This window comes from Janthinobacterium sp. GW821-FHT03C10 (assembly GCF_059420865.1).
Map to the genome: position 1 here is coordinate 1252482 of NZ_JBWKUN010000001.1, position 57671 is coordinate 1310152.

Annotated in this window: 47 protein-coding genes and 1 tRNA gene (2 of these 48 cut by a window edge); 33 read left to right on the forward strand and 15 right to left on the reverse strand. The window is 62.7% G+C overall.

Annotated elements, in window-relative coordinates; translation table 11 throughout:
- From AC07VH_RS05335 to AC07VH_RS05395, 13 genes are all read left to right on the forward strand, one after another.
- Positions 1-1634, forward strand: partial view of a GspE/PulE family protein gene (locus AC07VH_RS05335; RefSeq protein ID WP_475414465.1) — the 3' portion only. It extends 70 nt beyond the left edge of the window; the window shows 1634 of its 1704 coding nt (coding positions 71-1704); the start codon falls outside the window, past its left edge; its stop codon occupies positions 1632-1634.
- The gene (locus tag AC07VH_RS05340) at positions 1634-2839 is read left to right on the forward strand and encodes a type II secretion system F family protein (RefSeq protein ID WP_475414464.1); all 1206 of its coding nucleotides are present in this window, start codon (positions 1634-1636) and stop codon (positions 2837-2839) included. Before AC07VH_RS05335 ends, AC07VH_RS05340 begins: the two co-directional genes overlap by 1 nt.
- A gap of 21 nt (positions 2840-2860) precedes the next feature.
- Positions 2861-4414 carry a hypothetical protein gene (locus tag AC07VH_RS05345; protein ID WP_494787033.1) on the forward strand — a complete coding sequence of 518 codons (1554 nt, stop codon included), beginning with the start codon at positions 2861-2863 and terminating at the stop codon, positions 4412-4414.
- The gene (locus AC07VH_RS05350) at positions 4411-5115 is read left to right on the forward strand and encodes a hypothetical protein (protein WP_475414462.1); all 705 of its coding nucleotides are present in this window, start codon (positions 4411-4413) and stop codon (positions 5113-5115) included. Before AC07VH_RS05345 ends, AC07VH_RS05350 begins: the two co-directional genes overlap by 4 nt.
- A complete protein-coding gene (locus tag AC07VH_RS05355; protein ID WP_494787034.1) occupies positions 5112-5522 on the forward strand; it encodes a hypothetical protein in 411 nt (136 codons plus the stop codon). The genes AC07VH_RS05350 and AC07VH_RS05355 overlap by 4 nt, the downstream gene beginning before the upstream one ends.
- On the forward strand, positions 5519-6241 hold the full coding sequence (locus tag AC07VH_RS05360) for a hypothetical protein (RefSeq protein WP_494787035.1): 723 nt from the start codon (positions 5519-5521) through the stop codon (positions 6239-6241). The genes AC07VH_RS05355 and AC07VH_RS05360 overlap by 4 nt, the downstream gene beginning before the upstream one ends.
- A complete protein-coding gene (locus tag AC07VH_RS05365) occupies positions 6238-6948 on the forward strand; it encodes a type II secretion system protein (RefSeq protein WP_475414459.1) in 711 nt (236 codons plus the stop codon). The genes AC07VH_RS05360 and AC07VH_RS05365 overlap by 4 nt, the downstream gene beginning before the upstream one ends.
- Positions 6948-7721 carry an ABC transporter permease subunit gene (locus tag AC07VH_RS05370; protein WP_494787036.1) on the forward strand — a complete coding sequence of 258 codons (774 nt, stop codon included), beginning with the start codon at positions 6948-6950 and terminating at the stop codon, positions 7719-7721. The genes AC07VH_RS05365 and AC07VH_RS05370 overlap by 1 nt, the downstream gene beginning before the upstream one ends.
- Positions 7721-8440, forward strand: a complete 720-nt coding sequence (locus AC07VH_RS05375) for a hypothetical protein (protein WP_475414457.1) — start codon at positions 7721-7723, stop codon at positions 8438-8440. Before AC07VH_RS05370 ends, AC07VH_RS05375 begins: the two co-directional genes overlap by 1 nt.
- Before the next feature lie 86 nt (positions 8441-8526).
- A complete protein-coding gene (locus AC07VH_RS05380) occupies positions 8527-9099 on the forward strand; it encodes a prepilin-type N-terminal cleavage/methylation domain-containing protein (protein WP_475414456.1) in 573 nt (190 codons plus the stop codon).
- Positions 9100-9126: 27 nt separating this feature from the next.
- Positions 9127-9492 (forward strand): YgiW/YdeI family stress tolerance OB fold protein, encoded by a 366-nt coding sequence (locus tag AC07VH_RS05385; protein WP_475414455.1) that lies wholly within the window; start codon positions 9127-9129, stop codon positions 9490-9492.
- A 262-nt stretch (positions 9493-9754) separates the two neighbouring features.
- Positions 9755-14206 (forward strand): PAS domain-containing protein, encoded by a 4452-nt coding sequence (locus AC07VH_RS05390; protein ID WP_494787037.1) that lies wholly within the window; start codon positions 9755-9757, stop codon positions 14204-14206.
- Positions 14203-15126: a diguanylate cyclase domain-containing protein gene (locus AC07VH_RS05395; protein WP_494787038.1), complete on the forward strand. Its 924-nt coding sequence runs from the start codon at positions 14203-14205 to the stop codon at positions 15124-15126. Before AC07VH_RS05390 ends, AC07VH_RS05395 begins: the two co-directional genes overlap by 4 nt.
- A gap of 74 nt (positions 15127-15200) precedes the next feature.
- Here AC07VH_RS05395 and AC07VH_RS05400 read toward each other — a convergent pair whose 3' ends face one another.
- The 6 genes from AC07VH_RS05400 to AC07VH_RS05425 form a co-directional block, all read right to left on the reverse strand.
- On the reverse strand, positions 15201-15668 hold the full coding sequence (locus AC07VH_RS05400) for a MaoC family dehydratase (RefSeq protein WP_494787039.1): 468 nt from the start codon (positions 15666-15668) through the stop codon (positions 15201-15203).
- On the reverse strand, positions 15661-16149 hold the full coding sequence (locus tag AC07VH_RS05405) for a MaoC family dehydratase (protein WP_494787040.1): 489 nt from the start codon (positions 16147-16149) through the stop codon (positions 15661-15663). Before AC07VH_RS05405 ends, AC07VH_RS05400 begins: the two co-directional genes overlap by 8 nt.
- Complete coding sequence (locus AC07VH_RS05410; RefSeq protein WP_494787041.1) at positions 16146-17291, reverse strand: acyl-CoA dehydrogenase family protein; 1146 nt, start codon at positions 17289-17291, stop codon at positions 16146-16148. The genes AC07VH_RS05405 and AC07VH_RS05410 overlap by 4 nt, the downstream gene beginning before the upstream one ends.
- 16 nt (positions 17292-17307) lie before the next feature.
- On the reverse strand, positions 17308-18498 hold the full coding sequence (locus AC07VH_RS05415) for an acyl-CoA dehydrogenase family protein (protein WP_494787042.1): 1191 nt from the start codon (positions 18496-18498) through the stop codon (positions 17308-17310).
- A 183-nt stretch (positions 18499-18681) separates the two neighbouring features.
- A complete protein-coding gene (locus tag AC07VH_RS05420; protein WP_475414448.1) occupies positions 18682-19032 on the reverse strand; it encodes a VOC family protein in 351 nt (116 codons plus the stop codon).
- Between the two features lie 430 nt (positions 19033-19462).
- Positions 19463-20050: a TetR/AcrR family transcriptional regulator gene (locus AC07VH_RS05425; protein WP_070313517.1), complete on the reverse strand. Its 588-nt coding sequence runs from the start codon at positions 20048-20050 to the stop codon at positions 19463-19465.
- A gap of 235 nt (positions 20051-20285) precedes the next feature.
- On the opposite strand from AC07VH_RS05425, the gene AC07VH_RS05430 reads away from it, so the two are divergent.
- On the forward strand, positions 20286-21494 hold the full coding sequence (locus AC07VH_RS05430; protein ID WP_494787043.1) for an MFS transporter: 1209 nt from the start codon (positions 20286-20288) through the stop codon (positions 21492-21494).
- Positions 21495-21506: 12 nt separating this feature from the next.
- Here the strand turns inward: AC07VH_RS05430 and AC07VH_RS05435 are convergent, their stop codons facing one another.
- The 4 genes from AC07VH_RS05435 to alaC form a co-directional block, all read right to left on the reverse strand.
- Positions 21507-23096, reverse strand: coding sequence for an aspartate:alanine exchanger family transporter (locus tag AC07VH_RS05435; RefSeq protein ID WP_494787044.1), 1590 nt, complete (start codon positions 23094-23096; stop codon positions 21507-21509).
- Positions 23097-23340: 244 nt separating this feature from the next.
- The gene (locus tag AC07VH_RS05440) at positions 23341-23835 is read right to left on the reverse strand and encodes a hypothetical protein (RefSeq protein ID WP_494787119.1); all 495 of its coding nucleotides are present in this window, start codon (positions 23833-23835) and stop codon (positions 23341-23343) included.
- A gap of 238 nt (positions 23836-24073) precedes the next feature.
- A complete protein-coding gene (metE, locus tag AC07VH_RS05445; RefSeq protein WP_494787045.1) occupies positions 24074-26362 on the reverse strand; it encodes a 5-methyltetrahydropteroyltriglutamate--homocysteine S-methyltransferase in 2289 nt (762 codons plus the stop codon).
- Positions 26363-26724: 362 nt separating this feature from the next.
- Complete coding sequence (alaC, locus tag AC07VH_RS05450; protein ID WP_083287373.1) at positions 26725-27942, reverse strand: alanine transaminase; 1218 nt, start codon at positions 27940-27942, stop codon at positions 26725-26727.
- Between the two features lie 308 nt (positions 27943-28250).
- Here alaC and AC07VH_RS05455 point away from each other — a divergent pair, with 308 nt between their 5' ends.
- Positions 28251-28934, forward strand: coding sequence for a pentapeptide repeat-containing protein (locus tag AC07VH_RS05455; protein ID WP_494787046.1), 684 nt, complete (start codon positions 28251-28253; stop codon positions 28932-28934).
- Between the two features lie 178 nt (positions 28935-29112).
- On the opposite strand, the gene AC07VH_RS05460 is transcribed toward AC07VH_RS05455, so the two are convergent.
- A complete protein-coding gene (locus tag AC07VH_RS05460) occupies positions 29113-30327 on the reverse strand; it encodes an MFS transporter (RefSeq protein WP_494787047.1) in 1215 nt (404 codons plus the stop codon).
- 120 nt (positions 30328-30447) lie between these two features.
- Between AC07VH_RS05460 and AC07VH_RS05465 the strand changes: the two genes are divergently transcribed.
- On the forward strand, positions 30448-31374 hold the full coding sequence (locus AC07VH_RS05465) for a LysR family transcriptional regulator (protein ID WP_494787048.1): 927 nt from the start codon (positions 30448-30450) through the stop codon (positions 31372-31374).
- Between the two features lie 199 nt (positions 31375-31573).
- Here AC07VH_RS05465 and AC07VH_RS05470 read toward each other — a convergent pair whose 3' ends face one another.
- Positions 31574-33841 carry a carboxy terminal-processing peptidase gene (locus tag AC07VH_RS05470; protein WP_494787049.1) on the reverse strand — a complete coding sequence of 756 codons (2268 nt, stop codon included), beginning with the start codon at positions 33839-33841 and terminating at the stop codon, positions 31574-31576.
- A 522-nt stretch (positions 33842-34363) separates the two neighbouring features.
- Here AC07VH_RS05470 and AC07VH_RS05475 point away from each other — a divergent pair.
- The 3 genes from AC07VH_RS05475 to AC07VH_RS05485 all read left to right on the forward strand — a co-directional run bounded on the left by AC07VH_RS05475 (position 34364) and on the right by AC07VH_RS05485 (position 39961).
- Entirely contained in the window at positions 34364-36334 is a 1971-nt protein-coding gene (locus AC07VH_RS05475; protein WP_494787050.1) for a methyl-accepting chemotaxis protein, read from the forward strand.
- 63 nt (positions 36335-36397) lie between these two features.
- Entirely contained in the window at positions 36398-36670 is a 273-nt protein-coding gene (locus tag AC07VH_RS05480) for a putative signal transducing protein (RefSeq protein ID WP_494787051.1), read from the forward strand.
- A gap of 525 nt (positions 36671-37195) precedes the next feature.
- Positions 37196-39961 (forward strand): UvrD-helicase domain-containing protein, encoded by a 2766-nt coding sequence (locus tag AC07VH_RS05485; RefSeq protein ID WP_494787052.1) that lies wholly within the window; start codon positions 37196-37198, stop codon positions 39959-39961.
- Between the two features lie 29 nt (positions 39962-39990).
- On the opposite strand, the gene AC07VH_RS05490 is transcribed toward AC07VH_RS05485, so the two are convergent.
- A complete protein-coding gene (locus AC07VH_RS05490; RefSeq protein WP_489630622.1) occupies positions 39991-40542 on the reverse strand; it encodes a thymidine kinase in 552 nt (183 codons plus the stop codon).
- A 295-nt stretch (positions 40543-40837) separates the two neighbouring features.
- On the opposite strand from AC07VH_RS05490, the gene AC07VH_RS05495 reads away from it, so the two are divergent.
- Positions 40838-42229: a pyridoxal-phosphate dependent enzyme gene (locus tag AC07VH_RS05495; RefSeq protein WP_494787053.1), complete on the forward strand. Its 1392-nt coding sequence runs from the start codon at positions 40838-40840 to the stop codon at positions 42227-42229.
- The gene (locus tag AC07VH_RS05500; RefSeq protein ID WP_494787054.1) at positions 42226-43407 is read left to right on the forward strand and encodes a trans-sulfuration enzyme family protein; all 1182 of its coding nucleotides are present in this window, start codon (positions 42226-42228) and stop codon (positions 43405-43407) included. Before AC07VH_RS05495 ends, AC07VH_RS05500 begins: the two co-directional genes overlap by 4 nt.
- Positions 43408-43509: 102 nt before the next feature.
- On the opposite strand, the gene AC07VH_RS05505 is transcribed toward AC07VH_RS05500, so the two are convergent.
- Together AC07VH_RS05505 and AC07VH_RS05510 are read right to left on the reverse strand one after the other, a co-directional pair.
- Positions 43510-45717 (reverse strand): penicillin acylase family protein, encoded by a 2208-nt coding sequence (locus AC07VH_RS05505; protein WP_494787055.1) that lies wholly within the window; start codon positions 45715-45717, stop codon positions 43510-43512.
- A gap of 15 nt (positions 45718-45732) precedes the next feature.
- Positions 45733-46572: a hypothetical protein gene (locus AC07VH_RS05510; RefSeq protein WP_494787056.1), complete on the reverse strand. Its 840-nt coding sequence runs from the start codon at positions 46570-46572 to the stop codon at positions 45733-45735.
- A gap of 112 nt (positions 46573-46684) precedes the next feature.
- Here AC07VH_RS05510 and AC07VH_RS05515 point away from each other — a divergent pair, with 112 nt between their 5' ends.
- From AC07VH_RS05515 to AC07VH_RS05570, 12 genes are all read left to right on the forward strand, one after another.
- On the forward strand, positions 46685-47131 hold the full coding sequence (locus AC07VH_RS05515; RefSeq protein ID WP_494787057.1) for a DUF2939 domain-containing protein: 447 nt from the start codon (positions 46685-46687) through the stop codon (positions 47129-47131).
- Positions 47132-47256: 125 nt separating this feature from the next.
- A complete protein-coding gene (locus AC07VH_RS05520; RefSeq protein WP_494787058.1) occupies positions 47257-47760 on the forward strand; it encodes a DUF2939 domain-containing protein in 504 nt (167 codons plus the stop codon).
- An 85-nt stretch (positions 47761-47845) separates the two neighbouring features.
- Complete coding sequence (locus AC07VH_RS05525) at positions 47846-48058, forward strand: hypothetical protein (RefSeq protein WP_010399127.1); 213 nt, start codon at positions 47846-47848, stop codon at positions 48056-48058.
- Between the two features lie 5 nt (positions 48059-48063).
- Entirely contained in the window at positions 48064-48459 is a 396-nt protein-coding gene (locus AC07VH_RS05530) for a nuclear transport factor 2 family protein (protein WP_475414428.1), read from the forward strand.
- Between the two features lie 311 nt (positions 48460-48770).
- A complete protein-coding gene (locus AC07VH_RS05535) occupies positions 48771-50495 on the forward strand; it encodes a methyl-accepting chemotaxis protein (protein WP_494787059.1) in 1725 nt (574 codons plus the stop codon).
- A 434-nt stretch (positions 50496-50929) separates the two neighbouring features.
- Entirely contained in the window at positions 50930-53215 is a 2286-nt protein-coding gene (locus AC07VH_RS05540; protein WP_494787120.1) for a TonB-dependent receptor, read from the forward strand.
- Between the two features lie 95 nt (positions 53216-53310).
- A tRNA-Leu gene (locus AC07VH_RS05545) sits at positions 53311-53397 on the forward strand.
- Between the two features lie 297 nt (positions 53398-53694).
- Entirely contained in the window at positions 53695-54162 is a 468-nt protein-coding gene (locus tag AC07VH_RS05550) for a phage virion morphogenesis protein (RefSeq protein ID WP_494787060.1), read from the forward strand.
- 448 nt (positions 54163-54610) lie between these two features.
- Positions 54611-54919 (forward strand): DUF6531 domain-containing protein, encoded by a 309-nt coding sequence (locus AC07VH_RS05555; protein ID WP_494787061.1) that lies wholly within the window; start codon positions 54611-54613, stop codon positions 54917-54919.
- A 37-nt stretch (positions 54920-54956) separates the two neighbouring features.
- The gene (locus AC07VH_RS05560; RefSeq protein WP_494787062.1) at positions 54957-55400 is read left to right on the forward strand and encodes a hypothetical protein; all 444 of its coding nucleotides are present in this window, start codon (positions 54957-54959) and stop codon (positions 55398-55400) included.
- 77 nt (positions 55401-55477) lie between these two features.
- Positions 55478-56152, forward strand: coding sequence for a phage baseplate assembly protein V (locus tag AC07VH_RS05565; RefSeq protein ID WP_494787063.1), 675 nt, complete (start codon positions 55478-55480; stop codon positions 56150-56152).
- A gap of 192 nt (positions 56153-56344) precedes the next feature.
- Positions 56345-57671 carry the 5' portion of a diguanylate cyclase domain-containing protein gene (locus AC07VH_RS05570; protein ID WP_494787064.1) on the forward strand. The gene runs 3692 nt beyond the window's last position, so the window shows 1327 of its 5019 coding nt (coding positions 1-1327); it begins with the start codon at positions 56345-56347; its stop codon lies beyond the right edge, outside the window.

The window sequence follows — 57671 nt, forward strand, 5'->3', positions numbered from 1 at the left end:
TGCGCATCGCCCTGATCGAGCAGCGGCGCAGCAGCGAACCGCTGGGCAAGCTGCTGATCACCCTGGGCTTCGTCACGGAAGCAACCGTGCGCGAAGCGCTCAGCGAAAACCTGAAACAGGTCAGCGCGGACCTGTCGAGCCTGGTGGTCGATGCCATCGCCCTGAAACTGATCCCGAAGGACGTGGCCAAGCGCTACCGCGTCTTTCCCATCGTATATGAACGGCAGGCGGACAATCTGATCCTGGCCATGGCCGACACCAGCAACATCGTCGCGCTTGACCAGATCAGCGCCATGCTGGTCAAGGGCATCACGATTTCCACCGTGCTCGTCAATGAATCGGACATTTCGCGCGCCATCGACCAGTACTATGGTTTTGAATTGTCGATCGACGGCATCCTGCACGAAATCGAAACGGGCGAAGTCAGCTACCAGAGCATGGCCTCGCCCTCGGACGAATACAGCCAGCCCATGGTGCGCCTGATCGACGCGCTGCTGGCCGACGCCGTGCAGAACGGTGCCTCGGACATCCATTTCGAGCCGGAACAGTCGTTCCTGCGCATCCGCTACCGCATCGACGGCATCCTGCGGCAAATCCGCAGCCTGCACAAATCCTACTGGCCGGCCATGGCCGTGCGCCTGAAGGTGATGTCGAACATGAATATCGCCGAGGCACGTGCGCCGCAGGATGGGCGCATCAGCATCAAGTTTTCCGGGCGGCAAATCGACTTCCGCGCCTCGGCGCAGCCCACCACGCATGGCGAAAACGTCGTGCTGCGCGTGCTGGACCGGCAAAAAGGCATCGTCCCGCTCGATGCGCTGGGCCTGGCCGAAGCGGAACTGAACCTGCTGAAACTGATGATCGCGCGCCCTGACGGCGTCATCCTCGTGACGGGCCCGACGGGCAGCGGCAAGACCACCACCTTGTATTCGATCATCAACCACATCAACACGGAAAGCGTCAACATCATGACCCTGGAAGATCCGGTCGAGTATCCGATGAACATGATACGCCAGACTTCCGTCAACGAATCCGTCAAGCTGGGCTTTGCCGACGGCATCCGCTCGATGATGCGGCAAGACCCGGACATCATCCTGGTGGGCGAGATCCGCGACCGCGAAACAGCGGAAATGGCGTTTGCCGCCGCCATGACGGGCCACCAGGTGTATTCCACCCTGCATACGAACTCGTCCATCGGCTCCATCTCGCGCCTGCTCGACATCGGCATCCTGCCCGACATCATGGCCGGCAACATCATCGGCATCGTGGCGCAGCGCCTGGTACGCCGCTTGTGTCCGCATTGCAAGGAAACCGTGATCGCCGACGACGTCGAGCGCCGCCTGCTGGGCCTGGCAGCAAGCGATGCGCCCGTGTCCATCTGCCGCGCCGTGGGCTGCGAGCGCTGCGCGCACCAGGGCTACAAGGGCCGCCTGGCCATCATGGAAATCCTCAAGATGACGCCCGAACTCGATGAATTGACGGCGCGCCGCGCCAGTTCGCGCGAATTGAAGAACGCGGCGCGCGCGGCCGGCTTCAAGGGCATCGTCGACGACGGCATGCGCCGCGTGATGGAAGGCGCCACCACACTGGAAGAAGTGGGCCGCGTGGTCGATCTGACGGAAAGGCTGGCCTGATGGCGCAATATGTCTACCGCGCCATGGATGCCGCCGGCACTTTGATTCCCGGCAGCATGGAGGCGGCCAACGTGCCGGACCTGGAAGCGCGTTTGCACCGCATGCAGCTCGACTTGATCGACTGCAAGATCACGGGCCAGTATCTGGTGCTGCTGGGCAAGCGGATCATCCACCGCCGCGACCTCATCAATTTCTGTTTCCACATGGAACAGTTGACGGGCGCGGGCGTACCCATCCTGGAAGGCTTGAACGACTTGCGTGAAAGCACGGACCACCCGCGCCTGCGCGAAGTCGTCACGGATCTGATCGAAAGCATCGAGGGCGGCTTGCCGCTGTCGGGCGCGCTGGCCCAGCATGGCGACATCTTCGACGCCACGTTTACCAGCCTGATACTGGCGGGCGAACAGAGCGGCAAGATCGCCGAAGTGTTCAAGAACCTGTCGGAAAGCCTGAAATGGCAGGACGAGCTGGCCTCGCAGACGCGCAAGATCGTCATGTACCCGATCATCGTCGCGCTGGTGGTGGCGGGCGTGACGTTTTTCCTGATGATTTATCTGGTGCCCCAGCTGACGGCCTTCATCCGCAACATGGGCGGCGAGCTGCCGCTGCACACGCGCGTGTTGATCTTTGTATCGAATGTGTTCATCGATTACTGGTATGTGCTGCTGGCCTTGCCCGCGCTGCTGTTTTTCGGCCTGCGCGCGCTGATCCGCCGCAGCGAGGCGGCCCGCTATGCCTGGGATGGCTTGAAACTGCGGCTGTGGCTGGTCGGCCCCGTGCTGCACAAGATCATCCTGGCCCGCTTCGCCACGTTTTTTGCCCTGATGTATGCTTCCGGCATCACGATACTCGAATGCATCCGCCTGTCCGAAGGCATCGCCGGCAACCAGGTGGTGGCGGCCGGCCTGCGCCGCGCCGCCCAGCTGATCAGCGAAGGCCATGGCGTGACGGCCGCCTTCCAGCACACGGGCATCTTCCCGCCGCTGGTGATCCGCATGCTGAAGGTGGGCGAGGCCACGGGCTCGCTGGACACGGCCTTGCGCAATGTCAGTTACTTTTACAACCGCGAAGTGAAGGAATTGATTGAAAAAGTGCAAGCCATGATCGAGCCCGCCATGACCGTCATCCTGGGCTTGCTGCTGGGCTGGATCATGCTGTCGGTGCTGGGGCCGATCTACGACACCATCAGCACGATGAAAACTTGAGACCCGAGGCCTGAGACCGCCGTGTTCCGCAAACAATTACTCTACATTACCAGCGACGCGCTGTGCGCCTACGACTGGGACCACGGCGTGCTGGGCCAGGGCCACGTCTTCCCCGCCAGCGCGGCCGGGCTGGACGGTTTCGCCGCGTGGCTGGAAGATCCGCAGGCGCAGCGGCTCGACGTGCCCGCCTACCTGCTGACGGACCTGATCGAGGAAGATTTCCAGCGCCAGCTGCTGCCCCACGTGCGCGGCAAGGCGGGCCGGGCCTTGCTGGAGCGGCGCAAGCAGCAATTGCACCGCGACACGCCCTACCGCGGCAGTACCCTGCTGGGCCGCGAAAGCACGGGCCGCCACGATGACCAGGTGCTGTTCTTTGCGCTGACCAATCCATCGCTGCTGCAGCCGTGGACGGAGGCGCTCGAACACCTGCGCGTGCCCGTGGCCGGCATTTACTCGACCAGCCTGCTCAGTATCGCGCTGGTCAGAAAGCTGGCGATCGCGCACGAACACCTGCTGCTGGTGACGCAGCAATCGGGCGGCTTGCGGCAAAGCTACTACGAAAAGGGCCAGCTGCGCTTTTCGCGCCAGACGGCCACCATCGCGCTCGACGGCGTGGCCGTGAATATCGCGCTGGAAACGGAAAAGACGCGGCAATTTCTCACCAGCACACGCATGCTGGCGCGCGGCGACGTCTTGAATACCGTCATCCTGGCGCCGGCCGCGCAAATCGCCAAGCTCGAACTGCTGTGCGACAACGGCGTCGAAGTGGCCTACCATTTCATCGACCTGCAGCTGGCGGGCGCACGGGTGGGCTTGCGCCGGACCCCGGCGCTGGCCGACGAATTACTGCTGACTTTGCTGGGCAAGCATCCGCCGTCCAGCCACTATCCGCCCGGGGCGCTGGCCCGCTACTACCACTTCCAGCGCGCGCGCAAGACGCTGTATGGCGCCAGCACGCTGATCGGCGCGTCGGCTGCCCTGTGGTGCGCGATTAACTTGCTTGGCGGCATAGCCGACGGCGCCGCCACGCAGCGCCTGGCGCAGGAAACGGCGTCCTACCAGGAGCGCTACCGCAACGTCATGTCGACCCAGGCGCCGGCGCCGGCCAAGACGCAGAATATGAAAGTGGCCGTGACCCTGGGCCACATGATCGCCAGTCAGGCGCCGGAGCCGGGCCGGCTGCTGGGCATGCTGAGCGCCGCGCTGGACCAGGCGCCGCAAGTCGCGCTGGGCCAGCTGCACTGGCATGCGGGCCAGGCGCCCGCGCGCACGGCCAGCGGCCAGCCGCAGCAGCAAGGCGGCACGACCGGCAGCACCCAGGCCGGCATTCCCGTCGCGCCGCCGCAGGCGCTGCGCCTGGAAGCGGACGTGGCCATGCCGAACAACGATTACCGCGCGGCCCTGGCCGCCATCACGGCCTTCGCGCAAACGCTGGCGCGCCAGCCGGGCATGCAGGTGACGATCGAGGAAACGCCGCTCGACCTGCGCCCCAGCGCGGCCCTGTCCGGCAAGAGCGCCGCCCCGGCTCCGGACAGCCAGGCCCGCTTCACCCTCTTGCTCGCGTGGCAGCCATGAGCGGCCCCGTCAAGCAGCCGCCCCTGCCCGGCATGCAGCGCGCGGGCGCGCCCGCGCGCACCCTGCCCGCCTGGCTGGGCGAACTGCACCTGATACGCCGCGCCCTGCTGTGCTTTGCGCTGACCATGCTGGCCAGCCTGGTGCTGCTGAGCCTGAGCATCGCCTACCGCGCGCGCGAAGCGCAGCAGCTGGACCTGGCCCAGCGCACGCGTTCGGCGGCCGCCCTCCTGTTCAACCATGCGGAAGCGGAAAAGCAGGAAATCCGCGCCTACGAACCGCAATTCCTGGCCTTGCGCCAGCGCGGCCTGATCGGCGAGGAAAACCGCCTGGCCTGGATCGATGCCATCCGCCGCAGCCAGGAACAGCGCAAGCTGCTGCCGGTCAGCTATGACATCAGCCCGCAGCAGGGGCTGCAAGTGCCGCTGCCCATGGTGATGGGGCAATATCAGCTGCACGGCAGCCGCATGCGCCTGCAGATGGATTTGCTGCACGAGATGGATTTGCTGAACCTGCTCGGCGATTTGCGCCAGGCCGGCTATTTCGCCGTGCAGGATTGCACGCTCAAGCGCCACGCGGCGGCCGGGGCCGGGCCAGGCACAGGCAACGCGATCGCCACGGGCGCTATGGCGCCCACTCTGGGCGCCGAATGCGAGCTGCTGTGGCTGACCCTGGGCAGCGCGCCCGTGCCGGGGCGGCCATGAGGATCCCCCTCGTCCTGTGTGCGCTGCTGGCTGGCGCCGCGCTGACGGCCCAGGCACAGGCACAGTCGCCGCAGCTGGGGCGATTGTTCCTGTCGCCCGAGCAGCGCACCCAGCTCGACGCGCAGCGCTACGGGCCGCCGCCGGCCGATCCCGCCCTGACGCCTGCGCCGCCTCAGCCACCGCCGCCACCCGCCTCGCCCGTGGAATTGAATGGCGTGGTACAGCGCAGCAGCGGCCGCTCCACCGTCTGGCTGAATCAGGAAGCGCAGAACGAGCCGCACAACCATCTTGCGCGTGAGCAGCCCGGCAGCCTGACCCTGCGCCTGTCGACGGGCCAGGTGGTGCTGCTGAAACCCGGCCAGCGCTACGACCCGGCCAGCGGCACGGTCACCGAGGCGCCGCCATGACGCCGCGCCAGGCGCATCGCCAGCGCGGCGCCGCCCTGCTGCTGCTGGTGGCCGTGCTGGGCCTGGGCGCGGCCAGCCTGCTGATCGGCGCCTTCGGGCGCAACACGGGCGAGGCCGAACGCCAGCAGCGCACCCTGGCCACCCTGGCGCAGGCGCGCGACGCCTTGCTGGGCTTTGCGGCCGTCAACGGCCGCCTGCCCCGCCCTGCCGCCTCCGCCCTCGACGGGCGCGAACGGCCCGCCGACTGCGCCGGCGACGCCGAGTGCAGCGGCTTCTTGCCGTGGGTGGCGCTGGGCGTGGACGGCGTCGACGCCTGGGGCAAGCTGCTGCGCTACAGCGTCACGCCGGAAATGGCGCGCGCCCCCATCGTCTCGTTTTCCGCCGTCGCCAACCGAGCCGTGCTGCGCCGCGACGGGCGCGGCGAATTCGCCTACGTGGCGGGGCAGGAGCAGTGCGACGTCAGCGCGCAATGCCTGCCCGTCGTGCTGTTCTCGCAAGGCAAAGATCGCTACGGCACGGCCGCCAGCGGCGTGCCGCAGATCAATACGGCGCACGGCAATATCGACGAAGCCGCCAACGACGGCGCCAGCCGCCGCTTCATTAACCGCCCCGCCACCGAACTTGCCACGCTGCCCGGTGGCGCCTTTGACGACATGCTGACCTGGATTACCTTGCCCACCCTGTACCAACGCATGCGCGCCGCGCGCAACCTGCCATGAGCGCCCGCCATGCGCGCCGCCAGGGCGGCTTTTCCCTGATCGAGATCGCCATCGTGCTCGTCATCGTCGGCCTGATGATCGGCGGCCTGGTCACGCCCTTGACCGTGCAGCTGGAACAGCGCAAGGTGGCCGAGACGCAACAGGCGCTGAATGAAGCGAAAGAAGCGCTGACGGGCTACGCGCTGCGCTACGGCTACCTGCCGTGTCCCGCCATTTCCGCCGGCAATGGCCTGGAAGACCGGCGCGGCGCCCGCTGCACGGGCGACAAGCGCGCCGGCTTCCTGCCGTGGGCTACACTAGGGCTGCGTCAGGGCGACAGCTGGAACCATCTGTTCCGCTACAGCGTGACGCCGGCCTTCAGCGACAGCGAACAGCAGTTCAACCTGGGCACGCCGCGCGACATCAGCATCGTCACGCGCAGTGGCGGCGCGCTGCTGCAGGCGACGGCCTTGCAGGACATTCCCGCCATGATCATGTCGCACGGCAAGAACGGCTTTGGCGCCACGAACGTGCAGGGCCAGCGCCAGGCTGTGCCTTTCGGCAACAATGTCGACGAGCGCAACAATGCATCGAACGCCACCACCTTCATCAGCCGCGCCGCCAGCGGCGCGCAGCAGCCCGGCGGCGAGTTCGACGATATCGTCGTCTGGCTGTCGCCGAACATCCTGTTCAACCGCATGGTGGCGGCGCAGAGGCTGCCCCGCTGATGCCGATGCTCCTGCCCGCCCTCACCATCGCCCGCTACACGCTGCTCGAAGTGCTGCGCAGCCGCCTGCCGTGGCTGTTCCTGCTGGCCGCCTGCGCCGGCGCCGGCCTGGCCGGCTTCCTGCAGCAACTGGCGCTGACGGAAAGCGGCGCCGTGCAGGCGGCGCTGCTGGCGGCCACCCTGCGCCTGGCCGGCGTCTTCCTGCTGGCCACGTTCATCATCACCAGCATGGCGCGCGAGGCGGCCGACCGGGGCCTCGAATTGCTGCTGGCCTTACCCATGCCGCGCGCAGCCTACCTGCTGGGAAAACTGCTGGGCTATGCAGCGCTGGCGACCGTGCCCGCCATGCTGTTCGGCCTGCTGATGGCGCTGTTCGCCGCGCCCGCGCAAAGCGCGCTGTGGGCGCTGTCCTTGCTGGGGGAATTATGGATCGTCGCCGCCTTCAGCCTGCTGTGCGCGGCCAGCCTGCAGCAGGCCCTGCCCGCGCTGGCCGCCACGGGTGGCTTCTATGTGCTGGCGCGCATGCTGGGCAGCCTGCAGTTACTCGCGCACGGCCCGCAGGCGGGCGACTCCCTGGTGCAGCGCGCCACGGCCGGCGCCATCGACGTGCTGGCCCTGCTGCTGCCCCGCCTCGACGCCTTTGCGCGCACGGAGTGGCTGCTGTATGCGACCGGCGACTGGCAAGCCCTGGGCAGCGTGGCGGCGCAAACGGCCATCTATGTCGGCTTGCTGGCCAGCTGCGCGCTGTGCGACTTTTACCGCAGGAACATCTGATGGCCGCCGCCCAGCGTCCGTGGTCGAGCGTACCGCGCCCCCTGTGCTGGCTGCTGGCGGCCTGCGTGCTGCTGCAGCTGGGCTGGCGCATGGCGCAGCAGCACGCACCGCCACAAGCGCGGCCCCTGCCCGCCGCGCCGCCGGCAGCCGTGGCGCGCCTGGCCAGCCTGGGCGAGCCGCTGGCCATGGCCAAGGCCATGCTGCTGTACCTGCAATCGTTCGAGGACCAGCCCGGCGTCAGCTTGCCGTGGCGCGAGCTCGACTATGACCGCCTGGCCGGCTGGCTGGAGACGGCGCAAACGCTGGACCCGCGCAGCCGGTATGCGCTGGTGGCCGCCAGCGAAGTGTACGCGGGCGTGGCCGATCCGCAGCGCGCGCGGCGCATGCTCGATTTTGTCGCCGCCAGCTTCGCCGCCGACCCGCAGCACCGCTGGCCCGCGATGGCGCAGGCGGCGCTGGTGGCCAAGCACCAGTTGCACGACCTGCCGCTGGCGCTCGCCTATGCCCGCGCACTGCGCCGGCTGGCGACGGGGCCGCACGTGCCAGCCTGGGTGCGCGAGATGGAAGCGTTCATCCTGGAAGACATGGACCAGCTCGACAGCGCGCGCCTGGTGATCGGCGGCCTGATCGCCAGCGGCCAGATCACCGACCCGCACGAGCTGGCCTTCCTCGCGCGCCGGCTCGACGAACTGGCCGACAAGAAAAAGGCGGCGCCATGAGCCGCCGTCCGACATGCCGTGCGCGCACGGCGCCATTTGCAGTAAACTGCCATCCCAAGCACCAGTACTTTTTCCAAGGACATCCCATGCTCCCACGCCGCCAGCACGGCTTCACGCTCGTAGAAATCGCCATCGTCCTGGTCATCATCGGCTTGCTGCTCGGCGGCGTGCTCAAGGGGCAAGGCTTGATCGACAGCGCCAAGGTGAAGAACATCATCCAGCAGTCGAATGCGCTGACGGCCGCCGTCAACGCCTACCAGGACAAGTTCCGCGCCCTGCCCGGCGACGATATCCAGGGCACCGTGCACGTGCCCAATTCGGCCGGCAACGGCAATGGCGACGGCCAGATCGGCGACGGCCAGCCGCGCGAATTCACGCTGGCGCCGCAGCACCTGGCGCTGGGCGGCTTCATTACCGGCTCGTTCAACGGCACCTCGCAATTCATGACCAGCGCCCAGGGCGGCGCCGTGTACCTGTACAACGACGAAGTGGGTGGACGGGCCGGCAACGGCATCCGCTTCGACAACCTGCCCGAAAGCTACGCGGAGCAGATCGACAGCAAACTCGACGATGGCGTGGCCGGCACGGGCAGCGTCCGGGCGAATATGCCATATGGAAATACCGGTGCTATCATTCCCCGCACCGCCGTGTTTTTCTAAGCCACCAGTCACTATCGAAGGAATACCATGTCCCTGCACCGCCAACTCATCGTCTCCCTGGCCGCCGCCTGCGCCTTGCTGGCCGGCGGCGCGCACGCCCAATACGTGGGGCCGTCGGCCGGCCCGGCCGCGCCCGGCAATGTGGCCGCCATCCTGAAAAATCCCGTCGACGACCAGGCCGTCGTGCTGCGCGGCCACCTGCTGCGCAAAGTGGGCAACGAGAAATACACCTTCTCCGACGGCACGGCGGAAATCCGCGTGGACATCGACGACAAGGTCTTCATGAACCGCAAGATCGACGCCAGGACCCGGGTGGAAATCCGCGGCGAAGTGGAAAAAGATTTCATGGAAAGCCCGGAAATCGATGTCGACGTGCTGACCGTGGTCCCGTAAGCTGCCTTGCCCTCCCGCCGCCACGGCGGGAGGGGCATCCCCCTCTTCTGTATGCCTCGCGCAACCTTTTTTCCACCCCAGAAACTAGGCTTGTCAGAACAATCAATTTCGTCTAGCATCTTTTCATTCAAGGTCAGCCAGCGCCAGCGTGAGCCTGCCTGTCGACTCATCCATTCTGGGAGCTTTCCGGGTGCAAGATTTGCCTTCGATACGCTCAAGAATTTCATGGCTGGTGTTCGCCTGGGTCATTCCGACGGCACTCGTGTTTCTGCTGCTCATGGCGCAAAGCTACACGCGCGAACGCGGCCATGTCGTCAGCGAAACGGCGCAGGCGGCACGGGCGGTCGCCGCCGCCATCGAACGCGACCTGAGCGGCGCGCAGATGGCCGCGCGCATCCTGGCCGCCTCGCCCGCCCTGCAAGATGACGATATCGGCGCCCTGCGCGCGCTGGCCGGCAGCCTGCTGCAGCCGGGCCGGGCCGTGAGCGCCTACATCATCTCCGACGCCAAGGGACGCCAGCTGGTCAATACAGCCTTGCCCGCCGGCCAGGCGCCGCCCCCCTTGCCGCAAAAATGGGCGGCCAGCATGGAGCGCGCGCGCGACTACGGCAAGCCTCGGCTGACCAGCCTGCTCATGGAGCCGGACGAGGTGCCGCGGCTGGCCCTGAACCAACCCTTGCCGCGCGATACAGGTCCCACCTATGTGCTGACGGCGCTGTACCGTCCCGACTACCTGCCCTTGCTGCTGCGTGAGCTGCACCTGCCGGCCTACCTGGGCGCGGCCATCGTCAATGCGGACGGCATCAACGTGGCGCGCACGCTGGCGCCGCAACGCTACGTGGGCCAGCGCAGCGCGGCGCCCCTGCTGGAGCAGATACGCCAGGCGCGCGAAGGCGTGCTGCGCCATGCCACCCTGGAAGGCATCGACGTGTATACGGGCTTTCGCCGCGCGCCGGACGATGCCTGGACGGTGGCCGTCACCATACGCACCAGCACGGTGGCCGAAGCCCTGCTGCGCTCCGTCGTCACGGGTTCCCTCATCCTGGCCCTGCTGCTGGGCGCCGGCTTTGCCCTGGCCTGGCGCGTCGGCGGCCGCCTGGCCCACACCCTGCAGGAACTGACCCTGCAGATCCACGCGCTGGCGCAAGGCAAGCCCCTGCTCTCGAACCGCCACGCGGACCGCGAATCGGCCGACATGGCAGCCGCCCTGGGCGCGCTGGAACGCGACTTGCGGCGCCACCGCACGCAGCTCGAAAGCCTGGTGGACGAACGCACCCTGGCCCTGGAAAAATCCACGCGCCTGCTGGAAACCGTCTACGCGACGGCGCCCATCGGCATGCTGTTCGTGGACCTGGACTTGCGCATCGTCATGATCAACCACTACCTGGCCGCCATCAACGGAGCCAGCGTGGCCCAGCATCTGGGCCGTCCCGTGGGCGCCATGCTGTTCGACGACACCGTGCGCAAGGAGGTGGAACGCTGCGTGCGCCAGGTGCTCGAGACGGGATCGCCCATCGTCGACCTCGAATTGCAGGGCCATTGCGGGCGGCAGCGCGAGCAGCTGAGCCACTGGATCGTCTCGTATCACCCGATTTTCGGCCCCGAGCAGCAGTTGCTGGGCGTGTCGGGCCTGTGGCTGGACATTAGCGAACGCAAGCGCAGCGAAGCGGAATTCCGCCGCTCGAAACACCTGTTCGGCACCATCATCGAAAACATCCCGGCCATGGTCTTCGTCAAGCGCGCCGACAAGCTGAGCTTTGAAATGATCAACCGCCACGCGGAACTGACCCTGGGACGCTCGCGCGAGCAATTGCTGGGCAAGACGGACCATGACTTCTTCCCGCCGCAGCAGGCCGCCGCCTTCGTCAGCGCCGACCGCAAGCTGCTGGCCACGGGGCAGATGGTGGAAATCGAGCAGGAGCCGATCAACACGGCCGACGGCACCACGCGCCACTTCACCACGCGCAAGGTGGTGCTGCGCGACGACGCGGGACGTGCCAGCCACGTGCTGGGGGTATCGATCGACATCACGGAACGCAAGCGCGCCACCGAGGTGCTGCACGCCACCACCTTGCGCCTGGAACAGAGCGAGCGCTTCATCCGCACCGTCACCGACAACCTGCCCGGCATGGTGTCGTACTGGGGCGCCGACTTGCGTTGCCGATTCGCAAATAATTTCTACAATGAATGGTTTGGCCGCAGCAGCGCCGAGCTGGCCGGCATCCACATGCGCGAATTGCTGGGGCAGGAACTGTTCGATGTGTATGCGCCCCACGTCGAGGGCGTGCTGGCGGGCCGGCCGCAAAGCTTCGAGCGCGACCTGCTCGACCCCACGGGCCAGGTCTGCCATACGTGGACCAATTACATCCCCGACGTCGACGACAGCGGCGGCGTGCGCGGCTTCTTCGTGCTGGCCTCGGACGTCTCCGAACTCAAGCGCACGGAATTGCGCCTGCACGAACTCAACGAGCAAATGGTGCGCGCGCGCGACAAGGCCGAGGCGGCCAGCACGGCGAAGAGCGAATTCGTCGCCAACATGAGCCATGAAATCCGCACGCCGATGAACGCCATCATCGGCCTGGCGCGCCTGCTGGAAGAGTCGCCGCTGGAACGGCGCGAGCGCAGCTACGTCGGCAAGATCCAGATGGCCACGCAGTCGCTGCTCCACATCGTCAACGACGTGCTCGATTTTTCCAAGATCGAGGCGGGACAGATGGTGCTGGAACAGCGCCGCTTCCAGCTCGAACGCATGCTGGGCAGCGTCGGCGTCTTGCTGGCCAGCAGCGCCTGGGCGCGCGGCGTGGAGCCCGTGTTCGTGCTCGACCCGGGCGTGCCCGATGAACTGATCGGCGACGCCCTGCGCGTGGAACAGATCCTGATCAACCTGGTGGGCAACGCCGTCAAATTCACCGCGCATGGCGAAGTGGTGCTGGCCATCGCCATGGTGGCCGAGGATGCGGCCAGCGCGACGCTCGAGTTTTCCGTGCGCGACACGGGCATCGGCATCGGCGCGGCCGAGCAGGAGCGCATCTTCGACGCGTTTTCCCAGGGCGACAGCGGCACCAGCCGCAAATACGGCGGCACGGGACTGGGGCTGGCCATCTGCCGGCGCATGGTGGAATTGATGGGCGGCCAGCTCAGCGTGAAAAGCGCGCTGGGCCAGGGTTCCGACTTCCGCTTCAGCTGCCGCTTCGGCAAGGTGGCGCCGCCGCCCGAGCCGCCGGGCAAGGCCGCGCCCAGGGATCTGACGCTGCTGATCATCGACGACAACGCCAGCGTGCGCGCCATGCTGGAAGGCTGGTGCGCGGCGCAGGGCTGGCACAGCCGCAGCGCCGACAGCGGCGCGGCCGGCCTGGCGCTGCTACGGGCTCACGCCGGCGGCGCGCCGGCGGCAGACCTCGTGCTGCTCGACGCGGCCATGCCGGGCATGGATGGCATTTCCATGCTCACCGAGGCGCGCGCTGGCGCGCACCTGGCGCTGCCGCCCGTGATCATGCTGGTGGCCGACCAGGACAGCGAAAACCTCGAACGCCTGGCCGACAGCCTGATGTTGTCCGGCATCGTCTCGAAACCGGCCACCCCGGCGCGCCTGCTGGCGGCCGTGACGGCCGTGCGCGACGGGCGCAACGGGCGCAACGCACCGTCCGCGCTGCCCGTTTCCACGCCCCTGTCGGGATTGCTGGAAGGCATGCGCGTACTGCTGGTGGAAGACAATGAAATCAACCAGGAAGTGGCGCAGTACATCCTGCTGCACTCGGGCGCGCGCGTGGCCGTGGCCGCCAACGGCCAGCTGGCCGTCGACCTGCTGGCGCAAACCCCGCAAGCCTGGGACGTGGTGCTGATGGATTTGCAGATGCCCGTCATGAATGGCTATGACGCCACCCTGGCCATCCGCGCACTGGGCTTGCCGGACCTGCCCATCGTCGCCATGACGGCCAACGCCATGGACGAAGACCGCCTGCGCGCCGTCGCCAGCGGCATGAATGCGCACGTGGCCAAGCCCATCGATGTCGACGAGATGATCCTGACCCTGACCCGGCTGGTGCCCGCGCACCCGGGTGGCGGCGACGGCGCCGTGCAGGCGGGCGATGCCGCCACGCTGACGCCGGACCTGCCGGCCGCGGTGCCCGGCATCGACCTGGCAGCGGCCCTGCACCGCTTCGGCGGCGATTACGGCGCCTTCCTGGCCCTGCTCAAACGCTTTGAGAATTCGCAAGGCGACGCCGTCGTGGACACCCGGCGCCTGCTGGCCGCCGGCCAGACGCGGCAGGCGGCGCAACTGCTGCACCGCGTCTGCGGCGTGGCGGCCAACCTGGGCGCCGCCCACGTCGCCAGCCTGGCCGGCGAGGCGGAAAAGACGCTGAAAACGGGGCAATCGCACGCCGCTGCCGCCTTGCTGGGACAGCTGGAACTGGCGATGGCGGAAGTCATCGAAGCGGCGCGCACCCTGCCCTCGCCCCTGCGGCGCAGCCAACTCGCTGCGGCCGCGCCCGGCAGCGCGCCAGTCGACCTGCGCGCCGGCCTGACCGAGCTGCTCGTCCTGATCCGCAACAATAATCTGAGGGCGCTGGCGCAATTCCACGCCCTGCACGCCGCGCTACAACAGTCAGACCGGGAAGCGGCCCTGGCGCTGGCCAACGCGGTCGAGACACTGGATTTTTCCGAAGCGGAAAAACTCGTGCTCGACCAGCTGAAACGAGAGGAAAACAAGTGAGCTGGACCAACCTTGCCATGAACGGGCGCATCCTCATCGTCGATGACGCCATGGAAAACATCCAGATCCTGCACCAGCTGCTGCGCGAGGAACACGATGTGCTGTTCGCCCTGAGCGGAGAAAAGGCGCTGGAGATTGCGCATAATCAGCTGCCGGACCTGATCCTGCTCGACGCCGTCATGCCCGGTATGGATGGCTATGCCGTCTGCAATGCGCTGCGCGAATCGGCCATCCTGAGCGCCATTCCCGTCATTTTCGTCACGGCCCTGAACCAGCCCGAGGATGAGACGCGGGCGCTGGAAGCGGGCGCCGTCGATTTCATCACGAAACCGTTCAACGCGGCCGTCGTGCGGGCCCGCGTGCGCAGCCAGCTGACCATCAAGCGGCAGGCCGACGCCATGCGCGAACTGTCGCTGACGGACTCGTTGACGGGCGTGGCCAACCGGCGCAGCTTCAACGACACGATGGACAGCGAATGGCGGCGCTGCGCGCGCGACGGCGTGCCGATGGCCCTGATCATGGCCGATATCGATCACTTCAAGGATTACAACGACACGTATGGCCACCAGGCGGGCGACCTGTGCCTGCAGCAGGTGAGCGCCGCCCTGCGCCGCTGCGCCGTGCGCCCGCCCGACCTGCTGGCGCGCTACGGCGGCGAGGAATTCATCATCCTGCTGCCGCAGGAAACGCGCGACGGCGCCGAAGTGGTGGCCCAGCGCATCCTCGACGAAGTGCGCACGCTGGAAATTCCCCACGCCAGGTCCAGCGTCGGCCCGCACGTCAGCGTCAGCCTGGGCATGGCCAGCGTCATGCCCACCGAAGGCATGGATCCCAGCGCCCTGATCCGCGCCGCCGACGCCCTGCTGTACCGCGCCAAGCAGACGGGGCGGGACAGGTATTGCGCGTCGGAGGAGGAGTAAAGAGGAGGCGCGCGCACCTGCGTCGGCTTACGCCCTGCGGGCTAAACCGACCTACGCCGACCTACGATGTGGGCTCAGCTTGCAGCTAAGGGATAGCAGCGCATCAGAAATTCCGCCACGCACACGGGTTTCGTGTCGCCGTCCCTCTCCATGGTGACGGCCCAGTTCACTTGCGCGCCTTCCGGCAGGTCCTCGACGGACAGGATGTCGAGCCGCGCGCGCAGGCGGCTGCCGACGGGCACGGGGGCGGGAAAGCGCACCTTGTTCAGGCCGTAATTGATGGCCATGCGGATGCCGGCCATGTGCAGCGCACCCTGCAGCATGGCCGGCAACAGGGACAAGGTCAGAAAACCGTGCGCCACGGTGCAGCCGTACGGCGACTCGCGTGCGCAGCGCTCGGCGTCCACGTGGATCCACTGATGGTCGTCCGTGGCGTCGGCAAAGGTGTCGATGCGCTGCTGCGTGATGGTGAGCCAGTCGGAAACGGCCACGTGCTGACCCGCCAATGCCTGGAAACCGGCGATGCCGGCGATATCACGCATGGTGCTCTCCTGCCGGACGGCGCCCGAACATGCCCATGCCCTCGACGGTGGTCACCACGTCGCCATGCTGGTTGCGCACGCTCCATACGGAAATGACGATGCCGCGATCCGGCTTCGACGTGGACGGGCGCACTTCCTTGACCTGGTAGGTCAGCTGCAGGGTGTCGCCCGCGCGCACGGGTTTGAGCCAGCGGATGCTGTCCAGGCCGGGCGAACCCATGCTGGACGAATGCTTGAGCAGGTTATCCACCACCAGGCGCATCATCATGCCGCAGGTATGCCAGCCGCTGGCGATGACGCCCTTGAAGATGGTTTTTTCCGCCGCCGCATGATCGACGTGGAACGGCTGCGGGTCGAAATCCGTGGCGAAGGCGATGATTTCCGCCTCCGTCACGTGGCGCTGGCCCAGGTCGATTTCCAGGCCCTGCGTAAAGTCTTCGAAATACCAGTGCTTGGGGCTGATTCCGGTCAATGCGGTCATGCGGTCTCCGTCGGCAAGAAGCCCGGCTGGGCGATAAAGCGCTCGATGTGATGGTCCACGTCGCCCAGGGTCAGGGCGATCATGGAGAGGCGCTTGAAATGATGGGCGGCGGGCAATTCGTCCGTCACGCCCATGCCGCCATGCAATTGCACGGCTTGCTGGCCGACAAAGGTGGCGGCCAGGCCTACGCGCGCCTTGGCGGCCGAAACCGTGCGGCGGCGCTCAGACGCGTCCTCGCTATCGGCCTTGGCGGCGGCCAGCATGGCCATCGAACGGGCCTGCTCCAGGTGGATGAACATGTCGGCCATGCGATGCTGCAAGGCCTGGAACTTGCCGATCGGCGCGCCGAACTGCTGGCGCGTCTTCAAGTAGTCGAGCGTGGCGGCAAAGATGGCATCCATGGCGCCCACGGCTTCCGCACACAGCAGGGCGGCGCCATAGTCGAGTGCGGCATCGAGCACGGTCCAGCCCTGTCCCTTTTGTCCGACCAGCGCATCGTGCCCCAGCACCACTTGCACGAAGGTCACGGTGGCGGCTCGCTGGCCATCGATGGTGCGGTAGTCGCGCACGGAAACGCCGGGCGCGTCAACGGGCACGAGGAACAGCGAAATGCCGTCCGTGTCCATCTGGCCGCCGCCGCTGCGCGCCGAGACGATCAGCGCGCCCGCCTGGGCGCCATGGATGACGACGGTCTTCTCGCCGTCGAGCACGAAACCGTCGCCGCTGGCGATGGCCGTGGTGGCGATATCGTGCAGGTCGTGGCGCGACTGGCGTTCACCGAGCGCGCACGCGAGCTTCAGGCTGCCGCTGGCGACCTGTTCCAGCACGGCGTCGTGGCCGCCCGCCAGGGTCAAAAAACGCGCGCCCAGCACGGTAGCCAGGTATGGTTCGACCACCAGGCCGCGCCCCAGTTCCTGCATCACCAGCAGCATATCGACGGCCGTGCCGTCGAAACCGCCCACGCCGGCCGGCAGAGGCAAGGCCGTCATGCCCAGCTCGGCCAGGGTGGCCCAGGCCGCATCGGACGTGCCGGTGGCGGAATGGATGATGGTTTGCCGCATCTCAAACGGGTAATCCTTGTCGACCCAGCGCCGGAGCGCGTCGGCGAATTGCTGCTGTTCCTGATTGAATTGGAAGTCCATGTCGTCTCCTTCTGGCTTACAGGCCCAGGATCATCTGCGTGATGATGTTTTTCTGGATTTCATTCGAGCCGCCATAGATCGATGTCTTGCGGTAATTGAAGTAGTACGCGGCCAGCGGCGCGGCCAGGTCGTCGCCAGCGCTGCTGTGCGGCGCGCTGCCTTCGAGAAATGCCGGGTCGAATGGCAAGGCTTGCGGGCCGATAGCTTCCACCATCAGTTCCGTCAGCTGCTGCTGCAGTTCCGAACCGCGCACCTTCAGCATCGACGCCTGCGGCCCCGGCCCCTTGCCCTCTTCGCTGATGACGCGCAAGACCGTCATTTCCAGCGCCATCAATTCGATTTCCAGGGTGGCGACCTTGGCCGCAAACGCGGCATCGTGCAGCAGCGGCGCGCCGCGCTTGGTCTGCTGCATGGCAAGCTGCTTGAGAAAAGTCAGCTCGCGCTTGGAGCGGCCCACGGCGGCGATGCCCGTGCGCTCGTGCCCCAGCAGATACTTGGCGTAGGTCCAGCCCTTGTTTTCCTGGCCGACCAGATTGCTGACGGGCACGCGCACATTATCAAAAAAGACTTCGTTCACTTCGTGTTCTTCGTCGAGCATGATGATGGGGCGCACGGTGATGCCCGGCGTTTTCATGTCGATCAGCAAGAAACTGATGCCTTCCTGCTTGCGCACCGTGCTATCCGTGCGCACCAGGCAAAAGATCATGTCCGCGTGCTGGCCCAGCGTCGTCCAGGTTTTCTGGCCGTTGACGATGTAGTGGTCGCCGTCGCGCTCGGCCGTGGTTTTCAGGGAGGCGAGGTCGGAACCGGCGCCGGGCTCGGAGTAGCCCTGGCACCACCAGTCGTCGCAATTCAAGATGCGCGGTAAGTAATATGCCTTTTGTTCGGCGTTGGCGAAGGCCATGATGACGGGCGCCACCATGTTGATGCCGAAAGGCAAAATCGGGGGCGTGGCGGCGCGCGCGCACTCCTCTTCCCAGATATGGCGCTGCACGGACGTCCAGCCCGTGCCGCCGTATTCGACGGGCCAGGCCGGCGCGGCCCAGCCTTGCTGCGCGACAATCTTGTGCCAGCGCACATAGTCATCGCGGTTCAGGCGCAGATGCTGGCGCACCTTGCGCTGCAAGTCCGCCGGCAGATGGGTGTCGAGGAAGGCGCGCACCGTGTCGCGGAACGCCGTCTCCACGGCCGTGTAATGCAGGTCCATGTCTGTCTCCTTGTTCTTGTCGGTTGCCGTGATAACTGCACGCAAGGAAGCTCAGCGCACAAAAAAGCACGACCGTTCTCAAGGATTGTACAACAGATTGGGAGCGGCGCCAGCCCTTTTACGCAGGCCGGCGCCGGGTGGCATTGGCCGGCTGGCGGCCCGAAGCCGCCGTCGGCATCTCGCTTATGCGTGCGACAGAATATTGATGAGTTTGCCAAAAGGGTCGCGCACGAAAAAGCGCCTGACGCCCCAGGGTTCATCGCTCAGCCCATACTCGATGGCAAACCCTGCAGCAACCATGCGTGCAAATGCGGCATCCACGTCATCGACTTCAATCGACAGGTCTGGCACGGCCGTGTTCGAGCCCCCTTGCGTGGCGAAGCTCACTTGAACACTCATCTCGGTTTGCGCACCATACGTCATGATCCAGCCGTGGTCCATCAGCAGGCTCAGGCCCAGCACCTCCTGGTAAAACCTCCGCGCCAGGCCCGGATCCGACACGGGGACATTGGCAACGATACGCTTGACTTGCATGTTTTTCCTCCGTGTTAATGATTGAACCCTTCAAAGCTCACCCCTGCCATTCCACATCCACAACCGCACCCAGAAGTGGTGGCGAATCGAATTGAAATTCATTCCATGGCGGATGGCCAATTCCACCACCTGCCGGTAGTAGGCAGCCAACTCGCCCTCTCGTCCGCCAAGTTCGGACGTTAGCACCATGGATGGTTCAGACCGTGGAAATGAAGGCAGCTGAAGTCACTGTGTACATGTTGACGTGTCCACGCCTGCATGTCTGTCCGGACCGAAATAGAACTCTTTCTTCAAGAGAAAGCAAAGCTCTACATTCAGCAACGAAACTGGTTTGGCTTCAGTCATCCAAGGTTTCATATGATTGCAATAAAATTAACCTCAAGGGTACTACGGAAATGTCCACTTCTGACGAGATTGCCACTTTTCACGATTACCTCTTTAGTAACAGCCCACGTAGAAGCAATTCCAATGCCGCAACTCCTTTTATCAAGCGCGCATTGCCTTCGTCACCGTCGGCGATCCAGAACGCCGCTTCTGCCAGACTGCCGTAGATCATCGAAGCCAATGCCTCTGGGCAAGTGTCGGCCACAATGCCTTGATGAATCAGCTCGCGGATAAGCCCTTGCATCGACTCGAGGCAATGACGCTGCGAGTCCGGTGAAGCGCCCCCCAGCACCGCCCTGGCATCGCGTAAAACAATGCGCTGAATTTCAGGCTCCAAGGCCATCTCCAGATAGGCACGGCAGCGATGGCGAAAGCCTTCCCACAGATCGCCAGCGCTGTCGGAGATGCTTTGCAGGCGACCATCCATTTCCGCGTCGATCTGCTCTACCACCGCCAGCAGCAAGCCCTTCTTATCGCCGAAGTGATGATACAGCGCACCACGCGTCAGTCCTGCCTGCGCGGTGAGGTCGTCCATTGACGTATCGGCATAACCGCGCTCGCTGAACACTGTGCGGGCGGTAGCCAGCAACGATGCTCGGGTTTCTTCCATCTCCACACGCGTGCGGCGAACCATTGCTTTCTCCTTACATACATACATAACGTATGATTGTTTACATACAGTGCGTATGAATATATACTATTCATACGCGATGTATGTATTATCACTGGGACGCGTCTCCGCTGCAAGCATCGCATGCAGGGACCGATATCGATCCCCTTTGGCATGCGCTGCCACTGCATAGCAGCGGTCCGACGCCGCCTTTACCGGCATAAGCCGTTTTCGAATGATCAAATGAAGGATATGCACCATGAGTACGTCCCCCTACGCTGCCGCAGAAACAGCTGTCCGCCACCCGTGGCTGGCGGTCAGCGCGGTCGGCATGGCCACCTTTTCGGTCGTGACGACGGAAATGCTGCCGGTCGGCCTGTTGACGCCGATCGCTGACACCCTGGGCACCTCCACCGGAACCGCCGGGCTGATGATCTCGCTGCCAGCATTGCTGGCGGCCTTGTTCGCGCCGCTGGTCGTGATCGTCTCGGGAAACCTGGACCGGCGCACAATTCTCTGTGGCTTGCTCACTCTATTGTTGCTCGCAAACATAGCCTCGGCTCTGGCGCAGAACATGGCGTGGATGCTGGCGGCACGTGTTCTCGTCGGTTTTTGCATGGGCGGAATCTGGGCCATCGCCGGCGGTCTGGCGTCCCGGCTTGTTCCTGCCCGCTCGATCGGCCTCGCAACGTCGATTATCTTCGGTGGCGTGGCGGCCGCTTCCGTGCTGGGTGTGCCGCTAGGCGCACAAATCGGCGACCTTGCAGGATGGCGCTGGGCCTTCGGCGCCATGGCGCTGTTCAGCGGCCTGGTACTGGTGCTGCATCTGGCTGTCATTCCCGCCCTGCCCGCTGCCGGTTCGACGACCTTGCGCCAATTCGGCAAACAGTTGCACAACCGGCAGTTGCAGGCGGGGCTGCTCCTGACCCTGTTGCTTGTAAGCAGCCATTTCACGGCCTTTACCTTCGTGCGCCCGCTGCTGCTGTCGATGTCGGGGTTTGATGCGCAATGGCTGGGCACACTGCTGTTTTCCTATGGCTTCGCGGGCATCATTGGCAACTTCCTGGCCGGCGGCGTTGCGGCGCGGCGCGCAGCGCCAACCATCGTCGCCATCGCGGGCGGCCTGCTGCTCACGCCACTGCTGTTTCTGGCTGTCGGCGACTCCAGCATCGCTGGCGGCGTGGTGTTGCTGGCTTGGGGACTGGCCTACGGCGGCGTATCGGTCGGCCTGATGACCTTGATGCTGAAGGCGGCGCCCGGGGCCGTGGAGATCGTCGCCGCGCTGTATGTGGGAGTCTTCAATATCGGCATTGCGCTCGGGGCGTGGGCCGGCGGTCAAGCCGTGGACAGGCTGGGCCTCTCGGCCAACCTCTGGCTTGCCGCAGGTTTCGCCGCTGCTGCTTTGCTGCTGGCTTTTGGCATCCACTTTGTTAATGCCAACAAACAACTTGGCCCTGCACGAGATTGACTCTTGCCGCCATCAGCCATACAAATGCAGCAACACCTGCACGGCGACGATCTTGACGATGGTCATGCTGGGGAAAATCATCGCGTAGCCGAGGTTCGGGCGGTCCGATTTGGCTAGCCGGTTGGCGAACACCAGCACGGCCGGGTTGCCCGTGGCGCCGGCCGCGATACCGAGCAACTCGGGAAACGGCAGGCGCAGGAAGACCTTACCCAAAATCACCACGAGGGCCACCACCACCAGCACCGTGACGGCCCCCAGCGCCAGCATGGGCAAGCCGTCGGCGCCCGCCTGCTGCACGAACGGCAAGCCGGAGGCCATGCCGACGGAGGCGAGGAAAATCGTCAAGCCGTAGTTGCGCATGACCAGGTTGGCCGACAGGGGCAGGCGCCAGCTGATCTTGCCCACCCTGCCCAGCCGTCCCAGGATCAGCGCCATCACCAGCGGACCGCCGGCCAGGCCCAGGCTGAACGAGCCTATCCACGGCAAGGGGATGGGCACCAGGCCCAGCAGCACGCCCAGCACCATGCCCATGCCCAGCGACACATAGCTGAACTCGGCCGTGGCCGTGATGGAATTGCCGAACAGCTTGCGCACGTCGGCCGCATGTTTCGCTGGCGCAATAGCCATCACCCTGTCGCCAAATTCCAGGGTCAGGAACGGGTGCGGCAAAATCATGGCGTCGCCGCGGCGGATGAAGGCGATCTGCAGCGGAAAGTCTTTCGACAGGTTCAGCTCGCCCAGGGGCACGCCGACGATTTCCGCGTCCGACACGAACACTTCCGTGCCGTCGAACGTGCTGCGGTCCTTCATCAGCCGCCCCGGGTCGAGGTGGCCCAGCGCCGTGCGCGCCGCTTCCACGCCCGCCACCGTGCCCGACACCATCAGCGCGTCGCCCACGCCAAGCACCAGGCCAGGATCGGGCAAGCGGTTCTGGTGGCCCTGGCGCACGCCGATCACTTGCACGCCGGCCAGCGGGCCGTCGGCCAGTTCGGACAGGGCCGCGCCCGCCAGTTTCGCTTCGTCAATGGTAATTTCGGACACGACGATGGGCGCCGGCGGCGGCGTCAGCACAGGTTTCAGGATGCGCCCGGCCAGGTACAGGCCCAGCATGGGACCGACGACGCCGAACGGATACGCCACCGCATAGCCGACGGCCGCGTCGCCATTGCCGTGCGACGCTTCCAGCGCCGCCTGCAGGGCCGCCGTGCTGGTCATGGCGCCGGCAAACACGCCGCTGGCCATGCGCAGCGAGATATCGATCCACTGCCCGCCCCAGACGGACACGGCCAGGCCGCCCATGACGGCGGCAAAGGCGATCAGATTGTGTTTTTGCCCCGCCCCGCGCAAGCCGGCGAAGAACTGCACGCCGTACTGCACGCCTATGCCATACAGAAACAGCAGCAGACCGATCGAGCCGACCATGGGCGGCGGCACGGAACCGGGAGCAAATGCGCCCAGCGCCAGCCCCGCGAACAGCACGCCGCCCACGCCCAGCGAAAAGCCGAACACGCTGATGCGCCCCAGCGCATAACCGGCGCCGATGACGAGAAACAGGGCGAGGATGGGCGTGGACTCCAGCGTGTGGCGAAATAATTGAAGCATCGGGCAACCTTGGTCTGGGGAAGGCCCAGTTTAGCATGCACAAAAGCAACACGATGGCGATGATGACAAGCAAGCGTGCGCAGGTTTGCGCCTTAAAAACGGGCAAAAAAAAGCCCGCTGCGGGAGCGGGCTGAATCTAATTCCTGTGAGGAAGTAGAGGAGACAGGTGCAATGATGCCGCGTCGCAACATACAAATCCAATTGCATGTTGTGATGACAGAAATAGCGTCTATCAATATCTCGTTCAGGCCGCGCCAAAAACGATCAGCGTTCGATCCGATCTTTGCGGGCGAGTGACCAGCACGCGGGCGCGTTCCACCGATACGCAAGTCTGCGGCACAAACCCCGTCGGCAATGTCCCTCCATCGCGCTTGAGCATTTCCGGCTCATTGAACACGTCATAGTCCGCGCGCTTGAAAAGCAACTGTTCGATGCCGGCGTCCCCTTCGGGCATCGGTTTGACAACGATGAGCGACCAAAGGCCTTCATCCCCCAGGAATTGCTTTTGCTTAAGGAAGGCGTTGACCCTGTCCGCAGGAGGCGCCGAACCGGGCAGCTCGCTCTGATACATGGTCAGCGGGCACAGCAGCGTGCCGGGCGGCCACCCCATATCGGGCAGCGCGGCGACCGTCTCCGGACGCAACTGGCCCAAGTGGCGATCAAGCGGATGCCGCTCCTCCGAGCATGCGCCGAGCGCCATCAGCGCCAGCATGCCGGCTGCGTAAAACAAAGGTGTCATCAACTTGTCTCCTTGTGCATGGTTTAGCAAGGGTATCTTAAGCGATGCAGCCGTGGCGACCCGCGCGATAAGGTGCAACGGCAAAAAAAAAGCCCGCTGCGGGAGCGGGCTGAATCTAATTCCTGTGAGGAAGTAGAGGAGACAGGTGCATGATGCCGCGTCGCAACATATAAATCCAATTGCATGTTGTGATGACAGAAATAGCTATTCCCTATATCTGCCCTCTCCCCTGCCGTCCTCAGGCGACGTTATCGGCACGCAAGGTTTTCGCTGCCGCCACCATGTTGGCGAGCGCGGGAATCACTTCCTTCCAGCCGCGCGTCTTCAGGCCGCAATCGGGGTTGACCCACAGGCGCCGCGCGGGAATGCGTTCGGCTGCCTTGCGCATCAATGCCACCATCTGTTCCTGGCTCGGGATGTTGGGCGAGTGGATGTCGTAGACGCCGGGGCCGATGTCATTCGGATAATTGAAATCGTCGAAGGCGTCCAGCAATTCCATGTCGGAGCGCGAGGTTTCGATCGTGATGACGTCCGCATCCATGTCCGCGATCTGCGCGATGATGTCGTTGAATTCCGAATAGCACATATGCGTGTGGATCTGCGTCTCGTCGGCCACGCCATTGGCCGTGATGCGGAACGATTCCACGGCCCAGCGCAGGTAGTCGGCCCACTGGGATTGACGCAGTGGCAGGCCTTCGCGCAGTGCCGCCTCGTCGATCTGGATCACGCGGATGCCGGCCCGCTCCAGGTCCTGCACCTCGGCGCGCATGGCCAGCGCCAGCTGGTGGCACGACACGCTGCGGGGCTGGTCGTCGCGCACGAAGGACCAGTTCAGGATGGTGACGGGACCCGTCAGCATGCCTTTCATCGGCTTGCCCGTCAGCGACTGGGCGTAGGTGCTCCACTCGACCGTCATGGCGCGCGGGCGGCTGATGTCGCCGAACAGGATGGGCGGCTTGACGCAGCGCGAACCGTACGATTGCACCCAGCCGAACTGGCTGAAGGCGTAGCCGTCGAGCTGTTCACCGAAATATTCCACCATGTCGTTGCGTTCCGCCTCGCCGTGCACGAAGACGTCCAGGCCCAGCGTTTCCTGTTCCTGCACGCAATGGGCGATTTCCGCCTGCATCAGTTTTTTGTAACTGGCTTCATTCAGCTGGCCGCTGCGGAACTGGCTGCGCGCCTGGCGGATTTCCGCCGTTTGCGGGAAGGAGCCGATGGTCGTCGTCGGATACAGGGGCAGTTGCAGCAGTGCAGCTTGCTTGGCGGCACGCTCCGCATAGCCGCTTACGCGCCGGCCCATGCTGGCGGCTATGCACGCCACGGCCGCTTTCACTTGCGGATTATGCACACGCGGCGACTGGCGGCGCGCTTGCACGGCTGCATGATTGGCGTCCAGCGCCGCTTGCACGGAGGCGCGGCCATGGTTCAGGGCGCCGGCGATGGCGTGCACTTCATCGAGTTTCTGGCGGGCGAAGGCCAGCCAGGAGTGGATGTCGGCGTCGAGCTTTTGTTCGCTGTCCAGGTCGACGGGCACGTGCAGGAGCGAGCACGACGGGGCGATCCACAAACGGTCTTGCAGGCTGGCGTGCACGGGTTCCAGCCACGCCAGCACTTGCGTCAAATCCGTCTTCCAGATATTGCGGCCATTCACCACACCCAGCGACAGCACGCTGGTGGCGGGCAATTGGGCGATCACTTGCTCCACTTCATCGCGGGCGTTGACGGCATCGAGGTGCAAGCCTTGCACGGGCAGCTTGCACGCCAGCGCCAGGTTGTCTTGCAGCTTGCCGAAATACGTGGCCAGCAGCAGTTTGACGTGATTGACCTTGCTCAAGGCATCGTAGGCCGTGACGAGCGCCTGCTGCCAGGCGCCGTCGAGTTCCGTGACGAGTATCGGCTCATCGATCTGCACCCACTCCACGCCTTGGGCCGCCAGTTCCTGCAGCAGTTGCACGTAGACGGGCAGCAAGCCTTGCAGCAGCGCCAGCTTGTCGGAATCATCCTTGGCCTTGCCCAGCCACAAATAGGTGACGGGGCCGATCAGCACGGGTTTGGCGTTCACGCCGGGCTGGCGCGCTTGCGCCAGTTGCCGCAGCAGGCGGCTGCTGTCGAGCTTGAATTGTGTCTCGGCCGCGAATTCCGGCACAATGTAGTGATAGTTGGTGTCGAACCATTTCGTCATTTCGCCGGCATGGACGCAGCTGCAATCGCTGTCGCTGGCCGAGCGGCCGCGGGCCACGCGGAAATAGTTGTCGAGCGCGGCGCCTTCCAGGCCGCGCACGCGCTGAGGCAAGTTGCCCAAGGTAAAACTCAGATCCAGCACCTGGTCGTAGAAGGAAAAGTCGCCCACGGGCACCAGGTCCAGCGCATGCTGGTCTTGCCAGTGGCGCTGGCGCAGTTCGGCGCCCTGGCCTTCCAGCGCGGCCAGGCTGCTCTTGCCCTTCCAGTAGTCTTCCAGGGCGAATTTCAGTTCGCGTTTGGCGCCGATGCGCGGGTAGCCCAGATTGTGTGTCGTGACGGTCATGGTAGTGCCTCCCAGTGAAGTATGGAGACATCATAGAGGCTTTCATCCATGAAAAATAATGGTAAAACTTCATGCATCCATTATTAATATTCATGCGAAACCGTAGCCGAACAATCCATCGGGCAATGCTGCGCGAAGCCGGCCGCCCCGTTCGCCGAGCGTGCCGGCCGGAAAGCGAGGGCCAAAACGACAGGCAAAAAAAAGCCCGCTGCGGGAGCGGGCTGAATCTATTTCCTTGGAGGAAGATAGAGGAGACAGATGAATGATGCCGCGTTGCAGCATATAAAACCACTTTATATTCGTGATGTCAGAAATACACAGCAGTGATATTAGGGGCAACAGACAATTCTATGCAGCAACTTTTATGCTGCCGCTTCCGTCTTTCCGTCGCCGGAACGCAACATATTCTTGATGCCGCGCAGCGCCTGCCGCACGCGAGCCTCGTTTTCGATCAGGGCGAAGCGCACGTATTCATCGCCGTACTCGCCGAAGCCGATGCCGGGCGACACGCTCACCTTGGCCTTTTGCAACAGCAGCTTGGCAAATTCCAGCGAGCCCAGGTGACGATAAGCCTCGGGGATATGCGCCCAGATATACATCGACGCCTTCGGTTTTTCCACCATCCAGCCTGCTTCATGCAAGCCTTTCACCAGCACGTCGCGGCGGCGCTGATACTGGGCGCAGATTTCCGTCACGCAGCTCTGGTCGCCTTCCAGCGCGGCAATGGCCGCCACTTGCACCGGGGTAAAACTGCCATAGTCGTGGTAGCTCTTGATGCGCGCCAGGGCCGCCACCAGTTCCGCGTTGCCGACCATGAAACCGATGCGCCAGCCCGCCATGTTGTAGCTTTTCGACATGGTGAAAAATTCCACGGCGACGTCGCGCGCACCGGGTACTTGCATGATGGACGGCGCCTTCCAGCCATCGAAGGTGATGTCGGCATACGCCAGGTCGTGCACCACCAGGATATTGTGCTGTTTCGCCAGCGCCACGACTCTTTCAAAAAATTCCAGTTCCACGCATTGCGCCGTGGGGTTCGATGGAAAACCCAGCACCATCATCTTCGGCTTCGGGTAGCTTTCGCGGATGGCCCGTTCCAGTTCGGCAAAGAAATCCACGCCCGGCCCCATGCGCACGGAGCGGATGTCGGCGCCCGCGATGACGGCGCCCCAGATATGGATCGGGTAGCTGGGGTTCGGCACCAGCACCGTGTCGCCCCGGTCGAGCGTCGCCAGCATCAAATGCGCCAGTCCCTCTTTCGAGCCGATGGTGACGATGGCTTCGCTGTCCGGGTCGATGTCGACCTCGTAGCGCTTCTTGTACCAGTGCGCAATCGCGCGGCGCAGGCGCGGAATACCTTTTGATGCGGAATAGCCGTGCGTGTCGGGCCGTTTCACCGTCTCGACCAGCTTGTCGACGATGTGCGCGGGCGTGGCGCCATCGGGATTGCCCATCGACATGTCGATGATGTCCTCGCCACGGCGGCGTGCGGCCATCTTGAGTTCGGCGGTGATGTTGAAAACGTAGGGGGGAAGGCGATTGATGCGCGAAAAGCTGCGCGGAGCTTGGCTGTCGGTCATGGTTATCTCTGTACGTAAGCGCCCGGATCCGTCCGAGCGACGTTGGCGCAGTGGCTGCGCCTGCAAAGATACTAACCCGACTTCGCAAGAACTGGCAAGGCCGATTCGGACACGCTACAATACGCCCAGATCGAAAATGAGCGCACCGGTTGGTAACCCGGTAAGTGCCCGGCACCGTCCGGCATGCTCCCGCCCACGCGGACCCACGGCGCTGACCCTTGGCTGTTACACCAGCAGGGGAGGTGTTCTGGTTCGTGCATCTTCCCGCCGCGCCATCCCTCCCCTGCTTTGATGAGGAAAAAAAACGGATGGCAACACACGACACCGCAGTAACTGGCATGACCCTGGACCGCGCCGGCATGGAGCAGCAGCTGGCCCTGCCTGTGCACCACTTCATCGATTGCGCCTTTGACGGTGAAGACTTGTCGCGCCTCGATTTGCAGGGCTGCACCTTTGAACGCTGCACCTTTGCCGACACCAACTTGTTTGCCAGCAAGCTTGCGCGCAGCACCTGGCGCCGCTGCCGCGCGGGCAGCGCCGACTTCGAATCCGTCGACGCCGTCGACGCCAGTTTCGAAGGCTGCGACCTGAACAACACGAAATGGCGGCGCGCCAAGCTGGCCTCGGCCGCCTACCGCGGCTGCAAGCTGACGGGCGCCTCGTTCGAGGAAGCGGCCCACCTGGGCTTGACGTTCGAAGACAGCCTGCTGGTGGGCGCCGACCTGCGCGGGTTCTCGTTCCGCAAGGCGACATTAAAACAGCTGGATTTTTCCGACGCCTACCTGGCCGGCTGCGACTTCCGCGAGGCCGTCTTCGAAGGTGGCAGCCTGCGCAACGCCACCATCAAGTTGGCGAAGTTCCAGGGCGCGGACTTGCGCGGCGCCGACATCGACGGTTTCAAACTGAGCGAAGCATCCTTGCTGAAAGGCGCCGTCATCACGCATGCGCAGGCGGCGAACTTCATGCGGGCGCTCGATCTCGTAGTAATCTGATTGGTATTGATTTAATCTGAAAAGACAAAAAAAAGCCCGCTATGGAAGCGGGCTGAATCTATTTCCTTGGAGGAGATAGAGGAGACAAGTGCATCTTGCGGCATTGCGGCATATCACGCCACTTTATCTTCATGATGATAGAAATTTCAATTCGTGATAATGAGGCGCCATCAGGGTTTCAAGCCGTGCGGCGCGTAGCCAGCGGTAAAAATTCTGCCAGCCACACCAGCAGGGCCAGGCCAGGAAATGCCATGCCGGCCAGCAAGGTTGCCTGCCAGCCGTAGCTGGCGTACACCCAGGCACCGATGGCCGAGCCGGCCGCACCGCCGGCAAAGAACAGCGCGAAATACAGGCCGTTCAAACGGCCCCGCACTTCCGCGCCCAGGCTGAAGATGGCGCGCTGGCCCAATACCAGGTTGGCCGCCACGCCCATGTCGAGCACGATGGACGCCACCACCAGCAAGCCCAGCGCCACGTGCTTCGATTCCGGGGCGAACATGGGCAAGGCAAACGCGGCGATGCCCAGCGCCAGCGCGGCGGCCGTGGCCGGCAAGGTGTGGCCGGCGTCCGCCAGGCGGCCCGCGATGGGCGAGGCGACGGCGCCCGCCATGCCCACCAGGGCGAAGATGGCGATGCCCGTTTGCGACAGGCCGAACGCGGGGCTGGCCAGCACCAGCGGCGTGACGGTCCAGAACAGGCTGAAGGCGCCAAACAGGCCCGCGTGATAGGCGGCGCGGCGGCGCAGCACGGGCGTGCCCAGCAGCAAATGCCACAGCGACGCCATCAGGGCAGGATAGCGCATGCTCGACACGGGCTGGCGCACGGGCAAGGCACGGCGCAGCACGGCAGCCAGCGCCAGCATCAGCACGGCGGCGCCGCCGAACACCACGTGCCAGCTGGCGTGCGCGGCCACCAATGACGCCACGGGACGGGCCAGCATGATGCCCAGCAACAAGCCGCTGACCACCTTGCCCACCGTCTGGCCCCGCGTCGCTTCCTGCGACAGATGGGCGGCAAACGGCACGATCACTTGCGCCGCCACGGAACCGAGGCCGATGGCCAGCGCGGCAGCGAGGAAGACGATGGCGCCTGTACTCAAGGCCGCCACCACGAGCGCCGTGGCCGTCACCAGCAAGGCCGTGACGATCAGGCGGCGGTTTTCCAGCAAGTCGCCCAGCGGCACGACAAACAGCAGGCCCAGGGTATAGCCCACTTGCGTCAGGGTGACGATCAGCCCGGCCGCCTTGGCCGACAAGCCCGTCGAGGCGCTGATGGGCCCGACGAGGGTTTGCGCGTAGTACAGATTCGCCACGATCAGGCCGGAAGCGATGGCCAGCAGCAGCACCATGGCCGGTGCGATGTCGTGGGGAGCGGAAGATGAGGCCTTGTTCATGTTGTTTCCTCGGTTCGATAGGGATGTCGCCATTCTAGGCAAAGTCGAGCCCAAGATAATCAGGGCATAATCCACTTATACTTTTCACATAAAATGAACAATGAGAATGGAAGCTATCCCATGGACAAGATCAAGGCCATGCAGACCTTCGTGCGCATCGTCGAAGCCAACAGCTTTTCCAAGGCGGCCGAGACCTTGAATTTGCCGCGCGCGGCGCTGACGGCCACCCTGCAAAAGCTGGAAGCCTACCTGGGCACGCAATTGCTGCAGCGAACAACGCGCCGCTTGTCGCTGACGCCGGAAGGCGCCGAGTACTTTCGCCATTGCATCGATATCCTGAAGGCCGTCGATACGGCGGAACTGGCGTTTCGCGGCCCCGACGCGACAAAACCGCGCGGCTTGCTGCGCATCAACCTGCCCAATACGGTGGGCCGCAGGCTGGTCGTGCCGCATATCGCGCACTTCCACGCCGTCTGGCCGGACGTGCAATTGCAGCTGAGCCTGACGGACCGCCTGGTCGACCTGACGCAGGAAGGCATCGATTGCGCCTTGCGCGTGGGCACCTTGCAGGATTCCGCCTTCATCGGCAAGCAGGTCGGCCTGATGCGCTTCGTCACGTGCGCCTCGCCCGCCTACCTGGCTCAACATGGCACGCCGCACACCCTGGCGGACCTGGCCGCGCATCGGGGCATCATGCATTACTCGGGCCGCACGGGACGCGCCTTCGACTGGGATTTTCAACAAGGCAAGGAAGTGCTGCGCGTGCAGATGGCCGGCCCCATCGCCGTCAACGACGCCGACGCCAGCGTCGATTGCGCGCTGCAGGGGCTGGGACTGGCACAGGCGGCCCAGTACCAGGTGCGCCAGCACCTCGACAGCGGCGCGCTGGTCGCCGTGCTGGCCGATCATCCGCCGACGCCCATGCCGATGTCGCTGCTGACGCCGCAAGGCCGCCTGGCAACGCCCAAGCTGCAGGCGTTTGCCGGCTGGCTCACGGCCCTGCTGGCGGCACAGCCCGATGTGCAGGCGAGCACGCACAGAATCTGAGGCAAAAAAAAAGCCCGCTGCGAGAGCGGGCTGAATCTATTTTCTTGGAGGAGAATAGAGGAGACAAGTGCATTATGCTGCATCGCGGCATATCCATCCAATTGATTGTTGGAATGATAGAAATACGCAAAACAGATAACTGATCGGGGCGAAAAAAAACCGGCTCCGCAAGGAACCGGCTTTTTACCGTGCAACAAGCTTACTTCGCTGCCGTCACCGGCGTCGCCTTGCCATCCGCGCCATACGGCAAGACCTTGGCCGCCATGCGGGTATCGGCCTTGATCAGCGCCACTTCGTCGGCCAGGATGCGCGCCGCTTCGTTCAGCAGCACGTCCTTGGCGCTCTTGGCGGCCGTTTCGGCGTCCAGTTCGGCACTCAGCGCGCGCTCGTCGCCCTGCAAGCCGTCGTCGGTGCGCAAGGCGCCCTTCACGGCGGCGATCTGCTTGGCCGTCTTGTTGGCCGCCTTCGCGCCCTTCAGCACGTCTTTCGGATCGGGAATCACCACCAGGTCGTCGGCCGGATTCGAAATCTGCGCGATCAGGCGTTTTTCACGGGCCTTGGCACGCGCTTCCTGGGCATCGCGCTCCTTGCGGCGCACGGTTTCATTGAGCGAAATCTGGTTTTCCTTGCGCTGCTTGACGACCAGGGCTATGTCATCGAGCAAGTACTGGAAATCCTTGTCCTTGGCCACGCGCGCTTCATGCTTCTTGTCCAGCAGCGGCACGATATCCTTCAGGTCGCCCGTCGGCATGTACGGTGCCGGCTTGATGGCCACCCATGGCAAGGCATTGTCATAGCTCGATTCGCCGAAGTTTTCCGTGTCCGACATGGCAGGCAACTTGATGTCGGGCGTGACGCCGCGCAACTGCGTGGTGCCGCCGTTGATGCGGAAGAACTGGGCGATGGTCATCTTCAGCTCGCCGAAGCGGGCTTTCTCGCTGCCGCCGAAACGGTCGAGGTTGAACAAGGTCTGCACGGTGCCCTTGCCGAAGCTGCCTTCGCCGATGATGACGCCACGGCCGTAATCCTGCACGGCGGCGGCGAAAATCTCGGACGCGGAAGCGGAACCACGGTTGATCAGCACGCCCATCGGACCATCCCAGGCCAGGCCCGCGTTGGTGTCGCTTTCCACGTCGACCTTGCCTTCGGCATTGCGCTGCATCACGACCGGGCCCTTGTCGATGAACAGGCCCGTCAGTTCGACGGCTTCGTTCAGCGAACCGCCGCCGTTGTTGCGCAAGTCGATCAGGACGTTGTCGACCTTGTCCTTCTTCAACTCGGCCAGCAAACGGCTGACGTCGCGCGTGGCGCTTTTAAAGTCCTTGTCGCCACGGCGGCGCGCTTCGAAGTCCTGGTAGAACGTCGGCAGGGCAATGACGCCGATGCGGCGCTTGACGCCGTTCTCGCGCACTTCGATGACCGATTTCTTCGCCGCCTGCTCTTCCATGCTGATTTTCTTGCGCACCAGCGGCAAGACCACGTGCTTGGCGTCCGGACCGGCGTCGGCCGGCAGGATGTCGAGGCGCACGACGGAATCCTTGGCGCCGCGGATCAGCTGCACCACGTCGTCGATGCGCATGCCCAGCACTTCGGTGATGGGGCCGCTTTCGCCCTGCCCCACGCCGACGATGCGGTCGCCCACTTTCAGCTTGCCCGACAGGCCGGCCGGGCTGCCAGGCACGACTTCGCGCACCACCGTGTATTCGTCGCGCGTCTGCAGCACGGCGCCGATGCCTTCCAGCGACAACCGCATGGCGATGTCGAAGTTGTCCGAGGCGCGCGGGCCCAGGTAATTGGTGTGCGGTTCGATCGACATGGCGTAGGCGTTCATGAAGATCTGGAACACGTCTTCGCTGTTGAGCTTGCGCGAACGGGTCGTGTAGCTTTCATAGCGCTTGTCCAGCGTCTCGCGGATCGCCTTGTCTTCCTTGCCCGCCAGTTTCAGGCGCAGCCAGTCGTTCTTGACGCGCTTGCGCCACAGGTCGCGCACTTCCTCGTCATTCTTCGGCCAGGCGGCCTTTTCGCGGTCGATCTGGTAGCTCTCGTCGGCGGCAAAGTCGAATTTGGTTTTCAGCAACTCACGCGCATACGCCATGCGCTCGTCGAAACGCTGCTGGTACAGATTGTAGATGGCGAACGGCGCCGTCAGGTCTTCATTGATGATGGCGTCGTCGAGCTTGGTGCGCAAGGGAGCGAAGCGGTCGATGTCGGCTTGCACGAAGAACAGTTTCTCCGCGTCCAGGGACTTGAAATAGCGGTCGAAGATTTTCTCCGACATGGCGTCGTCGAGCGGCATGGCCTTGTAATGGACGCGCGTCAATACGCGCGATGCCCACAAGGCGGCCTGCGTTTGCTGGGCCAGGGGCTTCATGGTGAGCGGAGGAGCGGCGCTCTTGTCCGTCTGGGCTGCGCCAGCATGGGCTGACAGGGCAAGCACCAGGGTGACCAGCATCATTTGCTTCTTCATCGGCTTCTCCGAAAATTAGTTAAATCAATTCCAGGCGGCGCAGCTACTCATGCGCCAGCCAGCAAGACAGTAAGGGGAATACACGACTGGTCTGCATATTATTCTACAGGATACGGCCTGGCAGTCTCCCATGGAAGATCAGTTTCTTCCTGGAAGCTTAAACGCGGATTAAAGGCCGCGTCTCATTCATTACAAAGTGAAACATTCGTGAGAAAAATCGCATCATTCAGCAGCGATGAATATCAACATGATCCATTGGAATACAAAAAGTCAATAGGCGAAAGCGGCAATCCTTGATCTCGATGATGTTTTTATGCGAAAAAAATGATTCCTGCGGGAAACACTTAGTAACAAATAGCAAGCGACATGCTATCATCGCGCCCTGAAATACAGCTTGCCTGCGCGCCGCTCCCACAGCCGGCGCGCCTCCGTTTCAACAGTACTCCCCACCAGATCCCCTCCCCGCGTGTCATGTCATGACCAGGAATGGCCGAGCTGATTACCCTTTGCCAGACTCACACTATGCCTACAATTTCCTTCTCCCCCCGCCACTGGAGTGTCGGCGGCAAGATCACCATTTTTACCTTTGCCCTGGTCAGCCTGATCCTCGCCAGCCTGACGACCTTGATCAGCATCCGCACCTCAAATGCCCTGGAACAGCGCGCCGAAGCGGCCGTCACCAGCGAGCTCAACAGCGTCATGACCACCACGGAAGTGTTTCACACGGCCATGGTCAACGAAGCGGCCAGCTTTGCGCGCCTGTTCGCGGCCGAGTTTCCCGGCCCGTTCACGGTCGACACGGGCGCCATGGTGGCCGTGGCCGGCAAGGCCACGCCGGCCCTGGCCAATGGCGGCAAGGTGCTCAACCTCGACACGGCCGTGGTCGACCGCTACACGGCGCAGACGGGCGTGATCGCCACCATCTTTGCCGCCAACGGCGATGAATTCGTGCGTATCAGCACGTCGCTGAAAAAACAGGACGGCGAACGCGCCATCGGCACCCAGCTCGACCACAACCACCCCAGCTACGCGCCGCTGCGCGCGGGCCAGCGTTTCGTCGGCATGGCAACCTTATTTGGCAAGCAATACATCACGCAGTACGACCCCGTGCGCGATGCGGCTGGCAAGGTGGTAGGCGTGCTGTTCATCGGCCTCGATATCAGCAAGAATCTGGCCATGCTGAAAGACAAGATTCGCCAGGTCAAGATCGGCCAGACGGGCTACATCTACATCCTCGATACGGCCCCCGGCGCCAACTACGGCCACATGGTGCTGCACCCGAACAGCGAAGGCAAGAGCGCGCTCGAGTTCAAGGCCAGCGACGGCCGCCTGTTCATCCAGGAAATGCTGGCGCAAAAAAACGGCGCCATGCGCTACACGTGGACGGCGCCCGGCGAAACGAGTGCCAGCGCGCGCGAAAAGCAGCTGTATTACCGTCAATTCAAGGATTGGCAATGGATCATCGCGGGCGGCACGTTCACGGACGAAATCACCTTGGAAGCGCGCCAGCTGCGCAACCAGCTGGCCATTTCCGGCTTCATCGCCCTGCTCGTCTTCGCCCTGCTGCTGTACTGGCTGGTACGCACCCTCGTCTCGCGCCCGCTGGCCGCCGCCGAAACGGCCGCCGCGCAAATCGCCGCCGGCGACCTGACGGTGCACCTCGATACCAGCAGCCTGGACGAAATCGGCCGCCTGCTGCGCGCCATGAACCGCATCAGCGACAACCTCTCGCAAGTGGTCGGCAAGGTACGCGGCAGCGCCGGACAGATCGCCACGGCCTCCGGTGAAATCGCCAGCGGCAACCTGGATTTGTCGAGCCGCACGGAGCAGCAAGCCAGTTCGCTGGAAGAAACGGCCGCCTCGATGGAGGAACTGAGCTCCACCGTGCGGCAGAACGTCGATCATGCGCAGCAAGCGAGCAAGCTGGCGCACGATTCGTCCAGCCTGGCAGCCGAAGGCGGCGCGGCCGTGGCGCAGGTGGCCAGCACCATGGACGCCATCCGCAGCTCGTCGGGCAAGATCGCCGACATCATCGGCGTCATCGACGGCATCGCCTTCCAGACGAATATCCTGGCCTTGAACGCGGCCGTGGAAGCGGCCAGGGCCGGCGAGCAGGGACGGGGCTTCGCCGTCGTCGCCACCGAGGTGCGCACCCTGGCGCAGCGTTCGACGGCCGCCGCGAAAGACATCAAGGACCTGATCCAGGCATCCGCCAGCACGGTGGACCTGGGCCACGCCCAGGTGAGCCAGGCCAGCGCCACCATGGACACCGTGGTGGCCAGCGTCCAGCAAGTGAGCACCATCATGGCCGAGATCGCGCAGGCGAGCGACGAGCAGCGCAGCGGCATCGAGCAAGTCAACCAGGCCATCGCCCAGATGGACCAGGTGACCCAGCAGAATGCGGCCCTGGTGGAAGAGGCGGCCGCGGCCGCCGACGCCCTGCAGGAGCAGGCGCAGGAGCTGAACCAAGTGGTGGGCGTGTTCAAGCTGTAATTCAAACGACAAACAACAGCCTGGTGCTAAGATGGGGACGAATCCACCTTGCCAGGAGACACGATGCACGACGACTATGTTTTAATTGCCCGGCTGATGATCCCCACGGATGCGCACGTCATCCGCGGCTGCCTGGCCGCCGCCGGCATCGACGTGCTGCTGACGGACGACCAGCATATGCAGGCCGACATGCTGCTGGCAGCCGCCATCGGCGGCGCCCGCGTGATGGTGCGCGAACACGACGTGGCGCGCGCCAATGACATCCTCGCCGCCTTCGAGCGGGGCGATCTGGCGCTGTCCGACGATGCGGACGTGGGCGCGCCGGAGGTGGAGTAGTATTTCCATTCAGCCACCTCTTTCCCGCGCTTCGCCCCCGCCATTTCCCTTGAAGCGTAGTTACTCCTCTCTCGCCATACATTCTTTCAATCGGCGCATATTCATGATCGGCTGAGATTGCATATCTGGCATTGCAGCATATACACTCATTGCTGTATTAATACACTGCCGGTTTTTATATGCTGGCCATTCGCACCATGGAGTTATCCTTCAACCTCTATGGCGAACCAGACATGAATATGCCTCGTTGACAATACGAGAAAACGCCAGCAATAAATCATTTGAATAAGTGCGCTGTCCACCGAAAACCTTGGCAGCATGATTCAAGAAGGGCTGGAGAAAATTTTGCAGAAAAAAGAATCAAAGTGGTTCGCCTGAATTAATTTCCGCAAGGCACGCGTCATCCACCTTCTCAGCGATAAGCTCCACATTGGAGATACTTCGATTCCGATTGAAGGGATATCAAACGTCTGTATTGAAAACCAAGGATGGCTACAATCGCTCCTCAAGTGCGAGACAATAACATTGTCATATGAACAGGATAAATGTGAGCTATTTGAATCTTTCACGATAGAAGCAGCAGGTACGCTGGAAGTCGCTAATACCATCAATGCTGCGACAGCTCACCTCATCGATCTGAAACTGTCCAGTATCGAACGCTATACAAGCGCAGCGGAAGAAAGAAGGTCCTTGCTCTATCAACCGCATGCGTATATCCGCCATTCCGTCGCCACCCGATTTGCCAAGCTAGAAAGGCCCATGTTCAAGATAAGCTGTATGCAGGTAGCTTCGCTGCTCAAGCTGCGCATATCAACCGACAAACAACGCCTGTGTGCTCGTGCCCTGCACCATCGTCTGGCTAGCCTCGCTCCCTTTGTCGAATCACCCCAACAAACTCAAGAAGCACACAATACGCTATACAAGGCATATTGGAGAGCATCAGAAGCAGCCTATTTTCACAATGTGGAAAGTTGTGCCTTAACTGAAGAACAGATCGATACTGCGCTCACATTTGAGGACGCTACACTGGTTATCGCCGCAGCCGGCTCTGGAAAAAGCTCTTGTATTGTTGGAAAAATTGGCTTTGCCCTCAAGAGCGGAATGTTTCAGGATCATGAAATTATTGCGCTGGCATACAACAAGGAAGCAGCAAACGGCCTCAAGAAAAGGCTCAAGGAAAAACTTAGCAAAGCTTTGGGACGCCCCGTTTCTGTGGCATCGAAGACTTTCCATAGCTTTGGCTTATCCATTTTGACAGAGCATTATGGCGCCACGTACACACCCAAAGTCCTGAAAGAAGACGACGGCGAAGAAGGCCGGCTAATGAAATCCGTCATTCATAATTTGCTAGATACGAATGAAAGTTTTCAACAAGCATTAACTTTATGGTTCAGTCTCTTCCCTTGTGACGACCCAAACCCCATAGGGGCAAGCGGCGATTTGGATGAGTGTGAAAAGCGCTACGAGGAATGCTGCAGAGAACGTCTGCGGCTACGCCGTGATCCGAAGAGAAAACCATGGGAAGCGAGCATTCCAACTTTCAGCCAGTCAATTTATGTTCGATCGCTGGAAGAACGCGCAATCGCAAATTGGCTGATTTTACGCGGCGTGGTCTTTGAATACGAGCGCCCAGATTGGGCCGGAGCGAAGCGCTTGGGACTTGGCAACTACGCGAGCGGCAAGAGCAAACCTTACAATCCGGATTTTAGCTATCTTTACCAAGAACGTCTGCCCGGTGGACGCATGCGTACCGTGAGAGTCATCCATGAGCATTTCGCACTGAATGAGCACGGAAAAGCCCCTGAATGGATGGGAGGAAGCAAATATGAGGAGCGTGCAGCACAGAAGCGCGCCATGTATCAGAAATGGATGGGAGAAGCGGAAAATTCGGCTGAGCGCATCGTGTATTTCGAGACCACCAGTGCCCAGGTGCGCAACGGTTCCATTTGGTTACATCTACAGAAAAACCTTCAAGCGGCCGGTGTAAAAATCGGCAACTCTGATCAGAATATTCTGGCCTGCGCATTGCAGCAGTTTCGCGAAGCCAGCTATCTTGAGCAGTTGTTAATCAACTTTGTACTGTTATTTAAAAACTCAGGATATACCGAACAGCACGTCCGCGAAGCCGCTAGCGGATCGGTCAACCCAGCCCGTGCAGAACTATTTCTTGATGTTGCCATTCTGATATATCACGGGTATCAGGAAGCGCTTAAAGAAGCGGGCAAGATCGACTATGCCGACATGCTGCGTGATGCCATAAACGTCCTAGTGACCGGCAACGTTGCGTCGCCATTTCGATTCGTGTTGGTGGATGAGTTTCAAGACATCAGTCATTTGAAAGGCGACTTGGTAAAAAGCATTTTGAACCAGTCTCCACAGGAATCCATCGTTTTTTGCGTCGGCGACGACTGGCAATCGATTAATCGTTTCTCCGGATCAGACATCGATATCTTTAACAATGTGGACCATTACCTTGGCAGGCACACCAGCAGGCTCAAGCTCTCCAGGACTTTCCGCTGTGCGCAAGGTATCGCTGATGTCTCCCGGGCACTGGTCATGCAAAACTCCCGGCAATCGACAAAAGAAGTCTACGCTAACGCATCGCCATTTTCCAGTTGCGTGAGAGTCGTGCATCATCCTGACAGCGCAGAAAACAGGCGGCAAGTCTTACAGGAGGAACTGGAGCATATGTACGCACTTGGTCGTCGACTTGATATCGCCTGTCCCAGCGTTCAAATTCTGCGGCGCACAAAAAAGGATTCCACGACAACTGAAGGCCTCACGACCGCCTATCTGCATACGCTCAAGTCTCAATATGCGGGCAGACTATCGATTGAATTCAATTCCGTGCATGCGGCAAAAGGTTCTGAAGCGGATTTCGTCATACTTCCCGGCCTGGACTCTGGATTTAGAGGATTTCCAGATGACCGCCCGGCAGAACCTTTGCTGGATCTGGTACTGCCGCCACTCGGCGATAACGTAGAGGAGGAACGCCGGTTGCTTTACGTTGGCCTGACCCGCGCACGCCATGCAGTCAGTATGCTGACGGCGACAAGCAGGCCGAGCGAGTTTGTGCTGGAGTTAGATAATCTACGCATCCAGCACCAAACGGTCGAGTGGATTGAGCATGAACAGGCAAGAATTCCTTGCCCGCGATGTCATCGTGGCTCGCTTGTCAAAGCTCCCAAGTCTGCATTCAGAATTTGCAGCAAATCGAATTCGTGCGGCTATCGAGAAAAAGATCAAGTTCGAGCGGCCGAGAAACCATCGAATATGGAGACTGTTGGCTAGCGATGTGACGGGACGCTATGCAAGCAGCGTCAACCCGCGTAGAAACAGCGTCCGCAAGCCTGGCGGTAACTCTCGTTGCCGCCTATGCTGATCTGCTCGCCTTCCTTGATGCGGCGGCCCTGCTCGTCCACGCGGATGTTCATCGTGGCCTTCTTGCCGCACGTACAAATATTCTTCAATTCCTCGATATCGTCGGCCAGCGCCAGCAGGTAGGCCGAGCCGGGGAATGGTTCGCCCTTGAAATCCGTGCGCAAGCCGTAGCAGATGACGGGCACGCCCTTCACTTGCGCCAGCTGGTGCAGCTGCTGCACCTGGGCCGTGCTGAGAAATTGCGCCTCATCCACCAGCAAACAGGCCACCCGGGGAATATCGTCGAGGAAATTCGTGTCGGCATGGAAGATATCGACCTGGCGCTGCGGGCCCAGGCGCGAGGTGACCCGGCCCACGCCGTAGCGGCTGTCGATGGCGGCCGTGTACAGGCGCACCTGCTGGCCCTGCTCTTCGTAGTTGTGCGCGACCTGCAACAAGGCCGTCGACTTGCCCGCGTTCATCGCGGAATACCGGAAATAAAGTTTTGCCACTGCCGCCTGCCCTGTTCGTCTGGTTTTTCAAAGATACTGTTCAGTACCTTTTCGAGGCGTGATTATAAATCGCAATGGCGGGCTTGCGGCAGCTTAATAAGCATGCCATTGGCGCGGCAAGCGGGCAAAAAACGGCGCATACTCGCATCGCACACCTTGCCGCCGTTATGCGCAGCGCGCATATGCAAGCATATAAACATTCGTTCGCCGCACTCATCCACCCGCCTACACTGCGCGGCACGGAAGGCGGCTCGGGACACAATCCTGAGCGGCTGTTTCTTTGACAGGAGCCACCATGAATGATCGAATGCCATCCCCCTCCCAGCCGCCGGCGCTATACAAGCTGATCGGCAACACCCCGCTGGTCGAAGTGACCAGACTGGACACCGGACCGTGCCAGCTGTTCCTGAAACTGGAATCGCAAAATCCCGGCGGTTCCATCAAGGACCGCATCGGCCTGTCCATCATCGAAGCGGCCGAAGCGGACGGCCGCCTGCGGCCGGGCGGCACCATCGTCGAGGCCACCGCCGGCAATACCGGCATCGGCCTGGCCCTGGTGGGCCGCATCAAGGGCTACCGCGTGATTCTCGTCGTGCCCGACAAGATGTCGATGGAAAAAGTGCTGCATTTGAAGGCGCTGGGCGCCGAAGTGCACACCACGCGCTCGGACGTGGGCAAGGGCCATCCCGAGTACTACCAGGACTACGCGGCACGCCTGGCGCGCGAACTGCCGGGCGCCTTCTTCGCCGACCAGTTCAACAATCTCGCCAACCCGCTGGCCCACGAAACGACGACGGCTCCCGAAATCTGGGAGCAAACTGGCCATGACGTCGACGCCATCGTCGTCGGCGTCGGCTCGTCCGGCACCTTGACGGGCCTGACGCGCTACTTCCGCAAGGCGCAGCCGAAGCTCGAATTCGTGCTGGCCGACCCGCAAGGCTCCATCCTCACGCAATACATCGACACGGGCAAAGTCAGCGACACGAGCGGCTCGTGGGCCGTCGAAGGCATCGGCGAAGATTTCATCCCGGCCATCGCCGACATGGACAGCGTCACGAAAGCCTACACCATCACGGACCAGGAAAGTTTTGATTCCGCGCGCGCCCTGCTGCGCGCCGAAGGTATTTTAGGCGGTTCGTCCACGGGCACCCTGCTGTCCGCCGCCCTCAAATACTGCCGCGAACAGACGACGCCCAAGCGCGTCGTCACCTTTGTCTGCGATACGGGCACGCGCTACCTGTCGAAGGTGTACAACGATGGCTGGATGCGCGACCAGGGTTTGCTGCAGCGCGCGCGCTCGGGCGACTTGCGCGACCTGATCGGGCGCCGCTACGACGAGGGCGACGTCGTCAGCGTGGCGCCGGGCGACACCCTGCTCACGGCCTTCAACCGCATGCGCGCCAGTGACCTGGCGCAGCTGCCCGTCATCGACGGCGGCAAACTGGTCGGCATTATCGACGAATCGGACTTGCTGCTGCACGTCTCGGGCGACGCCGCGCATTTCGCGGGTCTGGTGGGCGCCACCATGACGACGCAGATCGAAACCCTGGCGCCATCGAGCGGCTTGCCCGCCCTGCGCGCCACGCTGGACCGGGGCCTGACGGCCGTCGTCGCCGACGATAGCGCCTTCTATGGCCTGATCACCCGCTTCGACCTTCTCAACCACTTACGCAGGACTTTATCTTGAGCCAAGACATCCCCCGCAAGAGCCATCTGGCCACCCGCGTCATCCACGCCGGCCAGTCACCCGACCCGTCGACGGGCGCCATCATGCCGCCCATTTACGCCACCTCCACCTTCGTGCAGGACAGCCCCGGCGTGCACAAGGGCCTCGACTACGGCCGCTCGCACAATCCCACGCGCTGGGCGCTCGAGCGCTGCGTGGCCGACCTGGAAGGCGGCAGCGCCGCGTTCGCGTTCGCCTCGGGCCTGGCCGCCATCTCGTCCGTGCTGGAATTGCTGGACGCGGGCAGCCAAATCGTCGCCGGCGACGACATGTACGGCGGCACGTATCGACTGTTTGAGCGCGTGCGCCGCCGCTCCGCCGGCCACGCATTCACGTACGTCGACCTGACGAATCCGGAAAACCTGCTGGCCGCGCTGCGCCCGGAAACGAAGATGGTGTGGGTCGAGACGCCGACCAACCCGATGCTGAAACTGGCCGATTTGCGCGCGATCGCCGACATCTGCCGCGAGCGGGGCATCATCGCCGTGGCCGACAATACCTTTGCCAGTCCGCTGGTGCAGCGCCCCCTGGAACACGGTTTCGACATCGTCGTGCACTCGACCACCAAGTATTTGAACGGCCACTCGGACATCATCGGCGGCATCGCCATCGTCGGCGCGGAAGAGCGCCAGGCCGAATGGCGCGAGCAGCTGGGCTTTTTGCAAAACTCGGTGGGGGCAATTGCCGGGCCGTTCGACAGCTTCCTCGCCTTGCGCGGCGTGAAAACCCTGGCCATCCGCATGCAGCGCCATTGCGCAAGCGCCCTGGCGCTGGCGCAGTGGCTGGAACAGCAGAAAGAAGTCAAACACGTGTTTTATCCGGGCCTGGCATCGCACCCGCAGCACGCGCTGGCGCAGCGCCAGATGGATGGTTTCGGCGGCATCATCTCGATCGACCTCGATACGGACCTGGCGGGCGCGCGCCGCTTCCTCGAATGCTGCGAAGTATTCGCCCTGGCCGAAAGCCTGGGCGGCGTGGAAAGCCTGATCGAGCACCCCGCCCTGATGACGCATGCCAGCATTCCCGCCGAACAGCGGGCCAAGCTGGGCATCGGCGACGGCTTGATCCGCCTGTCGGTGGGGATCGAGGATATCGAGGATTTGCGCCACGATTTGCGCACGGCGCTCGACGCGATTTGAGGGAAGAGGTGTCGGATTACGCTGCGCTAATCCGACCTACGGCATACTGAGGACGGTAGGTCGGATTAGCCCGCAAGGGCGTAATCCGACACACCACAAACCTCACTCCCCCGGCCGGTACCGGCGCTCCAGGTGCTGTTCCACCTGATCCGGATAAAACAGCACTTCCTTGAACTCGCCCCGCGCATACATGGCCGCCTGGTCCTGGAAATGCGGCGACTTCGGGTCGCCGCTCTGGCCGCCCGCGAGGATGCTCTTCGCCCTGATGCGCGGACCGAATTCCACGGCCGCGACAAAGCTGTTGCCGCGTTCGCCGTATATCCTGCGGGTCGTGCTCTTGCTGCTCTGTCCATACGCGGCCAGCGCGCCCCAGTTGCCCGACGCGTAAGGCACGGGCAAGCTGGCTTGCGCATCGTCGAACGGCTGCACCACGTCGCCCGTCAGGCGCTGGAAGCGGTTGATCTCGCCCCACGGCGTTTGCCAGTGGCCGAAATCGCGCTGCAGTTTGTCCGCCGCCGTCGCCAGCGCCGCCAGGCGCTGTTCGCCATGCACCTTGTCCGTCGCCATGAAGTCGACCACGGGCACGCCCTGCTCGCGCGCCTGCTTGCCCGTCAATTCCGCCAGTTCCTGGCCCCAGAACACGGCCAGGGACGTAGCCGTGGATGTCAGCGAATAGCGCCAGTCCCAGGCCCGCAGCAAGGCGATCTTGTCGGCCAGCGCCCGCTGTTGCGCGGCGCCGGCCGGCAGCGCATCGTAGGCCGTGAACAACGGTGGCAGCAGCGCCTCGAACGCCGTCAGTTCGCTGTCGTAGGACGCGGCGATCAGGCTGTCGAGCGTGAAACCGGTCTTGTTCTGGAAGACCTTGACGGCATGCAGGCCGCGCGCGTTTTCACCATACACGGACATGTAGGCGGGATAATCCTGCCGGCGCGGGCTGTTGGCGCCGGCCGCCGAATACGGCCAGTTGTTCGTATTCTGGATCCAGCCATTCTTCGGATTGAACAGGGTAATGGTTTGCGCCACCGTGTGGAGCCCTTTCCATTCCGTGGCCGGATCGCTGCCGTCGACGGGCTGCTTCCAGTTGAAGCGCGGGTCGCGCACGGGGATGAAATTGCCGTGGAAGTAGGCGATATTGCCGTCCGCATCCGCGTACACCGTGTTGTTCGACGAATTCGTGCGCAGTTCCATCGTCTTGTAGAAGGCCGCGTAATCGCGCGCCTTGGTGCGCGTGTACGACTGCATGAGCGCCTTCAAGGGCGAGTGCATCAAACGCACGGCCACCCATTTACCATCCTGCGCGCGCACGATGGGGCCATGGTGGCTGTAGTAGACGGTGATGGTTGTCGATCCCATGCGGCCATCGGCCAGTTTATAGGGCAAGGTGATCGGCACGGCTTTCAGGTGCCGCAGCCCGCCGTCATAACGGTAGTACCAAGCGCCATCGTGGTCGACGATGCTTTCCAGGTATTCGTCGATGACGTCGCCGCCGCCCGAGGTATGCATCCAGCCCAGGCGCTCATTGAAACCCTGGTAGACGAAGAACTGGCCCCAGGTGACGGCACCATACGCGTTCAGGCCTTCGCCGCTGGTCATCTGCACTTCGGGACGGAAGTAGAACGAGGTGTGCGGGTTGATCATCAGCAGCGCATGGCCGTTTTTGGTAATCGCGGGCGCGATGGCGAAGCCGTTCGAGCCGCTCGGCTCCGGGTCCAATCCAGTATCAACGCTGGCCAGCGCCACGGCGGCGGGCCTGGCCTGCTGGCCGTAGAACGCTTCGAGCTGCGCCAGGTTGACCGATTCGATATCGCCGCCGATGCTGCCCTCGCTGAAACTCAAGGCCATCCACGGTTCGAAATGCGCGATCAGCCGTGGTTTCACGTGCGGATGCGTGGCCAGGTAAAAATTCAGGCCGTCGGCAAACGCATCCATCAGCTTGCGCAGCCACGGCGGGCTGGCGCGGTACTGCGCCTGCAGCTCAAGCGGATCGATGAAGAGCTTCATGCGCAGGTCGCGGTACAGCTCCCGCTCGCCCTCCACTTCCGCCAGCCGCCCCATGGCATTGATGTAATTGAGTTCCACGCGGGGAAAATCGTCCTCGGCCTGCGCATACATCAGGCCGAAGACGGCATCGGCATCCGTCTTGCCCGTCACATGGGGCACGCCCCACGTGTCGCGCGCGATGCTGACGTTGGCGGCCTGCGCCTGCCAGCGGGCCATGTCGGCAGCGGAAACGGCGGGCGCCGCCAACACGGGAGGTACGGCAACGGCGCCGCAGGCGATGGCGGCGAACAGGGCACGGCGAGCTGGCATGAACTACTCCAATAGTCAGGATGCGTCGATCAGCGTGGCGATACGCTGGTTGAGTTCCACATTTTCCGCCTGCAGCAGCGCCACTTTCTGCTTCAAACTGGCGATCTCGCCGCGCAGGCGTTCCGTTTCGGACGGCGCCTGGGCCGCGTTTTCCGCCCACGGCTCGTTGCCCGTCTCGGGCGTATCCTGCGACACGTGCGGCGCCTTCGGCTCGCGCGGCGTGCGCGTGGCGGCGCGCTGTTCGCGGATTTCCTTGGCCGCCTGGCGTAATAATTTTTTGCCGCCGGCGACGGCCGCCACCTGCTCTTCCGGCGGCAGCGATGCCACGGTGGCCGCCGCATTGATCGAGATCGTGCCCGAACGGACGGCTTCCACCAGTTCCGGCGAGGCCGCCTTCTGGATCTTCTCGATCTGGCTGATCTGGTTGCTGCTCAATCTGGCCGCCTTGGCCACCTCTTCGCGCGTGCTCATGGGGGGCTTGGGCGCGTTTTCGCCATCGGGAGCGTCTGCCGCGCTGACCGGCGCCGGGCTGCGCGCGGCGACGATTTCCTTCTTGCGCAAGGCCAGCACGCCGCGCTGGAAGTCCGACACGCTGCGGCGCGCCAGGTGATTGTCGATCATCCACAGCATGACGTCGTCGAGCGAGGTAAAGCTGGTGTTCTGGATGGTCTTGAATTCGATGCCGTGCTGGCGGCAGATGGCGTAACGGTTATGCCCGTCGATCAGCACGTCGTTCCACAGCACCAGCGCGTCGCGGCAGCCCTCGGCCAGCAGGCTGCGCTCGAGCGCCGCGTACTCGCTGGCGGTGAGCGGGTCGATATACGACTGCAGCACCTGATTGATAGTGATATTCATGGTTGTCCTCAATATTGCGGCGCGATGGTCCGCGCCGGCACGAATGCTACACCATCCGCCGCCCCTGGCCGGGTAAAATCACGGCGGCACAGCTCATACAAAAACACGGACCATGAAAAGAAAGTACGCCACCGCGATCATTTTTGCCGTTGCCGCCGTCGGCTTCACCTGGGTCAGCCCCTACATCGCCATGTACCGCATCAGCATCGCGGCGAAATCCGTGCGCCTGGAAACCCTGGCGCAGCAGGCCGACCTGCCCGCCATCCGCGCCAGCGTGGCGCGCCAGCTGCGGGGGGCGGGCGAAACGGCCAGCGCAGACGATTTCAAGGAAATGCTCGACGCCATCGTCTCGCCGCCCGGCATCACGGTATTGATCCTGCACGGCAAGCAGGGGACGGACGGCAAGCGCCACGACTTCGGCATGGCGTACCGCTCGTGGAATGAGGTGGTGCTGCGGCGCGCCGGCGCCGGCCCCGCCGCCAGCCAGTTTCTGCTGCGCCGCCACGGCATCTGGGACTGGAAACTGATGGACATTACCCTGCCGCCGGAATTACTCTAAAGAAACTTGATCTAAAACAACACTTACCTAAACCGCTATATTGATTTTTGGAAATATTATGTAGAATACCAACGCTTCAGGCGCACCGGGTCGCCAGGCATCCGAGAGATTGCACGATGAAAAAAATGATGCTTCTCGCTGTAATGGCACTGGTCGCGCTGGCCGGCGTCTTCTATGGCGGCCCGTATTTCACGATGAACAAGATCCGCACGGCCACCATGGACGAGGATACGCAGGCGCTGGCCGCGCAGATCGACCTGGCCCAGTTGCGCGGCAGCCTGGGGCAGCAGCTGCATACCCTGTTCTCGGCGCCGGAAGTGGCCGACGACATCAGCCCCGACGTCATCGATCCCTTGCTCGACACCATGCTGATGCCCGAAGGCATCGTCGCCTTGATGAAGCTCAATGACCGCTACGAAAAACCGATCGCCAAGGTCAGCGACATCAGCGGCCGCAAACGCAACCCCAAGCCCGACTACAAACTGCGCTACACCTCCTGGAACAGCGTCGTGGTCCAGCGCGCCCACAGCAAGAGCCATATCGGCGAACTGACCCTGACGCGCGACGGCCTGTGGCGCTGGAAACTGGTGTCGGTGGCTCTGCCGAAGAACCTGCTGGCCGACGCGTAACACGCCGGCCATCGTATCGGCAAACCAGCGGCTATCCGGCACTGGACACTGCTATCATCGGGTTTTGATTTCCATCGGAGGCAGCATGTCGGACCTGGTACAACACGCACTGGCCCACGCGGGCAAACCGGCCACCACGCCGTGGGTGGTGACCCTGATCAGCGGTGAAAAACTCACCGGCCCCATTTCCCCGCTCAGCGACGGCTGCTACGCCATCGGCCTGGGACAAATCAAGTACTTTTCCAGCGACAAGGTCGCCTGCCTGAACGTCTCGGGCGCGGGCGCATTTCCCATCTGACGGCCATGGCAATGGACGACGCGCAGGACAGCGCGCAAGATAGCCTGGCGGCGCAGCTGCAGGCGCTGGAAGCGGCGCTGCAAAGCCAGGCGGTGCGCGCCGACAGGGCCAGGCTGGCGGCCCTGCTGGCCGACGACTTCGTCGAGTTCGGCAGTTCGGGCAATCTCTGGACGCGCGCGGCAACCCTGGCGGACTTGCCGGCGGAAGACTTTTGCCCACGCAGCATCTGCGATTTCCAGGCCCGCCTGCTGGCCGACGATGTTGCCTTGGTTACCTACCGCTCACAGCGCCACGCCAGCGGCGCCCTGCCCGCCAGCGCCAGCTTGCGCAGTTCGCTGTGGAAATGGCGCGATAGCCGCTGGCAAATGTTTTTTCACCAGGGCACGCCGATTCCCGGCTGATCCCCTCCCCCGGACGCTTGTTCCCGCGCCCGATCCTGCGGCGCGGAAACAAGCGTCCGTGCAGAAAAGTTGTTTTTTGGCACGCAAAATCTGATTGATTTACTGAATTTTCTGTGCCACAATGATTTTAATAAATAAAACAAATAAATTATTGAAATCGGTTTTTAAAGTAAAACGATCCTCACACCACGAATCCGTGTTTTGGATAGAGAAGCACTGCGTAGGGCACGGCCCGCTGTCAGGCAAACTCCTGTCACCTGTCCACGCAAGCCCCCTTTCTAATCGTCACCACGTATCTTGGGAGAGACATCATGGATAAATTCACCGTTCGCACCCAGCTGACTCTGGCTTTCGGCCTGCTGGTCTTTTTCCTCATCGGCATATCGGTTCTGTCCGTGCGGACCTTTTCCAACTTCAACGCCAGTTTTGACCAGTATGTCAACGGCATCACCGCCCGCGCCAATATGGCGCACCGCGTGCGTGACGCGATCGACATGCGTGCCGTGGCGGCCAGGAACCTGGTGCTCGTCACCAAGCCGGAAGACCTGGAGATCGAACGCAAACACGTCTTGCAGGCCCACGCCGATGTCGTCAAGAACATGCAGCATCTGCTGCAGCTGGCACAGCAGCCGGAAGTATCGGACGAGGTGCGCGGCGTCATCAACAAGATCGACGACATCGAGAAACGCTATGCCCCCGTGGCGCTGGCCATCGTGGACCTGGCGCTGCAAAAGAAAACCGAGCAGGCCATCGCCAAGATGAACGAGGAATGCCGTCCGCTGCTGGCCGCCCTCGTCGCCGCCAGCGATGAATATTTCGCCCTGACGGACCAGCGTTCCGCCGTCATCCTGCAGGAAGACAATGCGCAGTACCTGCTCAACCGCAATATCCTCATCGGCGCCAGCTTGCTGTCCATCGTGCTGGCGGCCCTGGCGGGCTGGCTCATCACGCGCAGCCTGCTCAAGGCGCTGGGCGCCGAACCGAAGCAGCTGTGCGACGCCGTCAGCCTGCTGGCCGGCGGCGACCTGACCGGCAAACTCAGCGTTGCACCGCACGATACCGCCAGCGTGCTGTCGGCGCTGCAGCGCATGCAGGTGTCGCTCACCTCGGTGGTGTCCTCCGTGCGCCAGGATTCCGACACGGTCGCCCTTGCCGCCGAGGAAATTTCCACCGGCAACAGCGACCTGTCCTTGCGCACGGAACAGCAAGCCAGTTCACTGGAAGAAACTGCTTCCTCGATGGAAGAACTCACCAGCACCGTACGCAAGAATGCGGAAAACGCCCGCGAAGCCAATGTGCTGGCCACAACGGCATCGGACGTCGCCAGCAAGGGCGGCGCCGTGGTGGGGCAAGTGATGGGCACCATGGATCTGATCAGCGAATCGTCGCGCAAGATTGTCGACATCATCAGCGTCATCGACGGCATCGCCTTCCAGACCAATATCCTGGCCCTGAATGCCGCCGTGGAAGCGGCGCGTGCCGGCGAACAGGGCCGCGGCTTCGCCGTCGTGGCGACCGAAGTGCGCGGCCTGGCGCAGCGCAGCGCCAGCGCGGCCAAGGAAATCAAGACCCTGATCGACGACTCCGTCAGCCGCGTCGATGCGGGCGCCAGGCTGGCGGCGCAGGCGGGCACGACGATGTCGGAAGTGGTCGCCAGCGTCGCCCGCGTCAGCAACATCATCGCTGACATCACGATGGCCAGCCAGGAACAGTCCACCGGCATCGAGCAGATTAATCAGGCGGTGGCCCAGATGGACAGCGTCACGCAGCAGAACGCCTCGCTGGTGGAAGAAGCGGCGGCGGCGGCCGAATCTCTGCGCGACCAGGCCAGCCACCTGGTGCAAACCGTGAGCATCTTCAAGACGCACGACAGCCATGTGGCGGCGCACGCGCCAGCCCCCGCACGCGCCAGCGCCAAGCCGCTGCGCCTGGTACCGGCGCCCGCCAGCAGCCCCGCCAAGCGCCAGGCCGCGCCCGCGAAACAGCGCGCGGTGCAAGCGGAAGCCGTGACGGCCGGCGATTGGGAAGAGTTTTAAGCAGATAGAGGCATGCAGCCACGCATGCCCCGCTTCAACCGCGCAGGGGAGAGCCGCAGCCGGCCTCCCCTGTCGCGTTGCAACAACACACCGCTCGCATAAAAAATCCGCGGCAACTGTTGTATTTCTGGCCTCCGGATCCCGGTACTACGCCAAAACGGCGCACGTTTTTTTGCGCAGCCGCAGGAAAACCCAGCGTCCTGCCCCACCTCTTTTGCTCCCGCACAGGCCTGCCGGCACCTCACTATGCACCCGCCGGATATTGACGACAAATACGATTTTATTCGCGTATTGAGTCGAAACAGATATGAATGGCGGCAGCTGGAAAATGGCATGAATACTAAAACTTCCCGTGCTAGCATGATTTTTCGTCTAGCGGACTAGCGCCTGCCTGGACCTTTCGCACAACCTCGACCGACAGGAGCCGTTTCATGATGACACCGCACGCCAGCACCGTACGCCATACCCTGATTGCCCTGGCGATCGCCGCCGCCTTTCCCCTGCAGGCGCAGGCCCAGGACAGCGTCCCGGCGCCCGCCTCCGACGCGCCGGCCGCACCGGCGGCGCAGGCCGGTCCTGGCCAGCTGGAAACGGTGATCGTGACGGCGCAGCGGCGCGCGGAAAACATCAAGGACGTGCCCATGTCCATCGCCACCCTGAAGGGCGACAAGCTCGACACCCTGACGGCCGGCGGCGCCGACATCCGCTTCCTCAACAGCCGCTCACCCAGCGTGTCCGTCGAATCGGATTACGGCCGCACCTTCCCCCGCTTCTACATTCGCGGCCTGGGCAATACCGACTTCGACCTGAACGCCTCGCAGCCGGTGGGCCTGGTGATGGACGACGTGGTGCAGGAAAACGCCATGCTGAAAGGTTTTCCCGTGTTCGACGTCGACCAGGTCGAGGTACTGCGCGGCCCGCAAGGCACCCTGTTCGGCCGTAACTCGCCGGCCGGCGTGATCAAGTTCGATTCCGCCAAGCCCGTCTTCAAGACGGAAGGCTACCTGAGCGGCGGCTTCGGCAAGGATGGCATGAAGAGCCTGGAAGGCGCCTTCAACGTGCCCGTCAGCGACACGGTCGCCCTGCGCTTTTCCGGCCAGACGCAGCGCCGCGACGACCGCGTGCACAACCCGCGGCCCACCGGCACGCGCGACTTCGAAGGCTATGAAGACAGCGCCGCCCGCCTGCAGGTGCTGGTCAAGCCCACGCGCGACTTCACGGCCCTGTTCAACGTGCACGCGCGCAACCTCGACGGCACGGCCACCCTGTTCCGCGCGAACATCCTGAAACAGGGCACGAACGACCTGGTCGACGGCTTTGATTACGACAACTACCCGACCGACGGCATCAACCGCCAGCACCTGAAAACCAAGGGCGCCAGCATGCGCCTGAAATGGGACTTGCCCGGCGTGACCCTGCATTCGATCACCGGCTACGAAAAACTCGATTTCTACAGCCGCGCCGACGTCGACGGCGGCTATGGCGCCGTGTACGCGCCGCCGATGGGTCCCGGGTTTATTCCGTTTGTCGTGGAAACGGCCGACGCGATCCCCAACCACAAGCAGATTTCGCAGGAATTCCGCGCCGAATCGTCTGCCCGCGGCCCGCTGCAATGGATAGCCGGCCTGTTCTACTTCAAGGAAGATATCCAGATCGACAGCTTCGGCTTTGACAGCCTGGCGCCCGGCAACCCGCAAAGCCCGAACTACGCCACGCAAAACCAGAGCTCGAAGTCGTACGCGGCCTTCGGCTCGCTCAACTACACGGTCTCGGACGCCCTGAAACTGCGCGCCGGCCTGCGCTACACGACAGACAAGAAGGATTTCTCCGCCAAGCGCGTGGAAGCGATCACGGCCGGACCCTTCGACTTGCACGACACCTCGCACAACGTCAGCTGGGACCTGAGCGGCACCTATGTGCTGACGCCGGCAACGAATGCCTACGCGCGCATCGCCACCGGCTACCGCGCGCCGTCGATGCAGGGCCGCCTGAACGGCCTGGCCGACCGCCCCTCGTTTGCGGGCGCCGAGAAAGCGCTGTCCGTCGAGGCGGGCATCAAGCAGGATCTGTTCGACAGGCGCGCACGCCTGAGCCTGGCCGTGTTCCAGTACCGCGTGAAGGACAAGCAACTGACGGCCGGCAGCGGCGCCGTCAACATGAACCAATTGATCAACGCCGACAAGGCCACGGGCCGTGGCGTGGAACTCGATTTCCAGGCGAACCTCAGCGATTCGCTCAGCATGACCCTGGGCGGCAGCTACAACCACACGGAAATCCAGGACAAGAAGCTGTTCGTACAAAGTTGCGGCAATGCGCAAAACAACCCGGCCAGCGGCTGTACCGTCACCGACCCGCTGGGTCCGTTCAAGGGCACGGCCTACATCGACGGCAACCCGCTGCCGCGCGCACCGGAATGGCAGACCAACTTCACATTGAAGTACAGCATTCCCCTCGCCAATGGCGAGTTCTATGCCTACACGGACTGGGCCTACCGCACCAGCTACAACTTCTTCCTGTATGAAGCGAAGGAATACAAGGCCAAGGAACTGCTCGAAGGCGGCTTGCGCGTCGGCTACAAATGGGACAAATACGAACTCTCCGCGTACGGCCGCAACATCACCAACCAGATCCAATCGCTGGGCGCGATCGATTTCGACAACCTGACGGGCATCATCAACGAACCGCGCACGTATGGGGTGCAGTTCAAGGCGGTGTTTTGATGGCGGGAAGCTGATAGCAGGCCATTGATGCTGGCCCATCGCTCAGGCACAAGATGGCGTAATACACATCACCTGTGCTAGAATCTCGCCGCGCTGCCCGGATGGTGAAACTGGTAGACACTGGAGACTTAAAATCTCCCGCCTGTAAGGGCGTGCCGGTTCGATTCCGGCTCCGGGCACCAGCGCACAAAATTCAGAAACATCGAGAAAGCCATTAATCCCAATACAAGCAAGGGGTTAGTGGCTTTTTTTACGCCTTGGCACTTCTCTTAATCCCAATTAAACCCGACAAAAACCAGTAGCGGTTACGCCAGATTTACGCCGTGATTACGCAGGCGCCTCCATCATGGTGGAGGCGGGCCGCCTCGACATCAAGCACTGGCCGAGATACAGCACATGCCGGCCTACGCGGACGAGTTCTGGAAGCTGAATGACGGCGGCACCCTGCAGGCCGAATGGCGCACGCCCGAGGTAACGCCATGAGCGACGACCTGCACGCGCTGGAAGCTTGGGCTGGCACCCTGCTGGCCGAGGCGCAGCCTGCCCAGCGCCGCGCCGTCAATCACAAGGTAGCCATTGACCTGCGCCGCAGCCAGGCGCAGCGCATCAAGGCGCAGCAGGGGCCAGATGGCGCGGCATATCCGGAGCGCAAGCGGCGCAAGGAATTCAAGGGGAAGAATGGTCGCATCACGCGACAGAAGGCGGCGATGTTTGCCAAAATTCGCACCGCTAAGCATCTGAAAATGAAGGCGACCGGCGACCAGAGCGAGGTCGGCTTCTTTGGCTGGGTGGCGCGCGTGGCGCATGTGCATCAGTTTGGCCGGCAAGACCGCCTGTCAAAAAAAGGACAGATGTACAAGTACCCGGAGCGGCCGCTGCTGGGCTTGGGTGAACGGGATCGGACGCTGATACGCGAATCTCTGCTGCGTCATATGGAAAAAAACTAAGATTCTTCAATGCAAACTTCAACTGACATCAAGAAAAATCCAACAAGAATAAAAGATTGACAAAAAAAGATTTTAAAAATACATTTCGAATTGATGCTTTAAAATTATATTTGACCGAATACTAATCGGAGAATCTTTGAAAAATTTTCTAAATCGTGTTTGGTTTAACATATCCGCTGCACTTGTTTTGAGTGGGATTACTTCAATTGCCGTCGCCGCGAACGAACAAGCAAATCCCCCGCCTCGCGCTTATGAGGATAGGGTTTACATTAATGACCAGCGACCTCCAAATTACGGCGATACTCGACCGCGTACCCATGGATCGTACAGCCCGACAAATGGAAGTTAGGGTGGGGGTCGAAAATCACCGGCGAAGGAGAAGGCAAGCTCAGATGCCAATACGGCACCAAACGATTGCGAAGGAAAAAGCCCCTCGACATCGAATCCGGTGATCATTGCTACGGGCGAGAAATTCAAGACTGAGCATGACATCATGGCCGAGAGCGAATTTAGTATGGGACTTGATAGAACCTACAAGAGCTTTGATACCTCTGCGCGCATGTTTGGTAATCGCTGGAATTCCACCTATGATTACGCTCCGCTGCAAACATCTGGTTGCTTCGGAGTTCCGTGGAGAGCTTACAAGCCAAGGAGTTCCCGATTAGAAGGCAAATATCCCAACTATGCCAGGCGCATATTTAGACGCCGTAAAAAAAGAAGGAGCAAACTCCTTTCGAGCACTAGACATGGGATTTAGAGAATGGGAAAAATTGCCACGCTTCCGGAGGTAGGCCATGAAAAAATTTTATGAATTTATTGTTGTTTTCTTTGTTTTTGGATTAATTGGTTGTTATTCTGAGAAATTTATAGACATTAGCAATGAAGAAGGCTACTCCAAATTGATCGGAAAAACCTATGAAATTACAGGACCGATAATTGGCCATGGAATCAGAAAAAACTCAAATGCGCCAGTTGACTATGTCACGTTGATGCCTCCCCCTGGCATAGGTGGACATCAGATTGCATTTGCCAATTTAGTTCCTATTGGATCAAAAATTAAGATTGTCAAAGTCTTAAAAAGCAATCGATTGATCGACTCAGATATAACTTTAATTATTGAGATCTACGAAGGCGATTTCACATCAAATGTTCCTATAAGAATTGATCTAACAAGAGGTAATGAAGGAAATAAGTCCACGTTATTGAACGAGAAATTTTATAGAAATATAGACAACTAACGATTATAAAACCATTAACTCGCTTATCAACCCGCCCCCGCGTGCATCCGCACGCGGACTTCGGCAACATGCAATGCATGAACGCCGACCTGTCCGACCTCCTCCGCTTGCTGCAAAACCTGATCCGCCTGGGCACCATTGCCGAGGTCAACGGGGCCAAGGCGCGCGTGCGGGTCGGGCCGACACTCACCACCGAATGGCTGAACTGGGCCACCCGACGCGCCGGCAGCACGCGCACCTGGTCGGCGCCCACAGTCGGCGAACAGGTGATCGTCTTTTCCCCAAGCGGCGACCTGACGCGGGGCATCATCATGTCGGCGCTGTACTCGCAGGCGTTTGACGCGCCCGAAACCAGCGACACTGTCCACACCACGCACTACCACGACGGCGCCGTGCTGCAGTACGACCATGCGGCCCATGCCCTGACGGCCCCCCCTCCCCGGCGGCACGGCCACCATCACCGCCGACAAGGTGACGTCGAACGCGCCCAGCACCATTTGCACGGGCGACCTGACCGTCATGAAAAACCTGATCGTCATGCAATCGGCCACCGTCAGCGGCGCCACCGCGCTGAACGGCGGCGTAAACGCCAAGGCCGGCGCCGCTGGCGGCGACCAGTCAGGCGGGCCGCTGCCATGATGGGCATGCACACCGCCATCGGGCGCAGCCTGATGGACTTGGGCCACCTGCATCAGTCGGTTGCCGGCATTTTGACCACGCCTACCAGCACGCGCATCCGCCATCTGCACTAATTCGGCTTTGCCGCGATTGTCGGCGCGCTCGTTTCCGACATTCGGGAATACCTACCTCGCTGGCGTTTTTACAACAACGCCCATCGCTCCGCCTCCTCTCCCGTGCCCCGTACTGATATAATACTTACAATCAAGTAACATTCCGAAATGTGCGCCTTCAGGCTCCCGCAACCGTCTGTGTACTGCTAGCCCATGCGCTCCCTTTTCGACCACGAGATCATCAAACAGCTGCACAGCGGTGCCCGCTCGCGGGTTTACCGCGCCAGGGCCGCTGATGGCACCGCACTGATCGTCAAGAAGCCCAATCAGCAGTTCCCCTCCTTTCAGCAACTGGCGCAGTTCAAGCGCGAGTATGCGATCGCGCGCCGCTGCCGCCATGCGGGCGTCGTGCATCCGCTGGCACTGCAGCTGCACGGCGGGTGCTGGACGATGATCGTGGAAGATTGCGGCGGCCAGGCGCTCGACCAGGTGTTGCGCGCGCAGGTGGCGGCGCGCAGGACGCCGTCGCAGCCTGCACTGGCGCTGGACGATTTCTTCGACATCGCGCTGCAACTGTGCGCGGCGCTGGAGGCGGTCCATCATCAGGGCGTGATCCACAAGGACATCAATCCCGCCAATCTGGTGTGGAACGATGAACGGCGCCTGCTGCAGCTGATCGATTTCGGCATCGCCTGTGAACTGCCTTACGAAAGCCACGGCATCGCCAATCTCCAGACGCTGGAAGGCACGCTGCGCTACATGGCGCCGGAACAGACGGGGCGCATGAACCGGCGCGTCGATTGGCGCGCCGATTTCTATGCGCTCGGTGCCACCTTCTACGAACTGCTGGCCGGCCAGGCGCCGTTCGAGACGCGCGACGAGATGGAACTCGTGCATTGCCACATTGCGCGCAGCCCCGACTGGTCGCACCCGGCGCTGGCAAGCTTGCCTGGCCAGCTGCTGCCGATCATCCAGCGGCTGCTGGAAAAAAATGCCGATCAGCGCTACCAGAGCTTGCAGGGCTTGCGCGGCGACCTCGAAGCCTGCCGCGCAAAAAAACCGGCGCAGGCGCTCAAGCTGTCCGACCACAATGGCCGCTTCCTTGTGCCGCAAACGCTGCATGGGCGCGAGGACGCCATCGCCGTGCTGCTGGCGGCGTTTGAACGCAGCGCCGCGGGCAGGTGCGAGATGCTGCTGGTGGCCGGCCATTCGGGCATCGGCAAATCGGCGGTCGTCAACGAAGTGCAAAAGCCCATCATCGCCCGGCGCGGCTGCTTCCTGTCCGGCAAATTCGACCAGCTCCAGCGCGACGTGCCGTATGCCTCGCTGATCCAGGCCTTCCAGGGGCTGGTGCGCCAACTGCTGGGCCAGCCCGAGGAAACCCTGCGCCAGTGGTCCTCCAAACTGCACGCGGCGCTGGGCAGCGGCATCGGCATGCTGGTCGAACTGATTCCCCAACTGGCGTTGATCGTCGGCCCCACGGACGCGGTGCCTGCGTCGGACCCGGCACAGGCCCAGCTGCGCCTGGACCGCCTGTTCC

Coding starts and splice junctions, on each gene's coding strand:
- AC07VH_RS05455 (WP_494787046.1), top strand. CDS start 28,251: ATGGCAACACACGACACCGCAGTAACTGGCATGACCCTGGACCGCGCC.
- AC07VH_RS05380 (WP_475414456.1), top strand. CDS start 8,527: ATGCTCCCACGCCGCCAGCACGGCTTCACGCTCGTAGAAATCGCCATC.
- AC07VH_RS05415 (WP_494787042.1), bottom strand. CDS start 18,498: ATGGACCTGCATTACACGGCCGTGGAGACGGCGTTCCGCGACACGGTG.
- AC07VH_RS05480 (WP_494787051.1), top strand. CDS start 36,398: ATGCACGACGACTATGTTTTAATTGCCCGGCTGATGATCCCCACGGAT.
- AC07VH_RS05565 (WP_494787063.1), top strand. CDS start 55,478: ATGAACGCCGACCTGTCCGACCTCCTCCGCTTGCTGCAAAACCTGATC.
- AC07VH_RS05550 (WP_494787060.1), top strand. CDS start 53,695: ATGAGCGACGACCTGCACGCGCTGGAAGCTTGGGCTGGCACCCTGCTG.
- AC07VH_RS05475 (WP_494787050.1), top strand. CDS start 34,364: ATGCCTACAATTTCCTTCTCCCCCCGCCACTGGAGTGTCGGCGGCAAG.
- AC07VH_RS05420 (WP_475414448.1), bottom strand. CDS start 19,032: ATGCAAGTCAAGCGTATCGTTGCCAATGTCCCCGTGTCGGATCCGGGC.
- AC07VH_RS05400 (WP_494787039.1), bottom strand. CDS start 15,668: ATGCGTGATATCGCCGGCATCGCCGGTTTCCAGGCATTGGCGGGTCAG.
- metE (WP_494787045.1), bottom strand. CDS start 26,362: ATGACCGTCACGACACACAATCTGGGCTACCCGCGCATCGGCGCCAAA.
- AC07VH_RS05540 (WP_494787120.1), top strand. CDS start 50,930: ATGACACCGCACGCCAGCACCGTACGCCATACCCTGATTGCCCTGGCG.
- AC07VH_RS05465 (WP_494787048.1), top strand. CDS start 30,448: ATGGACAAGATCAAGGCCATGCAGACCTTCGTGCGCATCGTCGAAGCC.
- AC07VH_RS05425 (WP_070313517.1), bottom strand. CDS start 20,050: ATGGTTCGCCGCACGCGTGTGGAGATGGAAGAAACCCGAGCATCGTTG.
- AC07VH_RS05505 (WP_494787055.1), bottom strand. CDS start 45,717: ATGCCAGCTCGCCGTGCCCTGTTCGCCGCCATCGCCTGCGGCGCCGTT.
- AC07VH_RS05355 (WP_494787034.1), top strand. CDS start 5,112: ATGAGGATCCCCCTCGTCCTGTGTGCGCTGCTGGCTGGCGCCGCGCTG.
- AC07VH_RS05560 (WP_494787062.1), top strand. CDS start 54,957: ATGAAAAAATTTTATGAATTTATTGTTGTTTTCTTTGTTTTTGGATTA.
- AC07VH_RS05510 (WP_494787056.1), bottom strand. CDS start 46,572: ATGAATATCACTATCAATCAGGTGCTGCAGTCGTATATCGACCCGCTC.
- AC07VH_RS05460 (WP_494787047.1), bottom strand. CDS start 30,327: ATGAACAAGGCCTCATCTTCCGCTCCCCACGACATCGCACCGGCCATG.
- AC07VH_RS05515 (WP_494787057.1), top strand. CDS start 46,685: ATGAAAAGAAAGTACGCCACCGCGATCATTTTTGCCGTTGCCGCCGTC.
- AC07VH_RS05470 (WP_494787049.1), bottom strand. CDS start 33,841: ATGAAGAAGCAAATGATGCTGGTCACCCTGGTGCTTGCCCTGTCAGCC.
- AC07VH_RS05440 (WP_494787119.1), bottom strand. CDS start 23,835: ATGACACCTTTGTTTTACGCAGCCGGCATGCTGGCGCTGATGGCGCTC.
- AC07VH_RS05495 (WP_494787053.1), top strand. CDS start 40,838: ATGAATGATCGAATGCCATCCCCCTCCCAGCCGCCGGCGCTATACAAG.
- AC07VH_RS05535 (WP_494787059.1), top strand. CDS start 48,771: ATGGATAAATTCACCGTTCGCACCCAGCTGACTCTGGCTTTCGGCCTG.
- AC07VH_RS05530 (WP_475414428.1), top strand. CDS start 48,064: ATGGCAATGGACGACGCGCAGGACAGCGCGCAAGATAGCCTGGCGGCG.
- AC07VH_RS05350 (WP_475414462.1), top strand. CDS start 4,411: ATGAGCGGCCCCGTCAAGCAGCCGCCCCTGCCCGGCATGCAGCGCGCG.
- AC07VH_RS05365 (WP_475414459.1), top strand. CDS start 6,238: ATGAGCGCCCGCCATGCGCGCCGCCAGGGCGGCTTTTCCCTGATCGAG.
- AC07VH_RS05430 (WP_494787043.1), top strand. CDS start 20,286: ATGAGTACGTCCCCCTACGCTGCCGCAGAAACAGCTGTCCGCCACCCG.
- AC07VH_RS05375 (WP_475414457.1), top strand. CDS start 7,721: ATGGCCGCCGCCCAGCGTCCGTGGTCGAGCGTACCGCGCCCCCTGTGC.
- AC07VH_RS05360 (WP_494787035.1), top strand. CDS start 5,519: ATGACGCCGCGCCAGGCGCATCGCCAGCGCGGCGCCGCCCTGCTGCTG.
- AC07VH_RS05385 (WP_475414455.1), top strand. CDS start 9,127: ATGTCCCTGCACCGCCAACTCATCGTCTCCCTGGCCGCCGCCTGCGCC.
- AC07VH_RS05340 (WP_475414464.1), top strand. CDS start 1,634: ATGGCGCAATATGTCTACCGCGCCATGGATGCCGCCGGCACTTTGATT.
- AC07VH_RS05520 (WP_494787058.1), top strand. CDS start 47,257: ATGATGCTTCTCGCTGTAATGGCACTGGTCGCGCTGGCCGGCGTCTTC.
- alaC (WP_083287373.1), bottom strand. CDS start 27,942: ATGACCGACAGCCAAGCTCCGCGCAGCTTTTCGCGCATCAATCGCCTT.
- AC07VH_RS05370 (WP_494787036.1), top strand. CDS start 6,948: ATGCCGATGCTCCTGCCCGCCCTCACCATCGCCCGCTACACGCTGCTC.
- AC07VH_RS05525 (WP_010399127.1), top strand. CDS start 47,846: ATGTCGGACCTGGTACAACACGCACTGGCCCACGCGGGCAAACCGGCC.
- AC07VH_RS05405 (WP_494787040.1), bottom strand. CDS start 16,149: ATGACCGCATTGACCGGAATCAGCCCCAAGCACTGGTATTTCGAAGAC.
- AC07VH_RS05410 (WP_494787041.1), bottom strand. CDS start 17,291: ATGGACTTCCAATTCAATCAGGAACAGCAGCAATTCGCCGACGCGCTC.
- AC07VH_RS05435 (WP_494787044.1), bottom strand. CDS start 23,096: ATGCTTCAATTATTTCGCCACACGCTGGAGTCCACGCCCATCCTCGCC.